This is a genomic window from Sphingobium sp. JS3065 (assembly GCF_026427355.1).
GTDB lineage: Bacteria > Pseudomonadota > Alphaproteobacteria > Sphingomonadales > Sphingomonadaceae > Sphingobium.
In genome coordinates, this window is record NZ_CP102665.1 from 631,818 (window position 1) to 677,500 (window position 45,683).

At 62.9% G+C, this 45,683-nt stretch carries 43 protein-coding genes, 2 rRNA genes and 6 pseudogenes (2 of these 51 cut by a window edge); 27 read left to right on the forward strand and 24 right to left on the reverse strand.

Annotated features, from left to right (window positions below; translation table 11 throughout):
• From NUH86_RS20250 to npdG, 4 genes are all read left to right on the forward strand, one after another.
• Window positions 1-997 carry the 3' portion of a zinc-dependent alcohol dehydrogenase family protein gene (locus NUH86_RS20250; RefSeq protein WP_267252301.1) on the forward strand. The gene continues 23 nt to the left of window position 1, outside the view, so 997 of the gene's 1,020 nt are visible here — the last part of the coding sequence; its start codon lies beyond the left edge, outside the window; its stop codon occupies window positions 995-997.
• Window positions 994-1,587, forward strand: a complete 594-nt coding sequence (locus NUH86_RS20255) for a nuclear transport factor 2 family protein (protein ID WP_267252302.1) — start codon at window positions 994-996, stop codon at window positions 1,585-1,587. The genes NUH86_RS20250 and NUH86_RS20255 overlap by 4 nt, the downstream gene beginning before the upstream one ends.
• Window positions 1,588-1,764: 177 nt before the next feature.
• Window positions 1,765-4,137, forward strand: a complete 2,373-nt coding sequence (cofH, locus tag NUH86_RS20260; protein WP_416365388.1) for a 5-amino-6-(D-ribitylamino)uracil--L-tyrosine 4-hydroxyphenyl transferase CofH — start codon at window positions 1,765-1,767, stop codon at window positions 4,135-4,137.
• A 25-nt stretch (window positions 4,138-4,162) separates the two neighbouring features.
• Entirely contained in the window at window positions 4,163-4,840 is a 678-nt protein-coding gene (npdG, locus tag NUH86_RS20265; protein WP_267252303.1) for an NADPH-dependent F420 reductase, read from the forward strand.
• 256 nt (window positions 4,841-5,096) lie between these two features.
• Here npdG and NUH86_RS20270 read toward each other — a convergent pair whose 3' ends face one another.
• Both NUH86_RS20270 and NUH86_RS20275 read right to left on the reverse strand, forming a co-directional pair.
• Window positions 5,097-6,539 (reverse strand): aromatic ring-hydroxylating oxygenase subunit alpha, encoded by a 1,443-nt coding sequence (locus tag NUH86_RS20270; RefSeq protein ID WP_267252304.1) that lies wholly within the window; start codon window positions 6,537-6,539, stop codon window positions 5,097-5,099.
• Window positions 6,540-6,697: 158 nt separating this feature from the next.
• The gene (locus NUH86_RS20275; RefSeq protein WP_267252305.1) at window positions 6,698-7,627 is read right to left on the reverse strand and encodes a 3-keto-5-aminohexanoate cleavage protein; all 930 of its coding nucleotides are present in this window, start codon (window positions 7,625-7,627) and stop codon (window positions 6,698-6,700) included.
• 127 nt (window positions 7,628-7,754) lie between these two features.
• On the opposite strand from NUH86_RS20275, the gene NUH86_RS20280 reads away from it, so the two are divergent.
• Window positions 7,755-8,402, forward strand: coding sequence for a MarR family winged helix-turn-helix transcriptional regulator (locus NUH86_RS20280; RefSeq protein WP_267252306.1), 648 nt, complete (start codon window positions 7,755-7,757; stop codon window positions 8,400-8,402).
• A gap of 40 nt (window positions 8,403-8,442) precedes the next feature.
• Window positions 8,443-8,805 carry a limonene-1,2-epoxide hydrolase family protein gene (locus NUH86_RS20285; RefSeq protein ID WP_267252307.1) on the forward strand — a complete coding sequence of 121 codons (363 nt, stop codon included), beginning with the start codon at window positions 8,443-8,445 and terminating at the stop codon, window positions 8,803-8,805.
• Window positions 8,806-8,859: 54 nt separating this feature from the next.
• On the opposite strand, the gene NUH86_RS20290 is transcribed toward NUH86_RS20285, so the two are convergent.
• From NUH86_RS20290 to istA, 3 genes are all read right to left on the reverse strand, one after another.
• Window positions 8,860-9,669: an enoyl-CoA hydratase/isomerase family protein gene (locus NUH86_RS20290; protein WP_267252308.1), complete on the reverse strand. Its 810-nt coding sequence runs from the start codon at window positions 9,667-9,669 to the stop codon at window positions 8,860-8,862.
• Window positions 9,670-9,851: 182 nt separating this feature from the next.
• Window positions 9,852-10,667, reverse strand: coding sequence for an IS21-like element helper ATPase IstB (gene istB, locus NUH86_RS20295; protein ID WP_269148367.1), 816 nt, complete (start codon window positions 10,665-10,667; stop codon window positions 9,852-9,854).
• Window positions 10,664-12,184: an IS21 family transposase gene (gene istA / locus NUH86_RS20300; RefSeq protein ID WP_096367681.1), complete on the reverse strand. Its 1,521-nt coding sequence runs from the start codon at window positions 12,182-12,184 to the stop codon at window positions 10,664-10,666. The genes istB and istA overlap by 4 nt, the downstream gene beginning before the upstream one ends.
• A 107-nt stretch (window positions 12,185-12,291) precedes the next feature.
• Here istA and NUH86_RS20305 point away from each other — a divergent pair, with 107 nt between their 5' ends.
• From NUH86_RS20305 to NUH86_RS20320, 4 genes are read left to right on the forward strand one after another with little or no spacing between them, the layout of a single operon-like run.
• Window positions 12,292-13,794: an MBL fold metallo-hydrolase RNA specificity domain-containing protein gene (locus tag NUH86_RS20305; protein WP_267252309.1), complete on the forward strand. Its 1,503-nt coding sequence runs from the start codon at window positions 12,292-12,294 to the stop codon at window positions 13,792-13,794.
• Between the two features lie 11 nt (window positions 13,795-13,805).
• On the forward strand, window positions 13,806-14,477 hold the full coding sequence (locus NUH86_RS20310; protein WP_267252310.1) for an NAD(P)H-dependent oxidoreductase: 672 nt from the start codon (window positions 13,806-13,808) through the stop codon (window positions 14,475-14,477).
• Between the two features lie 6 nt (window positions 14,478-14,483).
• The gene (locus tag NUH86_RS20315) at window positions 14,484-15,971 is read left to right on the forward strand and encodes a thymidine phosphorylase family protein (RefSeq protein ID WP_267252311.1); all 1,488 of its coding nucleotides are present in this window, start codon (window positions 14,484-14,486) and stop codon (window positions 15,969-15,971) included.
• The gene (locus NUH86_RS20320) at window positions 15,968-16,852 is read left to right on the forward strand and encodes a ribose-phosphate diphosphokinase (RefSeq protein WP_267252312.1); all 885 of its coding nucleotides are present in this window, start codon (window positions 15,968-15,970) and stop codon (window positions 16,850-16,852) included. The genes NUH86_RS20315 and NUH86_RS20320 overlap by 4 nt, the downstream gene beginning before the upstream one ends.
• A gap of 22 nt (window positions 16,853-16,874) precedes the next feature.
• On the opposite strand, the gene NUH86_RS20325 is transcribed toward NUH86_RS20320, so the two are convergent.
• Window positions 16,875-17,294, reverse strand: a complete 420-nt coding sequence (locus tag NUH86_RS20325; protein ID WP_267252313.1) for a CBS domain-containing protein — start codon at window positions 17,292-17,294, stop codon at window positions 16,875-16,877.
• The gene (locus NUH86_RS20330; RefSeq protein WP_267252314.1) at window positions 17,281-18,255 is read right to left on the reverse strand and encodes a 1-phosphofructokinase family hexose kinase; all 975 of its coding nucleotides are present in this window, start codon (window positions 18,253-18,255) and stop codon (window positions 17,281-17,283) included. Before NUH86_RS20330 ends, NUH86_RS20325 begins: the two co-directional genes overlap by 14 nt.
• Window positions 18,256-18,372: 117 nt before the next feature.
• Here NUH86_RS20330 and NUH86_RS20335 point away from each other — a divergent pair, with 117 nt between their 5' ends.
• Both NUH86_RS20335 and NUH86_RS20340 read left to right on the forward strand, forming a co-directional pair.
• Window positions 18,373-18,705, forward strand: coding sequence for a hypothetical protein (locus NUH86_RS20335; protein WP_267252315.1), 333 nt, complete (start codon window positions 18,373-18,375; stop codon window positions 18,703-18,705).
• 13 nt (window positions 18,706-18,718) lie between these two features.
• Complete coding sequence (locus tag NUH86_RS20340; protein ID WP_267252316.1) at window positions 18,719-18,847, forward strand: hypothetical protein; 129 nt, start codon at window positions 18,719-18,721, stop codon at window positions 18,845-18,847.
• 7 nt (window positions 18,848-18,854) lie between these two features.
• On the opposite strand, the gene NUH86_RS20345 is transcribed toward NUH86_RS20340, so the two are convergent.
• From NUH86_RS20345 to NUH86_RS20390, 10 genes are all read right to left on the reverse strand, one after another.
• Entirely contained in the window at window positions 18,855-19,532 is a 678-nt protein-coding gene (locus NUH86_RS20345) for a phosphoribosyltransferase (RefSeq protein WP_267252317.1), read from the reverse strand.
• The gene (locus NUH86_RS20350; protein ID WP_267252318.1) at window positions 19,529-20,185 is read right to left on the reverse strand and encodes a dienelactone hydrolase family protein; all 657 of its coding nucleotides are present in this window, start codon (window positions 20,183-20,185) and stop codon (window positions 19,529-19,531) included. The genes NUH86_RS20345 and NUH86_RS20350 overlap by 4 nt, the downstream gene beginning before the upstream one ends.
• 2 nt (window positions 20,186-20,187) lie before the next feature.
• Window positions 20,188-21,534, reverse strand: coding sequence for an erythromycin esterase family protein (locus NUH86_RS20355; RefSeq protein WP_267252319.1), 1,347 nt, complete (start codon window positions 21,532-21,534; stop codon window positions 20,188-20,190).
• 154 nt (window positions 21,535-21,688) lie between these two features.
• Window positions 21,689-21,949: a response regulator transcription factor gene (locus NUH86_RS20360; protein WP_267252320.1), complete on the reverse strand. Its 261-nt coding sequence runs from the start codon at window positions 21,947-21,949 to the stop codon at window positions 21,689-21,691.
• An 8-nt stretch (window positions 21,950-21,957) separates the two neighbouring features.
• Window positions 21,958-22,356 (reverse strand): response regulator transcription factor, encoded by a 399-nt coding sequence (locus NUH86_RS20365; RefSeq protein ID WP_267252321.1) that lies wholly within the window; start codon window positions 22,354-22,356, stop codon window positions 21,958-21,960.
• 71 nt (window positions 22,357-22,427) lie between these two features.
• On the reverse strand, window positions 22,428-23,066 hold the full coding sequence (locus tag NUH86_RS20370; protein ID WP_267252322.1) for a response regulator transcription factor: 639 nt from the start codon (window positions 23,064-23,066) through the stop codon (window positions 22,428-22,430).
• The gene (locus NUH86_RS20375) at window positions 23,035-24,927 is read right to left on the reverse strand and encodes a PAS domain S-box protein (protein ID WP_267252323.1); all 1,893 of its coding nucleotides are present in this window, start codon (window positions 24,925-24,927) and stop codon (window positions 23,035-23,037) included. The genes NUH86_RS20370 and NUH86_RS20375 overlap by 32 nt, the downstream gene beginning before the upstream one ends.
• 247 nt (window positions 24,928-25,174) lie before the next feature.
• Window positions 25,175-25,975, reverse strand: coding sequence for a universal stress protein (locus NUH86_RS20380; protein ID WP_267252324.1), 801 nt, complete (start codon window positions 25,973-25,975; stop codon window positions 25,175-25,177).
• A gap of 238 nt (window positions 25,976-26,213) precedes the next feature.
• Entirely contained in the window at window positions 26,214-26,870 is a 657-nt protein-coding gene (locus tag NUH86_RS20385) for a BON domain-containing protein (protein WP_037452950.1), read from the reverse strand.
• A complete protein-coding gene (locus NUH86_RS20390; protein ID WP_267252325.1) occupies window positions 26,842-27,462 on the reverse strand; it encodes an ATP-binding protein in 621 nt (206 codons plus the stop codon). The genes NUH86_RS20385 and NUH86_RS20390 overlap by 29 nt, the downstream gene beginning before the upstream one ends.
• A gap of 322 nt (window positions 27,463-27,784) precedes the next feature.
• On the opposite strand from NUH86_RS20390, the gene NUH86_RS20395 reads away from it, so the two are divergent.
• Window positions 27,785-30,460 carry a bifunctional acetate--CoA ligase family protein/GNAT family N-acetyltransferase gene (locus NUH86_RS20395; RefSeq protein WP_267252326.1) on the forward strand — a complete coding sequence of 892 codons (2,676 nt, stop codon included), beginning with the start codon at window positions 27,785-27,787 and terminating at the stop codon, window positions 30,458-30,460.
• A gap of 135 nt (window positions 30,461-30,595) precedes the next feature.
• On the opposite strand, the gene NUH86_RS20400 is transcribed toward NUH86_RS20395, so the two are convergent.
• Window positions 30,596-31,633, reverse strand: coding sequence for a zinc-dependent alcohol dehydrogenase family protein (locus NUH86_RS20400; RefSeq protein WP_267252327.1), 1,038 nt, complete (start codon window positions 31,631-31,633; stop codon window positions 30,596-30,598).
• A gap of 133 nt (window positions 31,634-31,766) precedes the next feature.
• On the opposite strand from NUH86_RS20400, the gene NUH86_RS20405 reads away from it, so the two are divergent.
• The 12 genes and pseudogenes from NUH86_RS20405 to NUH86_RS20460 all read left to right on the forward strand — a co-directional run.
• Window positions 31,767-32,330 (forward strand): HdeD family acid-resistance protein, encoded by a 564-nt coding sequence (locus tag NUH86_RS20405; protein WP_267252328.1) that lies wholly within the window; start codon window positions 31,767-31,769, stop codon window positions 32,328-32,330.
• A gap of 5 nt (window positions 32,331-32,335) precedes the next feature.
• The gene (locus NUH86_RS20410) at window positions 32,336-33,331 is read left to right on the forward strand and encodes a zinc-dependent alcohol dehydrogenase family protein (protein WP_267253014.1); all 996 of its coding nucleotides are present in this window, start codon (window positions 32,336-32,338) and stop codon (window positions 33,329-33,331) included.
• Window positions 33,332-33,401: 70 nt separating this feature from the next.
• Entirely contained in the window at window positions 33,402-33,698 is a 297-nt protein-coding gene (locus NUH86_RS20415; protein WP_267252329.1) for a hypothetical protein, read from the forward strand.
• Window positions 33,695-34,192 (forward strand): Hsp20/alpha crystallin family protein, encoded by a 498-nt coding sequence (locus NUH86_RS20420; protein WP_267252330.1) that lies wholly within the window; start codon window positions 33,695-33,697, stop codon window positions 34,190-34,192. The genes NUH86_RS20415 and NUH86_RS20420 overlap by 4 nt, the downstream gene beginning before the upstream one ends.
• Window positions 34,193-34,249: 57 nt before the next feature.
• Complete coding sequence (locus NUH86_RS20425; RefSeq protein ID WP_267252331.1) at window positions 34,250-35,248, forward strand: efflux RND transporter periplasmic adaptor subunit; 999 nt, start codon at window positions 34,250-34,252, stop codon at window positions 35,246-35,248.
• Window positions 35,245-36,495 carry an ABC transporter permease gene (locus NUH86_RS20430; RefSeq protein ID WP_267252332.1) on the forward strand — a complete coding sequence of 417 codons (1,251 nt, stop codon included), beginning with the start codon at window positions 35,245-35,247 and terminating at the stop codon, window positions 36,493-36,495. The genes NUH86_RS20425 and NUH86_RS20430 overlap by 4 nt, the downstream gene beginning before the upstream one ends.
• The gene (locus NUH86_RS20435) at window positions 36,492-37,184 is read left to right on the forward strand and encodes an ABC transporter ATP-binding protein (protein WP_267252333.1); all 693 of its coding nucleotides are present in this window, start codon (window positions 36,492-36,494) and stop codon (window positions 37,182-37,184) included. The genes NUH86_RS20430 and NUH86_RS20435 overlap by 4 nt, the downstream gene beginning before the upstream one ends.
• The gene (locus NUH86_RS20440; RefSeq protein WP_267252334.1) at window positions 37,181-38,443 is read left to right on the forward strand and encodes an MgtC/SapB family protein; all 1,263 of its coding nucleotides are present in this window, start codon (window positions 37,181-37,183) and stop codon (window positions 38,441-38,443) included. The genes NUH86_RS20435 and NUH86_RS20440 overlap by 4 nt, the downstream gene beginning before the upstream one ends.
• Window positions 38,444-38,515: 72 nt before the next feature.
• Window positions 38,516-39,433: an MBL fold metallo-hydrolase gene (locus NUH86_RS20445; protein ID WP_267252335.1), complete on the forward strand. Its 918-nt coding sequence runs from the start codon at window positions 38,516-38,518 to the stop codon at window positions 39,431-39,433.
• Window positions 39,430-39,867: a YeeE/YedE family protein gene (locus tag NUH86_RS20450; RefSeq protein WP_267252337.1), complete on the forward strand. Its 438-nt coding sequence runs from the start codon at window positions 39,430-39,432 to the stop codon at window positions 39,865-39,867. Before NUH86_RS20445 ends, NUH86_RS20450 begins: the two co-directional genes overlap by 4 nt.
• Window positions 39,864-40,262 (forward strand): annotated as a pseudogene (locus tag NUH86_RS20455) (DUF6691 family protein); the annotation flags it as partial. The gene NUH86_RS20450 and the pseudogene NUH86_RS20455, both read left to right, overlap by 4 nt.
• A 62-nt stretch (window positions 40,263-40,324) precedes the next feature.
• Window positions 40,325-40,785: pseudogene (locus tag NUH86_RS20460) on the forward strand (sulfite exporter TauE/SafE family protein); the annotation flags it as partial.
• A gap of 14 nt (window positions 40,786-40,799) precedes the next feature.
• On the opposite strand, the pseudogene NUH86_RS24910 reads toward NUH86_RS20460, so the two are convergent.
• Window positions 40,800-40,919: pseudogene (locus tag NUH86_RS24910) on the reverse strand (hypothetical protein); the annotation flags it as partial.
• Window positions 40,920-41,176: 257 nt separating this feature from the next.
• Between NUH86_RS24910 and NUH86_RS20465 the strand changes: the two are divergent.
• Window positions 41,177-41,626, forward strand: coding sequence for a host attachment family protein (locus NUH86_RS20465; protein ID WP_267252339.1), 450 nt, complete (start codon window positions 41,177-41,179; stop codon window positions 41,624-41,626).
• On the opposite strand, the gene NUH86_RS24780 is transcribed toward NUH86_RS20465, so the two are convergent.
• A complete protein-coding gene (locus NUH86_RS24780) occupies window positions 41,515-41,817 on the reverse strand; it encodes a hypothetical protein (RefSeq protein WP_323749029.1) in 303 nt (100 codons plus the stop codon). The two genes, NUH86_RS20465 and NUH86_RS24780, sit on opposite strands and share 112 nt — an antisense overlap.
• A gap of 244 nt (window positions 41,818-42,061) precedes the next feature.
• Between NUH86_RS24780 and NUH86_RS20470 the strand changes: the two are divergent.
• A pseudogene (locus NUH86_RS20470) lies at window positions 42,062-42,229 on the forward strand (transposase); the annotation flags it as partial.
• A gap of 1 nt (window position 42,230) precedes the next feature.
• Here NUH86_RS20470 and NUH86_RS24915 read toward each other — a convergent pair.
• From NUH86_RS24915 to NUH86_RS20490, 4 genes and pseudogenes are all read right to left on the reverse strand, one after another.
• A pseudogene (locus NUH86_RS24915) lies at window positions 42,231-42,335 on the reverse strand (IS110 family transposase); the annotation flags it as partial.
• Between the two features lie 348 nt (window positions 42,336-42,683).
• Window positions 42,684-43,064, reverse strand: a pseudogene (locus NUH86_RS20480) (transposase); the annotation flags it as partial.
• 154 nt (window positions 43,065-43,218) lie between these two features.
• Window positions 43,219-43,333 (reverse strand): 5S ribosomal RNA (gene rrf, locus NUH86_RS20485).
• 136 nt (window positions 43,334-43,469) lie between these two features.
• Window positions 43,470-45,683, reverse strand: a 23S ribosomal RNA gene (locus NUH86_RS20490); it runs 582 nt beyond the window's last position.

Here is a 45,683-nt window from a genome sequence, read left to right on the forward strand (position 1 = left end):
AAAACTGGGCGGCCTCGATGGCCTGTCATGCCAGGATGCGGAAGGCAAAGCGATCGGATCGAATGAGGTGCGGGTGCGCATGCGCGCCGCCTCTCTCAATTATCGCGATCTTCTTATACTCCTGGACATGGTCCCTGGCGGTGGCACGATTGCCGACGTGGTTCCCCTGTCGGATGGGGCAGGCGAGGTTCTCGAAGTCGGCTCGGACGTGCGTGACATCGCTATTGGCGACCGCGTCGTCGCGGTTATGCTTCCCCGTTGGGTTGATGGCCCACCCGTACAAGCCTATCTGACTGATGCATTGGGCGGGTCGTTGCACGGAACGCTTCGGCAAGAGGCGATATTGAGCGGCGATGGCGTGCTGCGCCTGCCCGATCATCTCTCCTTCGAAGAAGGGGCGGCCCTTGGCTGCGCCAGCGTCACCGCCTGGTCCTCATTGGTCGGGGGTCGCGGGCTCCTGCCGGGTCAGACTGTGCTGGTGCAGGGCACGGGCGGCGTATCGCTGTTCGCGCTGCAATATGCCAAAGCCGCGGGCGCGACCGTGATCGCAACCACATCTTCCGCGGCCAAGGCCGAACAATTGCGCGCGCTCGGCGCCGATGCGGTGGTCAATTATGTCGAACAGCCCGAATGGGCCGGCGCCGTCCGCGCTCTTACCGGCGGAACCGGGGTGGATCGCGTGGTGGAGGTCGGCGGCCCTGGCACGATACAGCAGACCATCGCCGCCAGCGCGATCGGCGGCCATATCTCCATCGTAGGTTTCAGCGGCGGGGCGGATGGCGTGTTCAGCCCCCTTGCGCTGCTGGGCAACGGACTGACGTTGGAGGGCATTGTCGTCGGCAGCCGCCGGAACTTCGTCGACTCCCTGCGAGCAATGGACAGCGCGAAATTGAGGCCGGTACTCGATGAGGTCTTCGCCTTCGATCGTGCGGCCGACGCCTATCGGCACATGCTGGAGCGCAAGCATGTCGGAAAAGTGATCGTGCGGATCGATTGAGCCGCTTCGACGGCTCCCGGCAGGCAACCGCTCGCGATACCCGCCGTCGGAACGGGTCAACACCAGGCCATGACAAGGAAACCAATCCCATGAACAATGTTGCTGACGAACTGGCGCTTCGCAAGTTGCTCGCGATCTACAGCGATGCCTGCTGGCGTAAGGACGGCGATAGCTTTGCCAGCGCCTGGGCTGAAGACGGCGAATGGCTGCTTGTCGGGCAAAAGCTGGTGGGCAAGGCGATGATTCTCGGCTTCTGGGAACAGTTCATGCAGAATTTCACCAGCACTTGGCAGGTGCAGCATACGATGATCCTTGAACTGGACGGCGACCTTGGGCGCGGCCGGATTTATGTCGATGAACATGTCGTGCTTCCCAATGGCGGCGGGATGTTCAATAGGGGCATCTACCATGACGACTATGCGAAAGTGGATGGTCGGTGGCTATTCAAGCGCCGGCACTTCGACCTCGTCCACAAATCCATGCTAGCCGACGCGGGGACAGCTTATTCGACCCTGCCCTACGGCCCTGCGCCGGTTGACCCGGATCGCAACCGTCCCGCCACTCCTCCACTCGAACAAGTGCTGCCCTGACCATAGGATAAGAGGACTGATCCAATTTCATGGCATGGACGATAAGACGAGCGAACGTGGGGCGCCCTGGGCGCTGGTCGACTCTCCGCCCTTGCCTGACGATCATGCTGTGCTAGAAGAAATAATAAGCATGAGTATTATTCCAGGATCGATCAGGTGAATGAAGCCGCCGCATTGATGATGAGCATCGCCCGGAAAGCGCCGGAGCGCCTGCTCGATGTTCCCGTGCCCGAACTCATCGCATCGGCCGGCATGCTGCGTGACGAGGGTCACAGATCGCACATCAGCTATTCACGCAAAGTCTTTATTCCGCTCACCAGATTGTGTCGGGACGTCTGCCATTATTGCACCTTCGCCCAGCCTCCGCGCAAAGGCCATCGCGCGTTCCTTACACCCGCCGAGGTGCTGGATATCGCACGCGCAGGCGCGGCGGCGGGGTGCCATGAAGCGCTGTTCACTCTCGGCGACAAACCCGAACTGCGTTATCGCGTCGCACGTGAGGAGTTGGCCGCGCTCGGGCACGGCACAACATTGTCCTATCTTACCGCCATGTGCCGACTGGTTCTGGAGGAAACCGGGCTGCTGCCGCACGCCAACCCTGGATTGATGACGGCAGAGGAGATCGCTGCTCTGCGCGAAGTCACCGTGTCGCAGGGCATCATGCTGGAATCGAGCGCCGAGCGGTTATGCCAACGGGGCGGCCCGCATCATGGATCGCCCGACAAGATACCGGCACGGCGGCTCAAGACGATTGCACTTGCAGGCGAGCAGGCCGTTCCGTTCACCACGGGCATTCTCATCGGCATCGGTGAAACGCGCGCCGAGCGGCTCGACTCCCTGCTTGCCATCCGTGAATTGCATGACCGCCATGGTCACATCCAGGAAATCATCGTCCAGAATTTCCGATCGAAGCCGGGAACGCGGATGATGGCGGCGGCCGAGCCGGACATCGACGACCTTAAATGGACGATCGCGCTGGCTCGCATCCTGTTCGGACCGGCGATGAACATCCAGGCTCCGCCCAATCTTACCGAGCATTTCGGTTCGCTGGTGGAAGCGGGCCTCAATGACTGGGGCGGCGTCTCCCCGGTCACGCCGGACCATGTCAATCCTGAAGCGGCATGGCCGCAGATCGCCGTGCTGGCGCGCGAAACGGAAAAGGCCGGAAAGCAACTGGTCCAGCGGCTGGCTGTCTATCCTCCCTATGCCCTGGAAGCCGGGCATTGGCAGGCGCCGGCCGTCCGCCCTGCCTTGTTGCGCGCGATGGATAGCGGAGGGCTGGCGCGCGATCATAACTGGTCGCCCGGCGTCACCTTGGTCCAGCCACCTCGCCGGGCGCCTGCATTGGGGTTGCTGGATCCACGGATCGGCCGAGGCATCGCTCTTGCAGCGCGGAACGAACCGCTTGACGCAATGATGATCGAGACGCTGTTTGGCGCACGCGGTGTCGATCTGGAAGCGATCTGCGAGGCCGCCGATGGAATCCGCAGCGAGAGATCGGGCGACGTCGTGCGTTATGTCGTGAACCGCAACATCAACTACACCAATGTCTGCAGCTTCAAGTGCGGCTTCTGCGCGTTTTCCAAAGGCAAGACGTCGGAGGCGCTGCGCGGAGCGCCCTATGACCTGGCTTTGGACGAAATCAGCCGCCGGACGGTCGAGGCGTGGGAACGCGGCGCAAGCGAAGTGTGCATGCAGGGCGGCATCCATCCCGCCTATAATGGCGACACCTACCGCACGCTCTGCCGCACGGTAAAGCAGGCAGAGCCTGAAATGCACATCCATGCTTTCTCCCCGTTGGAGATCGCGCATGGAGCTTCATCGCTTGGCCTGTCGATAGGCGATTATCTGGCCAGTCTGAAGGAGGCGGGCCTTGGCACGCTGCCGGGCACGGCCGCCGAGGTGCTCGATGACGAGGTACGAGCGGTCATTTGCCCGGACAAGCTGACGACGGCTCAATGGCTCGACATCGTCGGCACGGCGCATGAAGTGGGGCTGCGGACGACATCCACGATCATGTTCGGTCATGTGGACAGGCCGCGCCATTGGGCACGGCACCTGATCGTGCTGCGCGACTTGCAGGCGCGCACCGGCGGCATCACGGAATTCGTTCCCCTGCCCTTTGTCCATATGGAAGCTCCCATCTATCTCAAGGGTCGCGCGCGGCGCGGGCCGACCTGGCGCGAAACGCTGCTGATGCATGCGGTCGCTCGGCTGGCGCTCAACCCGCTTATCACGAACATACAGGCGAGTTGGGTCAAGATTGGCCCGGCAGGGGTCGGCGCGCTGCTCAACGCGGGTGTCAACGATCTTGGCGGCACGCTGATGAATGAGAGCATTTCGCGCGCGGCCGGGACAGGCCATGGCCAGGAGATGCCGCCCGAGGCGATGGAGCAGCTGATCCGCGCACATGGCCGCATACCGATCCAGAGGACAACGCTTTACCGCGATGCGGATCCGACTCAACGCGCCCGGTCTTACGCAGCGCAAGCCTTGTCGCAGGTCGTGCAGACGCCCGTCGCTCGCCGATGGCCCGCCACCGCCGCCTGAACATCATTTTCCGAAGGACGAACTCATGACCAAGACCAGCAATCCCATAACCATCGCCGTCCTGGGGGGCACAGGTCATGAAGGCGGCGGACTCGCACTGCGTTGGGCGCGGGCCGGTCATCGCGTCATCATCGGTTCGCGCGATGGTGGGCGCGCCGCCACGCACGCCGCCGACCTGACAGCGACCGCCGGAACGACCATTGAAGGCATGGGCAATCGCGAAGCCGCCGCCGCCGCGCAGATCGTGGTGCTGGCTGTTCCTTTCAGCGCGCAAATGGCGACCGCACTGGGCGTGGGCGACGAACTGATCGGCAAGATCCTGATCGACGTGACGGTGCCGCTGGTGCCCCCCAAGGTCGGACGGGTGCAGTTGCCCGGCGGGGGATCAGCCGTCGTTCTCCTTCAGGAAAAGCTGGGCGAAGCGGTCAAGGTTGTCGCAGCCTTCCAGAATATTTCCGCCCACCAACTCGCGGATCTGGATCGCGAGATCGATTGCGACGTTCTGGTGAGCGGTGATGACGAGGCCGCGCGGCAAATCGTCGTCGGATTGGCGGAGGACGGCGGGATGCTAGCCTGGCATGCCGGCCCGCTCGCCAATTCGGCCGCCGCCGAGGCGCTGACTTCGGTTCTCATCTCGATCAATCGCCGGTATAAGATCGCCACGGGTTCGGGTATCCGGATCACCGGTGCGAGAAGCGCGTGAACAGGCAGTCTGCCATGTAGTAGCGAAGGCGGCGTATTCCGCGGCCTGCGGCTATCGCCTGCCCTCTCTGAGGCCTGAGCCTCAGAAAGCTGGAGCATGATCCGATCAGACTTAATCGGATCATGCTCTATTTGATTTATCGTCTGTTTTTCATATCTTTCGCGTAGCGACACGCATGCCGATCAGCTATTCGCTGGTTAATCGGCAGGCGGCGAAGTCCGGGAGGCGCCGTCAGGACGCCTCCCGGAATTAAATTCTAACCTGCATTGAGCGCCGCTTGCTTGGCGGCCGCGCCTTCGGCGATCTTGCGATCGATCAGGGCGTTCCAGTGCTGGATGATCATTTCCTGATACGCGCCCAGTTGCGAATGCGTACGCCTGGGATCGGCCGCCTGAAGGCCCTGCTGCACGCGCGGCATGTTCGCCATGTCCTGATCGAACACATAGGCTAGGAAACCGAAGGCCGGCATATGTTCCTTCAAGCTCGCGTCATTGCCGAGATGGACCATGGGGGACGGTGCCGGCCGCGGCTTGCTCTCGTCATAGGGCAGAAGCATGTGCACTTCGTAATAGGATTTTTGCGGATCGGTTTCGTGCGGTGTGAAGCGGTACACGAAGGGCAGAGACTCGGAGAGCCAGAACGCGTAATTGGGGAACACGAAATAAAGGATGGCGTCGAGCATGACCGCGTCGGGCGCCTTGCAATCGACCCCATAGAACTGCTTCTGCACTTCGCGATGCCATGCCGCAGCCTGCTGGCGCAGATCCTTGGACGTATCGAAATCCGGCAGCTTCGCGCCGGGATAATGCCACTGCTCCATGATCTGAGCGTAGACATTTACCGCCTCCAGCGGGGTTGCCGAGGCATCCGCATGCATGCTGGGAACGGCCGAAGGCGTCACCTGCCGCCCGATTGCGCCGTGCGGTAAATCCCAAACGTCATATTGGGACTGGCTGTCGCCATTATAGGGCACTGCTTCGGGATGCGTCTCGATCACATGATAGGATTCGTGGAACGCCTCCTGCACGATCTTCCAGTTGGCGTCGACCAGCCTGCGGAAGCGCGCGGCGGTGTATCGCTTTGTATAGTCAAATTCAGCAAAATGTTCGATGACGGGGCCAAGCGCCTCTTCCAGCGGAGCGGCATCCGGATCGGCATTAATGAAGATGAAGCCGCCCCAACGGCCGATATTCGCTTCGCGCAGACGGCCGTTCTTGGCAGTGACCGCTTTGAAGTCCCAATGGCTGGGAATATATTTGAGCGACCCGTCAAGCTTCCATTCCCACGCATGGTAGGGGCATTTGATCGTGTCTCCCGACGCGTGATCGTCGCAAAGCCGCGTTCCGCGATGTATGCAGGAATTGAAATAGGCCTTGAATTCGTTTTCGGCTGTGCGGACAATCAGGAACGAACGGTTGCCCAGCGGGAAGGCCAGACGATCGCCGACATTGGGCAGATCCTCGTCCCGGCAAGCGAACTGCCACGTCTTCATGAAGACGTTTTCGAATTCCTCCGCAGCGAAGCCGGCATCATAATAGCGTTTGAAATCGACCTGCTGGTTTTCGGGATCGTGGTTGCCGACCGCAAGCATCGCGGCATTCTTCTCGACCGCGTCGCGATCCCACAATATTTGCGTTACCGGCCGTTCTTCGTTGCCATAACCACGCTGCAGATCCTGGCGTCTGGAAACCACTCTCATAACCTCTCTCCTTTATTACTGAGTCGACGCGCCGACCTTCGACTGGCACTTCTGCCCCCGAATATCTACTGGCCGCAGCTTGGTCTGCCCTCGGCAGGAAATATGATCCGCAAGCACACCGGATACAATAGGACAAACGTCCTAAATCTGCAAATGCATTAAAACGCCACTTGGTCGCCGCCCTTGGTGGCGAGCATCGCGCGCGCTTCCTGTGGTGTCGCTATTTCAAGGCCGAGCGCTTCGACGATGGTGCGAATTTTAGTCACCTGCTCGGCATTTGAGCGAGCCAGTTGGCCCCTGCCGATGTAGAGACTGTCTTCCAGGCCGACCCGCACCGATCCGCCGAGCAGGGCCGATAGCGTGACCAACGGCAACTGGTGACGACCAGCTGCAAGCGCGGAAAAGAGATAATCCTTGCCGAACAGACGGTCCGCCGTGGACTTCATATGCACGACATTTTCCGGATCAGCGCCGATGCCGCCGAGAATGCCAAACACGCCCTGCACGAAGAAGGGCGGCTCCACGAGCTTGCGATCGGCAAAATGCGCAAGATTATAAAGGTGGCCGACGTCATAACATTCAAACTCGAATCGCGCGCCGGTGTCGCGCATCTCCATCATCGCCCGCTCGATTTGGGAGAAGGTGTTCGAAAGAATGAAGTCCTTCGTCATCTCCAGATAGGGCTTTTCCCAATCGTGCCGCCAATCGGCAATCTTGCCGCCGGCGCCGGAGATGTTGAAGTTGATCGACCCCATGTTCATCGACACGACCTCAGGCTGCGCCCATTTCGCGGGCGCGAGTCGCTGTTCCAGCGACATGCCCAGCCCTCCGCCGGTCGTGACGTTCAGGATGGCGTCGGTCGACTGCTTGATGCGCGGCATGAACTGTTCGAACAATTCAGGCGACTGATCGGGCTTGCCGGTCTTTGGATCACGCGCATGCAGATGCAGCATCGCGGCTCCCGCCTCCGCGGCCGCGATCGCATCCGCGGCGATCTGATCGGGGGTGATCGGCAGGTGCGGCGACATGCTGGGCGTGTGGATAGAGCCGGTGATCGCACATGTGATGATGACTTTGCGATTGGGCATCCCGCTTCTCCATTTCGGTATATTAAAGCTAATAATTTGCTTAGGTACTATATGACCGTGGTTTCATAGCGATTATGCCGGACAATTCAACCGCCATGTACCAGCATGGTCGAAGCCAAAGGCGATTATGAAAAAACTGTTCGGTTGCAAATCAGCTCGGCTCGACGCAAAGTCCGCAGTCAGGGAAACGTTAAGGAAGAGAATGGCCGAGATGGCTAAGACTGATGTGCAAGATATGCTGGCAAACGCCGGGCGGGGTAACGGCGGCAAGGGCGCTGGCAGGTCGAAAAAAGTGCCGCGTACGGCAAAGCCGGTCGCCCCGAACTCGTTCCGGTTAGGCTACCTTATCCACGACGTTTCACGCATGAGGCGGACGCTGGTCGATCAGCATATGCGACCCGAAGGAATCACCAGGTCGCAATGGTGGGTGTTGGCGAACCTCTCGCGCCACGGCGCGGACGGCATCATGAGCACCGAGCTGGCGCGGCTGCTGGACGTCGGCAAGGTCACCCTGGGCGGCCTGATCGACCGGCTGGAAATCGCCGGCTATGTCTATCGCCGCCCCGACAAGCAGGATCGGCGCGCCAAGCATATCTTCATCACTGAAGCGGGTTACGCGCTGATCGATCGGATGCGCCACATCGCAGAAGATCTCAACACCCAGATGTGCGCCGGGCTGTCCAAGGAAGATATCTCGACGACTGAACTTAACCTCATTCGGCTCAAGGACAATCTGCGCGATCTGCTGGGTGACGCCAAGATCGAGGATGACTGAGACGCAGTCCTGACCCATTTCTCATCGGAGCCTGGAGCATATGTCGAATATCGGACTGATCGAAAACTTCATCGCGGCGTGGAACCGGCTCGACATCCCCGCCATCGAATCCATGATGGCCGAGGACATCTTCTATCATAACATCCCCATGGAGCCTGCTTACGGCATAGAGGGGTTCCGCAAGTTCATAGCGGTCACACCTCCCCAGAAGGCGGAATGGTTTCTGCACGCGATCGCGGAAACCGGCAACAAGGTGCTGACCGAAAGAACCGACAACTTCATCATCGGCGACAAACCCGTCTCGATCCCCGTCATGGGCATATTCGAGATCGAGGATGGCAAGATCAAGCAATGGCGCGATTATTTCGACCTTGGCCAGATGGTCAGCCAGATGGAAGCCTGATCCCTTCGGCGGGCGGGCCGCCCGCTCGCAGACGCCCGGCGATCATGCCGGGCGTTACTGTGCGGATGGATAGGACGGTTTGCGCTTGTCCAGGAACGCGCGAACGCCTTCTTCGAAATCAGGATCGGCGACGCAATCAGCGACGCCCTTCCGCTCCATCTCCAGCAATTCGCCAAGGGTGGTGGTCATCGACCGACCGAGCAGGTGCTTGGCCGTCCGCATGGCCTGCTGCGGACCTCTCGCCAGCCGACGCGCGAGCTTCAGCGCCTCATCCTCCAGCGCCTCTGCTTCCACGATCCGCGATACTATCCCAAGCGCGCTGGCTTCCTCCGCGCCGATGAAGGCGCCGCCCAGAACAAGTTCGCGCGCCTTGCGCTCACCCACGACGCGAGGCAGCAGGTAGGTGACGCCGCAATCGGGGCTTAGTCCGAAACGCTGGTGCGCGAACATGATGGAGAGCGTGTCGTCGGCGTACAAGAAGTCGGCGCCCAGCGGCCAGAGAAGGCCTCCGCCTGCGACCCCGCCGCGGCAGGCGACGATCACCGGCACCGGTATCGCAAGATAGGTTTCGACCATCGTCCGTACCAAGGCCAGCCGGTCAAGGAAGTCCTGGGATCGCGCCGATGGCGACATCTCCAGCGAGCGGCCGAAGCCCTTGACGTCGCCGCCCGCCGAGAAGTTCTTGCCCTTGGCATTCAGCAGGAAGCAGCGAACGGAGGGATCGTCGCGGACCTGCGTTAGTGCGTCGACGAGCGACGGCGTCGCCGAAGGGGGCATGGCATTGCCGAAATCCGGCCGGTTGAAAGTGAGGGTGAAAACCCCCTCCTCCAGCGAGGTCAGAAACGGCGGCGCTTCGCTACTCATGCTATCTTTTCCTTCAGAATGTCAACGCCGGGATAAAAACGGGCCAGGCACCGGTTTAAAATGGGGCCAGTTGGTTTGAACAAAAAGCCCCAAGGTTGAGGCTGGGCAGCATCGGCAGCGGGGAAGCGGCTGGAGCGGAGCGGAAGCCGATTTCCCGCTGCCGATGGCCGCCCGTTCTTAGGTCATTTATCCTCCCCCTTGTCCTTCTGGCGCTTGCGGCTGCTGGCGAGACGGAAGCTGTCACCATTCATCTCGAGAATGTGGACGTGGTGTGTCAGCCGGTCGAGCAGGGCGCCGGTCAGGCGTTCGGAGCCGAACACCGATGTCCATTCATCGAAGGGCAGATTGCTGGTGATCAGCGTGCTGCCGCGTTCATAGCGCTGGCTGAGTACCTCGAACAGCAACTCGCCGCCCACGGCGGTGAATGGTACATATCCCAACTCGTCGAGGATCAGCAGCTTTACAGATGCCAGATGCTTTTGCAGGCTGCGCAAGCGACGCTCGTCGCGAGCCTCCATCAGGTCATGGACCAACGCCGCGGCCGTTGTGAAGGCCACGCTGTGCCCTTTCTGGCACGCAGCCAGTCCTAGCGCGAGGGCGGTGTGGGTCTTACCGGTGCCGCTGGGGCCCAGCGCAATGACATTACGCCGCCGCTCGATCCATTCACCGCGCGCCAGTTCCAGAACCAAGGCCTTGTTCAGTGATGGCTGGGCTGCAAAGTCGAAGGTGTCAAAGCTCTTGGTGTGCGGGAAGCGAGCCATGCGGATACGGCGCTCCACCATCCGGCGCTCGCGATCAATCCGTTCAAGTTCGCACAGGCGCAGCAGATAGCGGGGGTAATCGGCCCGATCCTGCGCGGCCTCGAAGGCGACCTTCTCATACTCGCGCACAAAGGTGGGCAGCTTGAGCGCTTTGAGATGGTTGGCCAGTAGTACAGCGGGCGGCACGCTGGTGGGTTCGGCCTCGATGGCTGGCAGCGGCATCATGGGATCACTCATGCTGCCACTCCCGTCGCTGGAGTGCCTGCCTGCGAGAGCAGGCCCATGTAGGTGCGCGGATCGGTACGCCCGACATTCGCGCGCGGCAAATGCGGGTAAAATTGCAGATCGAGGCGCGGCACACGCTGTTCGAGGCGGGCCAGCGCGATCATCTTGATCGCATCGAAGCTGATTGCCCCCATCTCCAGCGCGCGGGCCACTGCCCATTCCACCAGGGACTGCTCGAAGCGTTCGCATAGCCGCAGCACCTGGATGAACTCGCGCCGTCCCTCTTTGCCGCTGCGCGCCTCCATCAGTCGTCGGATGCGATGCATCGGTTCAGCCAGCACCCAGCCATCGAGCGGCGCTGCCTGATCAAGCGCGCGGGGTTTCTGTTCTAACAGCGCCAGATAGTGCAGCGGGTTGGCAATGAAGTCCTCCCGCTCATAGCTGCGCGGATGCACTGCGATCAGCTCCCCGCCACAGATGATCGCAACCCGATCGACATAGCCTTTGATTACGACCTCCTGGTGGGCATAGGCCGTCGGCACCGAATAATCATTGGTACGATAGCGCACCAGCGACATCGACGAGGCCCGCCCCGTCACCATATGGCAGGGATCGAACGGCACCGCCGGTAGCGGCATAAAGGCCGCCAGATCAGCCACCAGCCTGTCACCGATGCTGCGCTCATGCCCGCGCAAGATGGCCTGTCGTCGCTCCATGCATTGTTCGACAAAGCGCGCGTTCAGCGCATCAAAGCTGGGCGCCTCTGGCCTCGGCACCATGAAGTGGCGCCGGGAATAACCGACCAGCCCCTCGACCTTGCCCTTGTCGTTACCCTTGCCGGGGCGCCCGAATTTGTCTTCGAACAGGTAATGGCTCTGGAGGGTCGAGAACATCCGGCTGCGCTCGCGCTTCCCGTCGCCCAGGATCTGCGCCACTGCCAGCTTGGTGTTGTCATACAGGATCGACTGCGGGATGCCGCCGAAGAAGGCAAAGGCCGCCACGTGCCCTTCGCAAAATGCCTCAGCCACCTCGGCAGGATAGGCTTTAACGAACGGCGCATCGCTGTGCGGCAGGTCCATGCAGAAATAGTGGAACCGCACCAACTTGCCGTCGATGATCCCGTCCGCCTCACCAAAATCCACCTGCGCATGCCCCGGCTTGTGGCTCAATGGTATGAACACCTCGCGGCTGCGCAACTTGGCGCCCGCCACATAGTCGCGAACAATGGTGATGCCGCCGGTGAAGCCATGTTCATCGCGCAGACGCTCGAAAATACGCGCGGCAGTGTGTCGCTGTTTGATGTGAACCTTGCGGTCATCCACCAGGATTTGGTCAATGATGTCGGTAAATCCGGACAGCTTGCGGCTGTAGGTTTGCCCGCTCCGGCCGTGCGCTGCTGGCTCTGGAAAGCACAGCATCTTGTCGACGGTCTTGCGATTGATCCCAAAATACCGGGCGGCAGCGCGACGGCTCATCCCGTCAATCAGCACGGCGCGGCGGACCTTCTGATAAAGCTCCACTCTCTTCATCCTCCACCTCCGCCCAAAAACGGAGGTCTAGCAGGACTGGCCCCTTTTTAATCCGGTGAGACTGGCCGATCCGTGGCCCCTTTTATTCCCGGTGTTCTCACATCCTTGTGGACTGCGGCCTCTTCCAGGGATCCCGCACGCTCGAAACGCTGAACCATGGCGCCTTCAGCTTCGACCCCGGCACAATCGACGCGGTCGTCCTCACCCACGCCCATATCGACCATTGCGGCCTGCTTCCCAAGCTCGCGGCGCAAGGCTTCGACAAGCCCATCTGGTGCACCCCCGCCACCTCGGACCTGCTCGAATATATGCTCGCCGACGCCGGGCGCATTCAGGAAAGCGAAGCCGATCGCCGCAACCGCCGCCGCGACCGCGCGGGCGAAAGCCTGTTCGAGCCGCTCTATACCGAACAGGACGCGCTCGACGCCTGGCGTCTCACCCGCCCAACGCCGCTCTGCGAATGGTTCGACCCCGCCCCCGGCTTTCGGGCGCGCTTCTGGAACGCGGGACATATATTGGGCGCGGCCTCGGTCGAGGTCGAAGCGGCGGGCATGCGCCTCCTGTTGTCGGGAGACTTGGGACCGATCAACAAGGCCTTCCATCCCGACCCGCAATCCCCGTCCGGCCTGGACCATGTCGTCTGCGAATCCACCTATGGCGACCGCAGCCGCGACAAGTTCACCATCGAACAGCGCCGCACCCAACTGGAAGCAGAGATAAGGGACGCCCTTTCGCGCGGCGGCAACCTCATCATCCCCAGCTTCGCGCTCGAACGCACGCAGGAACTGCTGCTCGACCTTGCCAAGCTGGCCGACGCCGACCGCATTCCCAACATCCCGATCTTCGTCGACTCCCCCCTCGCCAGCCGCGCGACCAAGGTGTTCGCCGCCCATGCGTCGGAGCTGGAGGATACCGGCGGCGAAAACGTCTTCCGCCACCCCTCCATCCATTATGTCGAGGATGTCGCGGAATCGATCCGCCTCAACAGCATGTCCGGCGCGATCATCATGGCCGCGTCGGGCATGTGCGAAGCGGGCCGCATCCGCCATCATCTGAAGCATAACCTATTCCGCCGGGATTCCACCGTCCTGTTCGTGGGCTTCCAGGCAAAGGGAACGCTCGGCCGCGTCATCCTGGACGGGGCGCAGCGCGTCCGCATCTCTGGCGAGGACATCAATGTCCGCGCCCGCATCCGCCGCATCGACAGCTATTCCGCCCATGCGGACCGGGATGAACTGCACAACTGGATCAAAGCCCGCAGGCCGATTTGCGGCAGCCTGTTCCTAGACCATGGCGAACCCGAAGCTGTCACGGCCCTGCGCACGCTGACGCAGGCGGACGAACCCGCCGCCAGCATCATCGCCCCCCAGATCGGCGAAGTCTATGCGCTGGAACCCGGCAAGCCCGCCCGCCGCATCCAGACCGGCCGGGTCGACATGGAACAGCTCAGCGGCCCCGACTGGCAGAATGACTATGCCGACTTCATCACCCACCTGAAACAGCATCTCGGCCGCATCCGCAGCGAACGCGCCCGCCGCGATGCGCTGGCGCAGATGCGGCGCGTGCTCGACGCCTATGAAGAGGCGAAGCAGCGCCAGCACGCCAGATGAGGGATATGCCCATGCCCAGCGCTTCCCCATCGCCGATCCGCCACGCGGTGGTGCTCGCCCATCCCGATCCCCGCAGCTTCAACGCCGCCATCGCGCAAACCTATTGCGCGGCGGTGGAGACAGCAGGCCAGCAGGCGATCCTGCGCGACCTCTACGCCATGCATTTCGATCCGGTGCTGAAGGCGCAGGAACGGCCGGGACGCAGCGACTTTCGCCTGTCCCCCGACGTGCAGGCCGAACTCGCCCTGCTGTGCGGCGCGCATGTCGTCACCTTCGTCTTTCCCGTCTGGTTCGGCATGCCGCCTGCCATCCTCGTCGGCTATATCGACCGGGTGCTGGGGGCAGGAACGACCGTGGGGCAGGTCCAGCATGGCGCTGGCCGGGGCTTGCTCGATAACGGCCATCTGTGCGCCATCACCACCTCCGGCGCGCCGGAAGACTGGCTGCAAGCGCAGGGCCAGACCCAGGCGCTGCGCGATCTCGCCGGAACCTACCTCTTCCGCGCCTTCGCCATGCAATCGGCCGGGGCGCTGCATATCGGCAATGTCGTGGACGGCGCGCCCGCCGACTTCTTCGAAGACAATCTCGCCCGCGTGCGCCAGCGGGCAGCAAATATCTGCGCCCGCGTCGCGCAGGAACTGCACGGCACCCCCCTCCCGCCCCAGCTTGGCGACGGCAGTTGAACCCCCATGCTGACGATCAAGCGCCTCGCCATCGATACCTATCCCGAAAACACCGCCTTCCTGCTGCGAGAGAGCAACGGCTATTCCGCCGAGCAATTCCAGGCCCTGCGCAAGATCCGCATCAGTGACGGCAGCGCCGAAATCCTGGCCACGCTCGCGCTGGTGGATGAACCCGCGATGCTGAAGCCGGGTGAAATAGGTCTGGGCGAGCAGGCCTTCCGGCGGCTCGCCCTGCCCGAAGGCGCATCCGTCGCGATCGAACAAGCGATGCCGCCCCCCAGCCTGGAATTTGTCCGGCGCAAGATCGACGGCGACACGCTTCAGGATGATGAGATGTCCGCGATCATCCGCGACATTGCCGTCCACCGCTATTCGCCGATGGAAATCGGCGCATTCCTGGTCGCCTGCGCCGGGTTCATGAGCACGCAGGAAACCCTCGCCGTCACCCGCGCCATGGCAGATGTGGGCAACCGCTTCGACTGGAAAGCCCCGCTCGTCGTCGACAAGCATTGCATCGGCGGCATCCCCGGCAACCGCACGTCGATGATAGTCGTGCCGATCGTGGCGGCGCACGGGCTCATCATGCCCAAGACATCGTCCCGCGCGATCACCTCCCCCTCCGGCACCGCCGACACGATGGAGGTGCTGGCGAGCGTCGATCTCAGCGAAGAGGCGATGCGCGCCATCGTCGCGAAGGAAAAGGCCGTGCTCGCCTGGGGCGGCAAGGTGAACCTGTCGCCCGCCGACGATGTGCTGATCTCCGTCGAACGTCCGCTGCGCATCGACACATTCGATCAGATGGTCGCTTCCATCCTGTCGAAGAAGCTGGCCGCCGGCTCCACCCATCTGGTCCTCGACATACCGCTCGGTCCCACGGCCAAGGTCCGCACGCAGGACGACGCGGTTCGCCTGCGCAAGCTGTTCGAACATGTCGCGGACAAGATCGGCCTCGTCATCGACATCGTCATCACCGACGGATCGCAGCCCGTGGGCCGGGGCGTCGGCCCGGTGCTGGAGGCGCGCGATGTCATGGCGGTGCTGCGCAACGATGCCGACGCGCCGCAGGACTTGCGCGAACATGCGCTGTTCCTCGCGGGCCGCGTCCTCGATTTCGATCCCGCCCTGCGCGGCGGCCGGGGCTATGCGCGGGCGATGGACCTGCTCGCTTCGGGCAAGGCGCTCGCCGCCATGGAGCGGCTGATCGACGCGCAGGGGCGGCAGCCGGTGAAGTTCGCCCTCGGCGACCATGTCCATGAGGTGCTCGCCACGCAGGAGGGGCGAGTGAGCGCCATCGACTGCCACCGCATCGCGCGCATCGCTCGCCTGGCGGGCGCGCCGATGGACAAGGGCGCGGGCATCGACCTGCTGCACAAGGTCGGCGCGCAGGTGCGAAAAGGTCAGGCGCTCTACCGCATCCACGCCCAGTCGCGCACCGGCCTCGGCTTCGCGCGCGATCTGGCCGTGGAAGACTCCGGCTATGAGGTGGCGCGGTGAGTGCGGTCATCCTTGCCTTCGCGGACAGCATGGCGGCGGCGGGCAGGCTGGGAGCATCGCTCGACCTGGCGGTCCATGAAGTCGCCGCTCGCCGCTTCCCCGACAATGAAGCCCTCATCCGCATCCCGGCATCGGCGCAAAGCGTCATCCTCTACCGATCGCTCGACGATCCGGACCACAAGCTCATCGAACTCCTGCTCGCCGCCTCCGCCGCGCGCGACGGCGGGGCGGAACGCATCATCCTCGTCGCGCCCTATCTCGCCTATATGCGGCAGGACAAAGCCTTTCACCCCGGCGAAGCGGTCAGCCAGAAGGTCATTGGCGGCCTGCTCGCCAGCCATTTCGATGCGCTTCTGACGGTCGACCCCCACCTCCACCGCGTCGCCACGCTTTCCGAAGCTATCCCCGATATCCCGGCCATCAGCCTGTCCGCAGCCCCCCTGCTCACGGCGCTGATCGACGCGCAGGACGATCCGATCATCATCGGCCCGGACAGTGAATCCCGCCAATGGACCGAAGCGATCGCCAGACCGCTCGGCCTTCAAACCCTGATCGCGACGAAGCAGCGCCTGGGCGACCGTCAGGTGAGCCTCGCCATCCCGGAGGTGGAGCGCGCAAGGGGCCGCCGCGCCATCATCGTGGACGACATGATCTCCAGCGGTCGCACGCTGGCAGAGGCGGCGAAATCGCTGCGTCAGGCTGGCGCGACCTCCATCGAAGCCATCGCCACCCACTGCCTCGCTCGCCCCGACGATCTGGCCTTCATGGCCACCCATGGAATCGCGCGCATCGCCAGCAGCGACAGCATAGACGGACCGACAAGCCAGGCAGCGCTCGCCCCCCTCATCGCCCACGCACTGAGGGACAACGGACTAGCCTAGAGCGATTTCCAGTCAGATGGCTCTACTCCCCCAACAAAGCCCGCAAGATATCCGCCCGGCTGATCAGCCCCACCAGCTTGCCCTTCGCCATGACCGGCAACCGCTTCACCCCATGCCGCTCCATCAGCCCGATGGCCTCCCCGATCGGGGCGTCGCCATCGACGCTGATCAGTGCCGTCGTCATGATCTCGGCCACGCGCCGCCCCTCCAGCGCGCGCGCCGCGCTGCCCACGCTCGATCGGGCAAGTTCCTCAAGCCGGAACCCCTGCCCGTCCCTTCGAAAAAAGTCGCCTTCGGACAGGATGCCGCACAGATTTCCTTCCGCGTCGACCACAGGCAGCGCGCTGATGCGATGATCGCCCATGCAGCGGATTGCGCTTGCGAGCGAACTGTCCGGCGTCGTCGTCGCCGCGCCCAGCGTCATGATGTCACTGGCCTTCATGCGCCTGCTCCTTTTCCATGAGTTGAGGATCGCCCGGCTTGGACACCAGCTTCAGCAGCCGCTCGACGTCCGCGCGGTGGCAAAGGTCGGTGCCCGGCGTCAGCACCGCCGCCGCGCCCGCCGCGATGCCAAGGCGAAAGGCCTCGACCGGGTCTTGCTCGCATCCCAGGGCAAACACCATCGCCGCCAGGAAACTGTCGCCCGCGCCCACCGCGCTCTTCGCCTCGGCCGGAATTGCGGGCAGCCGCCATGTCCCCGACCGGCTCGCCAGCAGCGCGCCGTCGTGACCCATCGTCACGGCGACATGCTCCGCCTTGCCGCTGTCCACTATCTCCCGCGCCGCCGCGGCGATCTCGCTTTCCCCGGCCAGCACCTTGCCGGTAAGCTGGCGCAATTCCCCAATGCTCGGCTTGATGAGGTAAAGCCCGCCGCCCCGCACCGCCGCGCGCAGGGCATCGCCCGAACTGTCAAGGACGATGCGCATCCCATGCCGCTGTCCAAGCTCGCAGACGCGGCAATAGAAATCCTCCGGCACGCCCTGCGGCAGGGAACCGCTGGCGACCAGATAGTCCGCCTGCGGCCCGTCCAGATGGTGGAGCGCGGCCTCCCATTCCTCCGCCTTCACCTCCGGCCCCCGGGGCACGACGCGATATTCCTTGCCCGTCTCCTTTTCATAAAGCGACGTGCTGATGCGCGTGTCACCCTCTATGGGAATGCGGAAGCGGACCAGCGCATGCTTGTCCAGCAGCCCGTCGAGCGCGCAGCCCGTCGCGCCGCCCGACAGATAATAGGCCCGCGCCGTCCCGCCCAGCCGCGCGATCACCCGCGCCACATTGATGCCGCCGCCGCCCGGATCATAATGTTCCTGCTGGGTCCGCATCTTGCGCGTGTGGAAAACCCGGTCCGTCTCATAGGCGACGTCGATCGCCGGGTTCATCGTCAGGGTGATGATCCTCTTCATGGGTGAGGAAGCTATCCGCCCCTCTCCGCCGCCGGTATAAGTATATGTCCCCATTGGTCCCGCGCGGCGCGCGTGGAAAAAGGGGGATGCCGATATTCCAGGAAAGGACAAGGTGCGATGCGGACAATGGCTATACTGGCGACGGCGCTGCTGGCGGTCGCATGCAAGCCCGCCCAGAAGGCGGAGGCTCCCGCCCCCGACAGCAACGCATCGGCGATGAACTACGCCACAGAGGTCGCCGCGCTGCCCAAGCAGGCCCGCGACGCCGTCTTCTTCCGCGCCATCCGCGACGCGGGCCTGCCGTGCCAGACGATCGTGAGCAGCAACCCCATGCCCGGCGCTCCGGCGCCCTCCGTCGTCTGGCGTGCCCAGTGCGAGGACAAGGCCTATCACCTGATCCAGATCCAGCCCAACGGATCGGCGGTCGTCACCAGCCGCACCACCCCCTGAGGCGGCGCGCCCCATGCGTTACCGGCTCATCCTCGCCACCCTTGCCGTAGCGCTGATCCTTGCCGTCCTCGTCCTGCAACTGATCGGCGTGGAGTGGCTCTGGGTCATCCTCAACGGCGTCATGCAGCACGAGCTGCCTTAGCCGCTGATCAAGCCGACTGCCCGCTCCGCAATTGCCGCGCCTCGCTGAGCAGGCTCACCACTTCCTCATCGCTCGTCTGGTCGAACTCGACATAATGCGCCCCCACCGCGTAGAAGGGATAAGGTTCATACAGGCATATCACCTCGTCGCACTCCTCCCGCAGACCCGCGACGACATCGGCCGGAGCCACCGGCACCGCCAGGATCAGCCGCGCGGGATGCGCCTTGCTCAGTCCCTTGAGCGCGGCCTTCACCGTCCCGCCGGTAGCAATCCCGTCATCGACGATGATCACCGTGCGCCCGGCCACCGCCATCGGCTCCCGGTCGCCCAGATAGGCCCGCCGACGCCGGTCGATCTCGGCCAGTTGCCTGCGCATTTCGGCCCGGACATATTCGGGCGTCGGCCCCAATTGCCGCACCACATCCTCGTTGAGGACAAGCTGCGGGGCGGCCCCGTCGACCACCGCGCCGATGCCCAGCTCCTCATATCCCGGTGCGCCCAGCTTGCGGACGAACAGCAGGTCCAGGTCCGCCTTCAGCGCCTTCGCCACCTCGACAGCCACGGGCACGCCACCACGCGGCAGCGCCAATATCAGAGGATTATGGTCGGCAAGACGGGACAGCACCTTCGCCAGACGCACGCCAGCATCGCGGCGATCCTGGAACAGCATCGATTGCAGCTTCATCGCGCCGCTCCTTTCAGGTGAGAGGTGAACCAGCGCGCCGCAAGCCCGATCACCTGGTCGAGCGTCCCCGGCTCCTCGAACAGGTGGCTTGCGCCCGACACCACCACCAGTTCCGCAGGCGCCTTCATCAACGCCTTGGCATCATGGTTGAGCGCCAGCACATCCTGGTCCAGGCTGCCGACGATCATCAGCGTGGGCGCCTTCACGCCCCCCAATGCCGCCGCGCCCGCAAGGTCCGGCCGCCCGCCGCGCGACACGATGGCGGCGGCGCGATCGCCCGGCATGGACGCCGCGATGATCGCCGCAGCCGCGCCCGTGCTCGCGCCGAAATAGCCGAGCGGCAAGGCCCCAAGCTGCGGCACCTCCTGCGCCCATGCCGCCGCTTCGCGCAACCGCCCGGCGAGCAGGCGCACGTCGAACACGTTGCGGCGGTCCCGCTCCTCCTCCGGAGTCAACAGGTCGACCAGCAAGGTCGCCATGCCCGCGCGATTAAGGCCCGCCGCCACATGCTGGTTGCGCGGGGAGTGCCGTCCGCTGCCGCTGCCATGGGCGAATATCACCAGCCCGGCGGCGTTTTCCGGCACGTCCAGGAATCCGGACAGGCGATGCCCGCCAATGACCACATCATGTCTGTTCGCGATAAGCTCTGTCATGATCATAATCCAAAAGGCCAGGTTTCCGGCGCGCCATGCGGCCGTTCGGCGCCCAGCGGCACGACCGCCGTCGTCTGATCGAACCACACCCACGCATCGAACTGCTCCGCCATCACGGCCTCGAAATAATGGCTGAGCCTCTCGGTTTCGGGCCGGTAGATGACGCCTATGGCCCGCTCCAGCAGCAATTGGCTGAGCGCGTCGCGCAACGCCGCCTTGTCCCGCCCGCGCCAGTCGGTCAGGCTGCGCGCCACGCCCGTCCGGCGGAAGGCATGCTCATAGCTGTCGGGCCGCGCAGGGCGCACGGTCTTGATCTCCATCGCGCTGCCCCAATCGCTCGCCGCCGCGACCAGACCCGTGTCGGTGCCGAACCCGATCGACACCGCATCGTCGCCATAGGCAAGGCGGCAAAGCTGCCCGATGTTGAATTCGCCCTGCCACCCCATCGCCGTGGCGGCGGCGTTGCCGATATGGCTGTTATGCGCCCAGATGACCGCTTTCGCGCCATTGCCGCGATGCGCCATCAGGCTTTGCAGCGTTTCGAACATATGCCGGTCGCGCAGATTCCAGCTCTCGGTCGAGCTGCGATACATCGCCCGGTAATAGCGTTCCGCCGCCCGCACGATGCGCGCATTCTGATAGGCGTCGAACCACGCCTCGCCATCCTGTTTCAGCAGGTCCAGCCGCTGGTCGAGCAGCTCGCGAAGCTGCGCCACGACGCCATCCTCGCACCCGTTGCCGCCCGACATCATGACCGCGCGGCCATATTGGGCCGGTTCGTCCTGCCATGGCGTCAGGCATCCATATCGGCGGCGGGCCTGCTCCGCTTCCTGCGGATCGGCCTTGTCCAGATAGGCCAGCACGGCATGGATGGATTCGCTTAAGGAATAGACGTCCAGCCCATGGAAGGACGCCTGCCGCTGTTCCTCCAACCCCTGATTATGCCCACGCAGCCAGTCGGCAAAGGCCAGCACTTCCTGATTGCGCCACATCCATGTGGGAAAGCGGACGAACACATCGCCTTTCCTGGGGCGTGGAGCCTGATGCCGGACATAATCGTCGATGCGCGCCGCGTCGGGCCAATCCGCCTCCACCGCCACCAGCGTAAAGCCGTGCCGTTCGATCAGCCGCCGCGTGATCGCCGCCCGGGCGCGGTAGAATTCCGATGTGCCATGGCTCGCCTCGCCCAGCAGGACGACGCGCGCATCCCCGAAACGGTCGAAGAAACTTCCGAACGCCTCCACCTCGTCGGGGGAAGGCAGCGGCTCGGCATGGCGGCGCAGCATCTGCACCAGTTCGTCGGACGCTTCCATGGTCGAATGGCGGGCTGTGCCTGCATCAGTCATCATCTTCCTCGCACGAAATCACTGAAGATCGAGGGGCCGCAATGCCGGGGCCCGGCCGCCATGATCCCACAATCCATACCCAGCGACATTGGGGATTATACGAGGTGCGCCAGCGCCGGGGCCGGCTGCTCCCGACAAGATGGGCAGACGGTCTGCCTCAATATGGCGGCCTGTCGCCATGACCGGCTTGCGACTGGCCGTGAAGAACATAAAGGGCAACGAGCTGGGCCACTGACTGCACATCCAGCTTCCGCATCAACCGGGCGCGATGGACCTCCACCGTCCTGTGGCTGATGCCCAGCAGCTCACCTGTCTGGCGGTTGGTCAAGCCCTTTGCCACTGCGGCCAATACTTCGCGCTCGCGCGGCGACAACAGGTCCATGGCGGCGAAAGGCCGACCGGCTCCCTGTCTTTTCACCGCGTTCGTCATGGCGACGGCTGTTCCCCGCCGGTGTCGCGCATCGTCGCGCCCATGACGGCGTGCATCAGCGCGGAGTCCTTGCACGGTTTGTCAAGAACCGCGTCGAAACCGTGCGCCATCGCCCTTTGCAAAAGGTCGGCCGAATAAAAGGCGGTAACCAGGATCGCCCGTCCGGTCCACCCCGCCGCGCGCAGCCGGTGCAATACTTCCAGTCCGTCGCATTCCGCCATCCGGTAATCCGTCACCAAACAGGCGGGATTGTTTGCCTTGGCATCGGCGATCAGCGCTTCGGGACTTGCGAAGGAACGCACCTGGAATCCCCGCCCCTGCAACAGCAGCTGCATCGATCGCCGCGCCCCGGCATCATCATCCAATATTGAGACAGGGATGGGGAAGCCTGCCATTCTTCTCGCGCCTTGAGCCGTAGATGTGAGCAACATGCCAAAAAGGTGACATGGGAGGCGCCCCTAAATCTTTACGTATTGATCACAGTTTCGTCCTTGCGTCCCATTCCGGCTGCAAAGGCTATGCGCAGCGCATCGGACAGGCTATGCACATGCAGCTTCGCCATCAGGTTGGCGCGATGCACTTCGACCGTCCGGGATGAAATGCCAAGGTCATAGGCGATCGTCTTGTTGGGCAATCCTTGCGCCAGCCCCTCCAGCACTTCCCGCTCCCGCCCCGTCAGCGCCCCGATGATTACGTTCGCGCGCGCCCCATCCGCCGCCACGCCTTGAGCAGAATGCACCCGGTCGAACGCCCGCTCGATCGCATCGATCAGGACCGTCTTCTCGAACGGCTTTTCCAGGAAATCGACCGCACCCGCCTTCATCGCCTGCACCGCTATGGATATGTCTCCATGACCGGTCATGATGATGATCGGCATGGCGATCCCGCGCTCCGCCAGGATGCGCTGGACTTCCAGTCCGTCGATGTCGGGCATGCGGACGTCCAGCAGGATACAGCCTTCTTCGGCCGACTTCGCATCCTTCAGGAAAGCGGTTCCCGACATCCATGCCTCCACCGAATAGCCGGCTGTCTTGAGCATGTATCCCGACGATCGCCGGATGGCGTCCTCGTCATCAATTATGTGAACAAGCTTCTTGTTCGTCATATGCCTCCGCCTGCGCTCGAATGAGGGTGAAGTGGAAATCGGTGCCTTTTCCCTTGCGGCTTTCCATCCAGATCTTGCCGCCATTCACCTCGACGATGGTGCGGCATATGGAAAGGCCAAGGCCCATGCCGTTGGGCTTGGTGCTGACGAACGCGGTGAATAATTGCTGTGCCACGCCCGGCGCGATGCCGCAGCCGGTGTCCGATACGATGACCTCGATCAGGTCATCCTTGGCCATGCGGGTGGCGATCGTCAGCTGTTTCACCGCGCCGTCCGCCATCGCTTCGCATGCATTGCGGACCAGGTTGATGAGGACCTGCTGGATCTGCACCCTATCGACCAGCACGGGCGACGCCCGGGGGTCGAGGTCGAACTGGACATCGATCCCATTCTCGCGCGCGCCTGCAAGGCCCAACGTCGATGCTTCCTCCACCAGTTGGGGCAGGCTCTCGATCGTCTTTTCCACTTCGCCCCGCGACACGAATTCCCGCAACCTGCGCACGATCTGCCCGGCCCGCAAAGCCTCGCTTGCGGCTTCCACCAATGCCTCGCGCATCATCGGCCATTCGCTTTCCAGCGGCTGCGCCATCTGGTCGCGCACCGCCGCGACATAATTGGCGACAGCCGCGATCGGCTGATTGAGTTCATGCGCCAGCGTCGACGCCATCGTCCCCATGGCGCTCACCCGCGTCACATGGGTCAGCTCGGCCTGCAACATCGCCATATGATCTGCGACCGCCCGCCTCTCGGTCAGGTCGCGGATGAAGCCGGTGAAGATGCGCTCATTCCCGCGCATCGCCTCACCGATATACAGTTCCATGGGGAACAATGAGCCTTCGGCCCGCCGGCCCGACACGACCCTGCCCTTGCCGATGATGCGCTTTTCCCCGGTTTCCAGATAGCGCTGGATATAGCTGTCATGCCGTTCCCGGTCCGGAGACGGCATCAACATGCGCACGTTCCGCCCCAGCACCTCTTCCTCGGCATAGCCGAACAACGCCTCCGCCGCCGCGCTGAAAGACAGCATCGTGCCCGCCTCGTCGATCACCACCATCGCGTCGGGCACGGTCGACAGGATCGCGCGCAGCTGGCTTTCATGGGCGCGCAGATGGTCTTCGGCCGACCGCTTTTCGGTGATGTCGGACACGATCTTCGCAAAACCGCGCAGCGCGCCATCTTTGTCATAAAGCGCGGTCCAGCTAACCGCCGCCAGGAATTCCGACCCGTCCTTGCGGACGCGCCAATCCTCTTCCTCGAACCGCCCTTCTGCGCGGGCACGCTCGATATCGGCCTCGGGCTTGCCCGCCACAACGGCTTCGCGGGGATAGAATAGGGAAGATGGCTTGCCCAGCACCTCCTGCTCGGTCCAGCCCTTCAGCCGCTCGGTGCCCCGGTTCCAGATCGTCACCCGGCCAGCCGGATCCAACATGTAGATCGCCAGCCCGTGCGCGCCATCGATCAACAGGTTTAGCTCGACCGCCAACTGCTCGTTCGCCGCGCCGCCACGTTCGACGGCGACTTCAGCCACCTCCCGCCGCTGGTTCGACCGGCGGACGAGGCGGCTCATCAGGATGATGCCGGCAGCGGTCACGACGAACAGCGCGATCTCGATCAGGTCGCGGTTCTGTAGCGTCGACCGATGGGTAATCGCCACCCCTGCCGCAACGCTCAGCAGGGTAGCGAGGATCGCCGGTCCCTCGCCCAGCCAGAGCGCGATGCCCACGATTGCGATGACATAGGGCAGATAGGCCGACCGGTCGTTCAGCCATGGATCAAGAAGCAGCCGGACCGCCGCTACTAAAGCAACCCCCAGAATGGCGAGGGCGTAATATTGCGGACGCGCTGTTTTCCATGACGGCATGGCCTCACCCTATGCGGGATTTTGACGTCAGCCTGGCAAGGCCCTGCGCACCCTAACATCATTGACCGTATTGCAACACACGACTTATCCATTTCCTCGCAAGTCTTTGATATGGCGCAGATGATATTTCAGCCATGTCCGTGTAAACCCGGATGGTCATTACACTACCCAAACGACTCCATGATCTACGCCTTCAGGTTGGACAACCTCCCCCCGCCATTTCAATTGACGCTTTCATTATGGGATTTCAGTGAGCCAGGAACAACGGAACATTCGCTTCCCCCAGCATTATCCGGGTGATTCCGCCGAACAGACTCTCGCGCAACCGCGAATGTCCAAATGCTCCCATGATGCAGAAAGCCGGCCGCCGCCTGTTCATCTCGGCCAGCAGTCCCGCCGCGACACCCGCTTCCGGCTCGTCCAGCCGCTCCACACGCGGCCGCACGCCATGCCGGGAAAGATAGGCCGCCGCATCTTCGGCAAGCTCGCCGCTCACTTCGCCCATCTCGATGATCGTCACGCCCTGCGCGCTTGCCAGCAGCGGCGCCGCCGCCCGCAGCGCTTCGGCAGCCGGCCTCGATCCGTCCCAGGCGGCAAGGACATGGCCGCCAAAATCGATGCCCCGGCTATCGTCGGGAACCGCCAATATCGGCTTCCCGGATTTCAGCACCGCATCTGACACGATCGGGATCATGTCGGGCATCATACGATCGGCGAGCGACGTATTGAGGACGATGATGTCCGCCAATGCCGCGCTGTCCTGTATCAGCGGAGCGATATAGCCCGTCTGGTCAACCCAGTTCCAAGCCACATCTTCCGCCTGAAGCCGCGCCCGGATCCGTCCCGCATTGACCTCTTCCCGCTTCCGCGCATCCTGAAGCAGCATCAGTTCGGCGTCCGGATAATATTCGCTGCCCGCCAGCACCGGGATCTGCACGACGTCGAGGCAGGTCAGATGGCCCGACAAGCATCTGGTCAGGTCCAGCGCCGCCTGGAGCCGCGCTTCCTGACCGGCATCATCATGGACGAGCAAGAGCACGTTCTTCATGTCGATTTCCTCATGATAAGATGTTCGCTATCCAACGGACGTCATCCCGGCATCCGGGCCAGGATCATCGCCGCGATGGCGATCATCAGCCCGATGGTCATCGCTGCCTGAAACATGACGTCTACGGATCGGCGCACGCGATCTATGACGGGCATATGCTCCTCCAATGAAATAGCGTCAGGAACCGACCCGCAATGGAGCGCCCCGGCAAGCGTGACGCCTGCCGGGGACACCGGGGTCAGAATGTCGATACGACGATATTGTCCTCGACCTTGGTCACGCCGGGCGCGGCCCAGGCCGCCCGCTCCGCTACGCCGCGTTCGTGCCAGGCCTTCACCCGGCCGCCCAGGCGTACGGTGTTCCCATCCGTGGCGATCGTGACGCCAGCAGCGTCCAGATCCGCCTGACGCTTGAAAGCGGCGGCGATCCGGTCCCGGATGTCGGCGCTGACGGGCAGCTTCTTCACCTCGATAAGGTTGCTGACGCCGGTCACGCCTGAAATCCTTGCGGTCGCCCTTCTCGCCTCATCGCTCTGATAATAGGCATCGACAACGCCCGACAGCGTGACCCAGCCCTTCTCGACCTTCACATTGATCTTGTCGTGCGGGATGGAGACATTCCACGAAAACATGTCGAGGATGCGCTTGGCTATTTCGTGGTCCGCCGTTTTGGGTTCGGACTTGAAGCGCACCTGGATCTCCTCGGCGATCGCCTTGACCCCGCTGACGCGCCGAGCCGCCTTTTCCGCCGCCATCTTCTCCAGATAGTTGGAAACATAGCCGGACAGGGTCACCACCCCGTCATTCACCGCCACGCCGATATCCGCATGATCGACGCTGGGGTCCCACTCCAGCTCGTCCATGACATCATGCTGCAACTGTCCATCGGTCTTCATCGCAACTCTCCTCGTTGGTGGGTGACGCGCTCCAATGCCGGGCGCGTGATTTGCTGGCGGCTGGAAGCGCCACCGGCAAAAGCATGGCGACCACTGTGCCCGAACCTGATCGGGCACTGCCGCGAATGAATATTTTGCCCCTCATGTCGCGGATCGCCCCGCAGACCCGCTGCAAGCCATTTCCACGGCCGCCGCTTCCTGCGTCGAGTGGCGGTCGGGCAGCACCGTTGGCCGGCAAGCCCGGGCCATCGTCCGCAATCACCAGCCAGACCCGATCTCCGATCCTGCGGCAGCGGAGCAAGATATGCCGCGCGCCCGCCCTGACGGCATTGGCGACCAACTCCAGCATCACCGCTTCCAGTTCGGCCGGATCGGCGCTTACCCGCGCATCGGGCAAGGCCATCTGCGTGTCGATTTCCAATGACGCGGGGTGCTTCACTATGGCGTGGAGCAAGGGCGCGGCGTGGACGACCTGCGCGCCCACATCCACGGGGAAGCACTGTCCCCCCGCCTGCCTTGCAAGCAGCCGGGTCGTGAGTTCGCTGCCCCGCACCGCCGCCTTCTCCAGCCCGCGCAGGATGGTTTTCCCCACTGGGCCGTCTTGATGCTTATCCAACAGATGCCTGATCGAGGCGATGACAGCGAAAAGGTTGCGCAGATCGTGAGCCGTTTGCCGGACAGGATCGTGCCGTGGAGCACCGCCTTCCGTGTCTCCTGAACGCTGCATGTTCGCCTCCTCGCTGATGAGGCCATTTTAGGGACTGCGCATCGCCACCCTATTCGCAACTTCCCGTAAGTAGCTTTTCATTAACCGAGCCAGGACGCCCTGCGGCATTTACGAATATCGCCATGGACACCGCCCTTCCTAGGATCGCTCCGCGTTCGCGCGATCCCAGCCAAGGACGAGATTAGCCATGACCATCCGCAACCTGTCGCCGCTTCTTCACGCCAGGACCATCGCCCTGATCGGAGGGTCGCAGGAAAAGGGCGCCGTCGGCACGCTCGTCCTCGACAATCTGCTGGCGGGCGGGTTCGAAGGCAGCGTCCATGTCGTCAATCCGCACCCGGTGTCGCGACTAGGCACGACATGGGTCGCCAGCGTCACCGACCTGCCCGCCGCGCCCGAACTTGCGATCATCATGACGCCCGAACAGACCGTGGCGGGCATCATCGACGAGCTGGGAAGCCTCGGCACGCGCTGCGCCGTCATCCTGTCGGCGGGCCTTCACGATGCCAGCGCATTCCGCCAGGCGATCAGGGCTGCGGCCCAACGGCACGACATGCGGATCGTCGGACCCAATTGCCTTGGCATCATGGCGCCCCATGCGCGGATCAACGCTACCTTCGCCTGCGCCCCGGTGCTGCCGGGCAATCTTGGCCTCATCTCGCAGAGCGGCGCGCTTATCACCGCCGTGCTCGATTGGGCGCAAACCCGCCGGGTGGGCTTTTCCAGCGTTATTTCCGCAGGCGACATGACGGATGCGAACCTTGGCGACCTGATCGACCTGCTTGCGGCCGATCCCCACACCCACGCCATTCTGCTCTATGTGGAGGGTGTCACCGAGGCGGCCGAGTTCATGATCGCTGCCCGCGCCGCCGCGCTCCATAAGCCCATCATTGCGATCAAGGCCGGCAAGAGCCAGCTCGCCGCGCAAGCGACCCTTTCCCACACTGGCGCCATGATCGGTTCCTATGACGTGTATGAAGCCGCCTTTGCACGCGCCGGAATCCTGCTGGTAGACAGCCTGACGGAACTGTTCGACGCCGCCGAGATCCTATGCGCCTGTGCGCCGGTGCCCGGCAACCGGCTGGCGATCCTGACCAACGGCGGCGGCGCTGGCATATTGGCGGTCGATGCCTTGGCGCAGGCGGATGGGCGGCTCGCGGCATTGACCACCGAAACGATCACCGCGCTTGCGGAGGTGACGCCCGCAGCTTCACCGCGCGCCAATCCCGTCGATATATTGGGCGACGCGGACGCGGACCGCTATGCCGCTGCGGTACGAGCCATCCTGCGCGACAGCGGGAGCGACGCGGTGCTGCTCATGAACTGCCCCACCGCGCGCAGCGAAGCGAAGGAAACGGCGCTGGCGATCTGCGGCGAAGTCGCGGCGGCAGCGCAGGAGCGTATCCACAAGCCTGTCCTTGCCTGCTGGCTGGGTGAGGCCAACAGCGATAGGGTAAGGCCTGTGTTCGCAGCGGCGGGCATTCCGGTCTTTTCAACGCCGGACGACGCCGTGCGCGCCTTTGGCTATCTGGCCCAGGCTCGCCGCCTTCGCGAGAGCCTGACGGAAGCGCCCGCTCGGTCGCGTGAGGTCCAGGCCGACCGTGCCGCCGCCCGCGCCATCATCTCCGATGCGCAGGCGGATGGATGCACGACGCTTTCCGAAATCAAGGTGAAGAAACTGCTGGAGGCCTATGGCATCCCCGTCGCTCCCACGCGCTTTGCCGCTTCGGCGGACGCGGTGGAAGAGGCTTGCTGCCGGCTGAGCGCGCCCTATGCGGTGAAGATCGTCTCGCGCGACCTGCCGCACAAATCGGATGTGGGCGGGGTCGCGCTCGACCTGCCGGACGCCCGGGCTGCCGTGGCGGCCGCGCGGGAGATGGAACGGCGTATCCGCCGCGATTTCCCGCAAGCGAGAATCCAGGGGTTCGCCGTCGAGGACATGATAAGGGTGAAAGACGGCAGGGAGATGATCGTGGGCCTTAGCACCGATCCGGTTTTCGGACCCATGATCATGGCTGGGGCGGGCGGCACCGCGACGGAGCTTCTAGATGACAAGGCCATCGACCTCCTGCCCATAGACCATGCGCAGGCTCGCGCCCTGATTGAGGGGACGCATATGTCCCGGATGCTCGCCGGGTATCGGAACGTCCCGGCAGCCGATGTCGAAAGCGTCGCTGATGTGCTGGACGCCGTGTCGGCCATGGCGGTCGACCTTCCCAGCCTGCTGGAACTCGACATCAACCCCTTGATCGTGAGCGCCGCAGGCGTCATCGCTCTGGATGCGCGGGCGCGGATCACCGCCGAGGCGGCAACAGCATCCCGCTTAGTCCTGCGCGCGCCGCCGGAAGGCTGGGCGTCCGACCTCGTGACAGAACAGGGGGTTCGTTTCCATGTACGGCCGGTGCGCCCTGACGACGAGCCAGCGGTCGCGGCCTTCTTCGACCATGTCTCGCCCGAAGACCTGCGCTTCCGCTTCATGTCGGGGCTTTGCAAGGTCAGCCACGACCAGATCGTGATGATGACGCGAGTGGACTATGTCCGCACCATCAGCTTCCTCGCCTTCGGAGAGGAAGGCGAACTCCTCGCCATCGCCATGCTCGCGACCGACCCTGATCGCGCCCACGCGGAAATAGCGCTCACCACCCGCACGGACCTGAAGGGCAAGGGCATCAGCTGGACCTTGTTCGAACATGTGCTTCGCTATGCGAAGGCGGAAGGGATCGAAACGGTCGAGTCGATCGAATCCACCGACCATGACGCGGCGCTACGCATGGAACGGGAGCTTGGCTTCGTGACCATCGCGGACCCCGACGATCCCACCGTCCGGATCGCCAGGAAGAGCTTGGCGGCTCATGCCAGTTGAAAGCATGTGCGACGCTATCGCTGCGCAGGACGGCTCCGCCCGGCATCCTCATGGTGACGGCGGCCTTGTTCGCCGCCTACTCCTCTGCGCCGAAGCGCTCAAGCGGGCGGCGATGCGATAGGCCCTGGGGACCGATCAGGGCGTGATCAGCACCTTGAGCGCCTGCGTCTCCGCCGCCCGGTCAAATACGTCATAGGCTTCCATAATGCCGTCCAGCGTGAAGCGATGAGTAATAAGCTTCTTTGCGTCAACCTTCCCGCTCGCAACCGTCTTCAGCAGCATCGAAGTGGTGGCAGTATCCACCAGCCGGGTCGTGATCGTGATATTATGCGACCAGAGCCGTTCCAGATGCAGGTCGGCCTTCACGCCATGCACGCCAATGTTCGCGATGACCCCACCCGGTGCGACCAGGTCTTCGCACAGTTCAAAGGTCGCAGGCACGCCGACAGCCTCTATGGCCGTGTCCACGCCCCTGCCGTCGGTCAACGACTTGACCACTGCCACGGCGTCTTCCGACCGGCTGTCGATAGTGCGCGTCGCGCCGAACCGTTCCGCCACGGCCAACCGGTTGGCGTCGAGGTCGATCATGATGATCTGGCTGGGCGAATAGAATTGCGCCGTCAGCAAGGTGGCCAGCCCGATAGGGCCCGCGCCCACGATGGCGACGCTGCTCCCGGGCGCGACCTTGCCATTCAGCACGCCGCATTCAAAGCCGGTCGGCAATATGTCGCTCAGCATCACCAGCGCTTCCTCGTCGGACCCAGCGGGAACCGGATAGAGGCTGGTGTCGGCATGAGGGATGCGCACATATTCGGCCTGCGTGCCGTCGATGGCATTGCCCAGGAGCCACCCCCCGCTCACGCAATGCGAATAGATGCCCCGGCGGCAATAGTCGCACCGCCCGCATGAGGTGATGCAGGAAATCAGCACATGATCGCCGAGCTTGAAATTCGCGACCGCCGATCCGACCGCCTCCACAACGCCGACGCCCTCATGCCCCAATGTCCGTCCCGGATCGCAAGTGGGCACGTCGCCCTTCAATATATGGAGGTCGGTGCCGCATATGGTCGTATGCGTGACGCGGACGATGGCGTCTCCCACATCCTTGATCTCTGGCCTTTCTCGCTCGCCCAGATGCTTCTGACCGGGCTCATCATAGATCAACGCTTTCATGGCAACGCTCCTTGAAAGATTATCACCAGGATGATCGCGCCGCCATGGAAGCCATCCTATTCGTAGATTCACGAACATCATCCCTTCGTTTCCAGCGCTAAACTCGCGGTCTCGCATCTTGAGGAGGGCGATCATGAACTTGAAAATGGCCTTGGAACCGGGGGCATCCCTACCGGGACAGCAGCTATGGCGCACTTTCCTGGGCATCGGCGCCGCTCTTGCGTTGCTCGGCATCCTCGCCAGCGCCAACCTGCTCCTCGCGACGATCCTTGCCACCTATATCGTAGGCGCGGCCATGTTCGCGGGCGGTATATTCCAGCTGTTCCACGCCTTCAGCGTCCAGCGCTTTTCATCGGGAGTCCTATGGGGCCTCGCCGCGCTGCTCTACCTCATCACGGCCAGCATCATGCTCGTCGATCCCCTCCTTGGCGCGAGCGTCCTTACGGTCTTCATCGGCATTACCCTGGCGGCGTCAGGTTTCGCCCGCCTCATCCTTGCCTTCCGGCACAACGAAGGCAGGGTGTGGATGATCCTGTCCGGGGTAATCAGCATCGTGGCCGCAGCGCTGGTGGCCGTCTCATGGCCGTGGAACAGCCTCTGGCTGCTCGGGATGGTGCTCGCCATAGACCTCATATCGCAAGGCGTGATGCTCATGCTCTTCGGCTTTTCCCTGCATTCGGCGGCCAGCGTACAGTGAAGCCGATGGTGGCGATGCAGATTCCCGCGCCGGGCGCTGCACTCGTGCGGATCGAACGTCCCATGCCCAATCCCGGACCCGGCGAACTGCTGATCGAAGTCGCCGCCTGCGGCGTATGCCGGACCGATCTGCACGTTCTCGACGGGGAAATCCCGGCACGCTACCCCATCATACCGGGCCATGAGATCGTCGGCCGGGTCGCGGCATTGGGCAGCGGCGTTGAAGGTTTCGCCATCGGCCAGCGTGTCGGCGTCCCCTGGCTAGGACATACATGTGGCGTCTGCCCCTATTGCCGGGCGGGGCGGGAAAATCTGTGCGACGCTCCGCTCTTCACCGGAGCCACGCGGGACGGCGGCTATGCCACCCATGCGATTGCCGACGCGCAATATTGCTTCGATCTGCCCGATCGCTTTTCGGACGTGGAGGCCGCGCCCCTGCTCTGCGCTGGCCTGATCGGGTGGAGAGCGTTGCGGCTGGCTGGTCCGGCAAGCGTCATCGGCCTATATGGCTTTGGCGCCGCCGCGCACATATTGGCGCAGGTCGCCCGACATCAGCAGCGCACCGTCTACGCCTTCACGCGGGACGGCGACACGGCCGGACAGGACTTTGCCCGTTCGCTCGGCTGCGCCTGGGCGGGCGGCTCATCTCAGACGCCGCCTACGCTCATCGACGCCGCCCTGATCTTCGCCCCGGCGGGCGAACTCGTTCCCCGGGCCCTACGAGCGGTTAGAAAAGGCGGCCGCGTCATATGCGCGGGCATCCACATGAGCGACATCCCCTCCTTCCCCTATGCCGATCTGTGGCAGGAAAGGCAGATCCTCTCGGTCGCCAACCTGACGCGGGAAGACGGCACCTCCTTTTTCGACCTGGTAGGCGGCATGCAGCTGCACACCGTCACCCAAAGCTTCCCCCTCGCGCAAGCCAATCAGGCGCTGCAAAGTCTGCGCGCAGGCAGGGTTCAGGGCGCGGCGGTCATTATGCCGCCAACAGCGACTGCGTGACTCTACTTATGGCGTGGCATCCCGTGTCGGGCGACAATTCGATGCAGAGTCTTTCAAAGGATAATTGCCCATGCGCCGCCATTTCGCCAGCGCCGCGCTCCTCAACCTGTTGCTCATTGCCGGAGCATCCGCGCAGACCGCACCTCCCCGTGCGCCACCGCCCGCGGCCGCGCCAGCGGAGCACGATCCGGCAGGCGAGCATATGATGCAGACCGGCACCATGCCCATGCAGCCGGGCCATCCGATGCCCGGAGCGATGGAGCATTGCCGTGCGATGCATGACTCAGCCGAACACAGACAACAGCATCGGATGATGCACCATTCCGGTGAACCGCCACTTTCACAAAAGCAGGAGAAGGACAAATGACCGATTTCCGTTCCCTCATCCCCTTTGGCCGCAGCACTATCTTCCGCAGCGGCTTTGATCCCTTTACCGATCTGCGCAAGGAAATGGATCGCCTAAGCGACGATTTCGGCCGGGGCTGGCTCACCACCAGCGGCGATGGCGGCAGCAGGGGCTTCAACCTCCCCCGCGTCGACATCGCGGAAACAGACAAGGGCCTTGAATTGACCGCCGAACTGCCGGGCTTCGACGAACAGGATGTATCGCTCGACGTGCAGGACGATGTCCTCACCATCAAGGCCGAGCATAAGGAAGACCGCGAGGAGAAGGATGAAAAGAAGAATTATCATCTGATCGAGCGCAGCCGGGGAAGCTATCTGCGCCGCGTCGCCCTACCGTTCGAAGCGGATGCGGACAAGGCCAGCGCCCATTTGGAAAAAGGCCTGCTGAAGGTCATCGTCCCTCGTCTCGCCACGGAACAGAGCAAGCCGCGCCAGATTCCGGTTGGATCGAAATAGCAGGGCACAATCGATACGGGCGGGCAATGATCTTCGCGTGATGCTATATACCCTCTTATGAAACGCATCGCGCTCTGGCTGTTGCCGCTCGCGCTGGTCGCGGCGACCGCGGCATGGTGGTTGCTCGCGGGCCGGGCGCAGGAGGTGGAGCTTGCGCCCGTCCGCATCGGCCATGCGGTCGAGCTGGTCTATGCGACCGGCTTTGTTGAGGCGCGACAACCCGTGTCGGTCTCCGCCCGCCTCACCGCTCCGGTCCGCCAAGTCCTCGCCGACGAAGCGCAGCGCGTCGTGCGCGGCCAGCCGCTCGTCCTTCTCGATGACGAGGAACAGCGACACGCGCTACAGCAGGCAGCGGCCCAACGCCGCTTCGCGCAGCAGGACGAACAGCGCACGCTCTCGCTCTTCGCGAAAGGATGGGTCACCCGCGCCGCTCGGGATTCGGCTGTCGCCGCCGCCGACGGCGCGAGGGCGTCGGAGAAAAGCGCCAGCGCCCGGCTCGACCAGATGATCGTGCGATCGGGCATAGATGGCATCGTCTTGCGTAAGGACGTGGAGCCAGGCGACCTCGCAAGCCCCGGCCGCATCCTGATGACGCTGGGCGATCCTTCCCGCATCTGGATCACGGCCACCATAGACGAACGCGACGTCGCCCGCGTCCATGCCGGTCAGGAAGCTTTGATGTCGAGCGACGCCTGGCCCGGCCGAGTGCTGCGCGGTCATGTCCGGGAAGTAACACCGGGCGGCGATCCTGAACAGCGCGCCTTTCGCGCCCGCATCGTGACGAACGGCGCAGTGGCGCTGCCGCTGGGCCTGACGTTGGAGGTCAACATCGTCACGCGCAGGGCGCAACGAGCGCTACTGGCGCCAGCGAGCGCGATTGAAGACGGCAAGGTCTGGATCGTTCGCGGCCACCGCGTTCATGCGAAAACTGTCCGCACCGGGATTGCCGGGACCAGCGACGTTCAAATCCTCTCCGGGTTGTCGCGCGATGACATGGTGGTTAAAATGCCGGAGGGGAAGCTCAAGGACGATATGCGCGTTCGGGTGCGGCAATGATCGGTCAGCTACGGCTGCTGGCCAGCGTCGCCGCCCGTCACCTTGTCGGCCGCCGCCGCCAGACCATCGTCGCGGTGAGCGGCGTGGCCGTCGGCGTCGGCTTCTTTCTCGCCGTTTCCGCCATGATGATCGGCAGCCAGAATGACTTCATCAAGACGCTGATCGACGCCGCCCCGCATATCATCATTTCCGACGAGCTGCGCAGCCCGCCGCCCCAGCCTGGCGTCAGTCTTTACAAGGGCGCGGCAGTCGATCTTCGCCACTACAAGGTCCGCAACGAGGTGCGCGGGCTTAAAGGCTGGGCGGAGATATTGCGCACCGTCAACGCGCTGCCCGGGGCCATCGGCTCGCCTAGTCTCAGCGGCGCGATAACGCTGCGCAGCGGCGGACGCGAGGAAGCGCTCACCATCGTCGGCGTCGATCCCGCGATCGAGGAAAAGGTCAGCACCATCCAGGACCAACTGCGCGTCGGAAGGCTGCGCGACCTGGAAAGCACGCAAGGCGGCATCATCATCGGTGAGGAAATGGCCCGGCGGCTTGGCCTTGGCGTGGGTGACGTGGTTGGGGCGACCTCTGCTTCGGCAAAGAGCCGGTCGCTCCGCATCGTCGGCCTGTTCAAGCGCGGCCAGACGCAGATTTCATCGGGGCTGGGCTATGTCCTGCTGAGGGAAGCACAATCGCTGCTTGGCCGTCCATTCATCATCAACCGCATCGGCGTACGCCTTTCCGACCCCTATGAGGCCGAACCGATCAGCCGCCGCCTGGAGGCGCGCTACGCCTACAAGGCGGAAAGCTGGCAGGAGCGTTCCGCCGACTTTCTCTCCCTGCTCGTGACCCGCAACGTCATCATGTACAGCGTCGTGTCGGCCATCCTGCTGGTCGCCAGCTTCGGCATCTATACGGTCGTGTCCAACAGCGTGTCGGACAAAAGGCGAGACATCGCGATCATGCGATCCATGGGCTTTTCAGAGCGCGATCTTCAACTGATCTTCGTGTTCGAGGGTCTGGCTCTGGCATTGATCGGCATCATCGCCGGATGGTTGCTCGGCTACGGACTGATGGCCATCCTAGGCTCGCTCAAATTCCCCATCGCCGGGGAAGACCAACGTCTTCCGCTTGATCGCTCCGCCCGCCAGTACGCAATCGCTGCGGCCGCCTCCCTGCTCTCAGGCGTAATCGCCGCATGGTTGCCTGCGCGCAAAGCCGCGCGGGTCGATCCGGTCGACATATTGCGGGGCGCGGTATGAGCGCGATTATAGAAGTTGAGGGCGTTTCCCGTAGCCTTCCGGGCACGCCTCCCGTCACGCTGGTCGCTGACGTTTCCCTATCCATCCAGCCTGCGACCTTTGTCGCGATCGTGGGACCGTCCGGCTGCGGCAAGTCCTCGCTGCTCTATCTCCTTGGTCTGCTGGACCGTCCAACAGAGGGCAATGTGCTGTTCAACGGACGGGACATGAATGCATTGCGCGGCGACGCGCGCGCCCAAATCCGGCTGGCAAGCTTCGGTTTCGTCTTCCAGTTCCATTTTCTTCTGCCAGAATTCACGGCGCTCGAAAATGTCATGCTGCCCATGCGCAGGCTCGGCAAATTTTCGCTTGGCGAGATACAGGCCAAGGCGCAAGCGCTGCTTGAGGGCATGGGTCTTGGAGAGAAAAGCGCGAAGACCCCCGATCGCCTGTCTGGCGGTGAGCGCCAGCGCGTCGCCATCGCCCGCGCCATCGCCAATGATCCGGCGCTGGTGCTGGGGGACGAACCCACAGGCAATCTCGACAGCCAGAACAGCGCCCGCGTGGTCGAGATGTTTCGCAACCTTGCCCATGATCAGGGCCGCGCGGTCGTCTGCGTCACCCATGATCCCGATGTCGCGGCGGCGGCCGATGTGCAAATCTCCATGCTGGACGGCCGTATCAAGGAAACGAGCGTGAGGCCGCGATGACTGCTGGCGTCAGCCCCTCGATCATACAGCCTTATATGCCACTGCTGGCCGCCATAGCCATCGGATTGCTGATCGGCATGCAAAGGGGCTGGGCGCAAAGATCTTTCGGCACCGGCCGCCGCGTAGCCGGTTTTCGCACCTTCGGGCTGATCGGCCTGATCGGCGGTATCGGGGGTCTGGCGCCGGACATGATGGCCGCCGCGCTCGCGATCGGCGTGGCGGCGGTGCTGACCGCAGGCTATGTCCGCAGCGTGGATCAGGACCACCTGTCGGCTACCACGACGCTGGCGGGCATATTGACCTTCGCCGCCAGCTTCTGCGCAACCCGCTTCTCTCCGGTATTGGGCCTGGCGATTGGCGGCGCAACTTTCGCCATGCTGAGCGCCCGGCAGTCAATGCACGCACTGCTCAGGGGCATGGATGATCAGGAGATCGAAGGCGTCTCGCGCTTCCTGCTGGTCTCGCTCGTCATCCTGCCCCTGCTGCCGGATCGAGCGATGGGCCCCTATGAAGCCTGGAACCCGCGCAACATCTGGCTGGTCGTCGTGTTCGTCATCGGCCTGTCCTTCGCGGGCTATGCCCTGTCCCGGCGGCTGGGACAGGGCAGGAGCATTCTGCTGGTTGCGCTGACCGGCGCGATCGTATCTTCCACCGCCGTAACAGCCGAATATGCGCGGCGCCTGCGGGACGAACCCACCATTCGTGGCCCACTCGCCGCTGGCATCGCCATCGCTTCGATCGTGATGTTCGTCCGGGTTCAACTGCTGGCACTGGCGCTTATCCCCCGCGCGCTGCCGACCCTGGCCCTTACCATGGCGCCCGCAACGTTCGTCGCCATCTTGTTCGCCCTTTTCGCCTTCCGCCATCATCGCGGCGACAGCGCAAAGGTGAGCATCGCCAACCCGCTTGGCTTCGGCCCCGCGCTGATCCTGGCGGCCATGGTGATCGTGTTGTCGCTGGTGGCAAGATGGGCGCTCCATCATTTCGGGCAGCAGGGGATGGCGGTGGTGCTGACGCTCACCGGCATCTCCGATGTCGATGCGGCGGTCATCACCATGTCGGGACTGCCAGCCCATATGCTCAACGATCGGACCGCCGGGCTGTCACTGGGTGGCGCGGTGCTCGCCAACACGCTGGCCAAGGCCATCATGACAGTGGTGATCGGCTGGGGCCATGGCGGCGTCCGGGCATCGATCCCGCTCTTTGCAGCGTTGGGGACGGCAGCAGCCAGCATCCTGGCTTGGGCGATTGTCATCTGATGGATGCGGATAATTCCGTAGTGCATCGCGCTGCGAAAAGCGCAGGATGGATGGAAGGTGGTGGAGAAGCGCATGCCCGACGATGCACTCGCAAAGGCGACGCGGCAGGTGATCACGGCGCAAAAGGCCGTGCCCGTGATTCGGAGCTTTTTCGACGCTCCGACCTTCACAGTCACTTATGTCGTCCGCGATGCCGCAACCCGGCGCGCCGCCGTCATCGACAGTGTCCTCACCTATGATCCGGCGTCCGGCCGGACCAGCCTGGATGCCGCCAAACCCATCATCGATTATGTCGAAAAGGAAGGGCTGACGGTCGACTGGCATCTGGAAACGCACGCCCATGCCGATCATTTGTCGGCTGCCCCCTATCTTCAGCGCCAGCTCGGCGGCAAAATCGCCATCGGCGCGCGTATCCGGGAAGTGCAGCAGACGTTCGGCAAGCTGTTCAACGCGGGCGCCGGGTTCCCGCACGACGGATCACAGTTCGATCATCTCTGGCAGGATGGCGAAAGCTTCTCCATCGGCGATCTTCCCGTCACTGTGCTGCACGTTCCGGGTCACACGCCTGCTTGCGTCGCCTATGTCGTCGGCGATGCGGTGTTCGTGGGCGACACGATGTTCATGCCCGATTATGGCACCGCGCGTGCCGATTTCCCCGGCGGCGATGCGCGCCAGCTATTCCGGTCCCTCCGTCGTCTGCTGGAAATGCCGCCCGAAACGCGCCTCTTCCTGTGCCATGATTATCTGCCGGAGGGGCGCGACCATTATCTGTGGGAAACGACAGTCGCGGAGCAGCGCCGCCACAATGTCCACGCCCATGACGGCATCAGCGAAGATGAATTCGTCGCCATGCGCGAAGCGCGCGACCGCACGCTCGACATGCCGCGCCTCATCCTGCCGTCAGTGCAGGTGAACATGCGCGCGGGCCGCCTTCCGCCGCCAGAAGATAATGGCATCGTCTATCTCAAGATTCCGGTGAACCAGCTATGATCCCCGCCTTCCCCCAAGCGCAACCCGTCGAAGGCCTGATTGGCGGCCTGATGATCGGCATCGCCGCCGCCATCATGCTGCTCGGCCTTGGCCGCATAGCAGGTGTCAGCGGCCTTGCGGCCCGCGCGACTGGGCTTGCTGACAGCGGAGCGCCGCGCAACGTCGCAATTGCCTTCATCATCGGCCTGCCTGTTGGCGCGCTTATCGCATCCTTGCTGTCGGGCGGAGTGCCGGCGCGCTTCCCTTCGATCGGGCTGTTGCTGATCGCCGGCCTCATCGTCGGCTTCGGCACGCGACTGGGGTCCGGCTGCACCAGCGGCCATGGCGTATGCGGCGTGTCCCGCCTCTCTCCCCGCTCTCTCCTCGCGACGGCGCTCTTCATGGCCAGCGGCTTTGCGACAGTCGCGGTTCTTCGCCTCACAGGTGCGCTATGATAAAGGTCGTCCTCGCCCTGATCTCAGGCGCACTGTTCGGCGCGGGCCTTGCGCTATCCGGTATGACGGACCCGATGCGGGTGCGCGCCTTCCTGGACCTTCTCGGCCCTTGGGATCCGACGCTCGCCTTCGTCATGGGCGGAGCGATGATCCCGATGTCGATCGCCTGGGTGGTGCAGAAACGACTTGAGCGCCCGCTGGCCGGAGCAACCTTCAACCTGCCGGAAACACGGAGTCTCGACTGGAAGCTGGCGGTGGGCGCGGTGCTCTTTGGCATTGGCTGGGGCCTCGGCGGACTCTGCCCCGGACCTGCGATCGCCAGCCTGGCGCTGAAGCCGATTCATGCCGCGCCCTTCGTGCTGGCGATGCTCGCGGGCATGGCGCTCAATCATTTTGTCCCCAGCGGCACCACAGGCACAAGCCAACGAGCAAAATGGACGGGCAGGCACCGGCCCCCGGCCTCCGAAACGCCGCGGGGCTGAAGGGCGGCCTTGTCGGCTTCGTCCTCGGTCTGGTCAGCGGGCTGATGCTCAAGGACCGGCGCAATCCCGGCGATCCCGGCGCGGAATGAATCGCGAAAAAGCGCCCCAGGTGATCGCCTATGGCCCTGGATCGGGTGCATTTTCCGGCTTCTTCGGGATTGGCGGCGGGTTTCTGATCGTGCCCGGCCTGGTCGCATCGACCGGCATGCCGATGCTGATGGCGGCCGGCACCTCGCTGATCGCCGTCACAGCGTTCGGCCTCACCACAGCAGCCAACTACGCCTTTTCCGGCCTGGTCGACTGGCTGCTGGCGCTCGTGTTCGCCCTCGGCGGAGTGGCGGGCAGCCTCGCGGGAACGCGGGCGGCGGAAAAGCTGGGTGAGCGGACCGCACGCCTCACCAGCATCTTTGCGTGGCGCATCCCCACCTCCTCCTGAAACTCTCGCAAAGCCGTATTGGGCAGCGCCTCCCCCGGCAGCGGCGCGCCCTTTGCAATCTGCCAGGTACCCTCGTCTTCACGCTGCCAGTATGGGCCGCCGGATGCGCCAGGAAGACCTGTAATCTCCTTCATGCCAGCGATAGGGAAGCAGTCCTGCACTCTCCTGCACGTTTCTCACCCCAACCTCACCAGCGGACTCATGTCGGCGGCCAAGCCGATGGACCCATCTTCCCCATGGCCACATCCGGGACCATAAGGGAAAGCCCCAATATCGCGTATCGGGCTTAACGACCCATAATGCGCTTGCAGACCGGCCGGGACTCTCCCGCGTCCTCGTCCGAAAGGTTCACGACCTGCATTGCGGGTCTGCAGTCGAGGGAAGATTGATCATGAAAATCGCCTATGGAACGATCCTGCTCGTTACTGACGGTTCAAGGATGCTGGTGTTGAGGAATGAGGGCGACGCCCTTAACCCTGAACTGTCAGTCGTCGCCCATCGCCAGATCGACAACCCGCCTAATCGGGAACAGCTGACCGACGCGCCAGGCGTCAGCTTTTCCAGCATGGGCGGCACCAGAAGCAGCTACCGGCAGGCCGATATCCATCAACTGCGGGAAGATCGTTTGGCTATCGAAGCGGCACAAGTTCTAGCGGAAACCGTCGCCGGGCATGAAGCCGACATCATCGTCGTCGCACCACCGGCGACGCTTCATATCCTGCGGGACCATTATACCCCGGCGATCAGAAAAAGGCTGATCGCAGAAGTGGACAAAGACCTTGTCAAACATCCTGCGACCGACATCGTCCAGATTCTGACGAAGTGGCCGCGCAGGTTCTGACGGAGTGGCGGCTCCGCGAGCCCTTTTCGCTCCTGCTTTTCCAGAAGCATTTCTGCTACCTTTGAAAAGCTGTTCTCCGCGCTGATCCTGGCGGCAGCCTTCGCCTTCTGCTTTTCGAGAGCGGGATCCAGGCCAGCAGCATGGGCTTCCCTCGCCTCATCCCGCAATATACGGGCTCGCTTGAGTGACACGTCCGGATATGGCGGCTTACGTGACTCGAATAGTACCTTGATTTAACTGATTTTTCGCCTTCCTGAAAAGTCAAGTTGACCGATAGTTAGCGTCCGCGCTCGTGGTGTAATTTCCGGTGTAGATTGAGGCGATCGCATGGGGTGGGCATGCCCCACCCCATGCGATTTCGATCTCGGTGGCCACCGGGCTCATCGGTAAGGTGGAGTTACCACACTTCACACGCCCACCGAGGAGTTGATCCCGATGACCGACGACAGACTACCGCTTGCAGAGCTGATGACGAAGACCGGAGATGGAGATTTCCTGCGGACGATCGCCGAGAGCGTATTGCAGATCATCATGGAGGCCGACGTCGATGGCCTGGTCGGCGCCGGCCGGCACGAGCGTTCCGGCGACCGGATGACTTGGCAAACGCGCGCATCTGCCGCACCTCGATACAGATCGCCGGCAGGCCTAGATCGGCGATACCTGCATAGAGCCAGGGCGCCAGGGGGCCGGCTTCGAGGCCCACGCGCCGGAAGGACGGCGCGACATCGTAAAGCGCTTGCGCAATCGCCGCCGGATCGCTGGCAACCACCAGTTCCCGGATGACAACGCCATCTTCATTGAGGATGCATATCGCCGTCTTCTCCAGCGAGACATCCAGTCCTGCATAATGGTTCATGAGCGAGTCTCCTTCATTCCTGATATCGGCAGTCTGGCGCACATCAGCGAAGCAGAGCAGCGATTAACTCAGCTCGAAAAACCGGATGATTTTGGCCTGATGGGTTAGGACGGGGCACGCGGGTCTGACGAAGTACGTTTTTTCGTCGCTCCTGGCGGCGTGATTGTCGTATTGAGGCGCGCTCTGCACACCGATTTCCTGTCATGCAGGCGCAGTTCGGGCTTCAAGCCATGCAAGGCGCTGGAAATTATAGACCAGGTTGGCCATACCGATCTTGATCCTGGCGCGAGTGATGCCGATGGTGCGGACGACCAGGCCCATACGGTGCTTTTGCCCGGCAAAGACGTGCTCGACGGCAGCGCGGACCTTTGAGCGTTTTGCGTTGGCCTTGGCGATCCGTTCGGGTAGCGGCCGACGGGGCAGTCGCTTCTGGTGGATATTGCTGGTGAACATGCCCTTGGCGAGGAATGCCTCATTCTTCTTCGATCGATAGGCAGTATCGGCCCAAACGCCGGAGGCGGTGTTCTCCTTGCTGATCAGATCGGGCAGTCGCGCGCCATCATGGGCATTGGCGGCGCTCGCAGGCGCGTCGGACGTGATGGGTCCGCGCGCGCAGGCGGCGTTTGGGTGGATATGTTGGGAATGGAACGAGCAAAGGCCCAGTCTTTGCGGGACTGGGCCTTTTGCGGTGCGTTGTTTTGTGATTGGGTTTTTATTTCAAAGCGCGAGCTTCAATGCCTGGCGACGCCCTACTCTTCCGGGGCTTGAGCCACAGTACCATCGGCGCAGACTGGTTTCACGGCCGAGTTCGGGATGGGATCGGGTGGGTCACAGACGCTATGGTCACCAAGCAATGAAGCTTGCGCTTTGGGTTTTTCGATGCCGTGCACGTTTTGCTATGTGTGTTTGTTATCTGGCATGAGCTTATCACCACGCTCGATGGCTGACGCTGGGTTTTATTCCAGTGTTGTCATTGATGGTGGGACTCTCAGGCGCGATCAGAGCAATTAGGACCGGTTAGCTTCATATGTTACCACACTTCCACATCCGGCCTATCAAGGTCGTGGTCTACGACCGCTCGAAGAAATCTTATCTTGAGGGAGGCTTCCCGCTTAGATGCTTTCAGCGGTTATCCCGTCCATACATAGCTACCCTGCTGCGCCGTTGGCACGACGACAGGTACACCAGAGGTATGTTCAACCCGGTCCTCTCGTACTAGGGTCAACTCCTCTCAAATTTCGACGCCCACGGCAGATAGGGACCAAACTGTCTCGCGACGTTCTGAACCCAGCTCACGTACCACTTTAATTGGCGAACAGCCAAACCCTTGGGACCTGCTCCAGCCCCAGGATGTGATGAGCCGACATCGAGGTGCCAAACGATTCCGTCGATATGAGCTCTTGGGAATCATCAGCCTGTTATCCCCGGCGTACCTTTTATCCGTTGAGCGATGGCCCTTCCACGAGGGACCACCGGATCACTATGACCGACTTTCGTCTCTGCTCGACTTGTCAGTCTCGCAGTCAGGCGGGCTTATGCCATTGCACTCTAACAGACGGTTTCCAACCGTCCTGAGCCCACCATCGCGCGCCTCCGTTACTCTTTAGGAGGCGACCGCCCCAGTCAAACTACCCGCCACAGAGGGTCCCTGCACCGGATAACGGTGCGAGGTTAGACATCAGAAAACAACAGGGTGGTATTTCACCTATGGCTCCACCGGAACTGGCGTCCCGGCTTCAAAGCCTCCCACCTATGCTACACAGTTCTTTCCTAATGCCACTCTGAAGCTGCAGTAAAGGTGCACGGGGTCTTTCCGTCTAACCGCGGGTACTCCGCATCTTCACGGAGAATTCAATTTCGCTGAGCATATCCTGGAGACAGTGGGGAAGTCGTTACGCCATTCGTGCAGGTCGGAACTTACCCGACAAGGAATTTCGCTACCTTAGGACCGTTATAGTTACGGCCGCCGTTTACCTGGGCTTCAATTCAGTGCTTGCACACCTCCTCTTAACCTTCAGGCACCGGGCAGGCGTCAGGCCCTATACGTCGTCTTGAAGCCGACTTAGCAGAGCCCTGTGTTTTTGCTAAACAGTCGCTACCCCCTGGCCTGTGCCCCCCACAAAAAGTTGCCTTCATGTGGGGCCTCCTTCTTCCGAAGGTACGGAGGCAATTTGCCGAGTTCCTTCAGGATACTTCTCTCAAACGCCTTGGTATACTCTACCATTCCACCTGTGTCGGTTTAGGGTACGGTCTATACGGAGGGGCTATTTCCTGGGACAACTTCCCTGCCTGGACCAATCCAATAAGGCCAGACAAGTTACGCCATCCGTCACACACCTCCAGGCCCACGAATATTAACGTGGTTCCCATCGACTACCCCCTTCGGGCTCGTCTTAGGGGCCGGCTTACCCTGCTCAGATTAGCTTTAAGCAGGAACCCTTGGAATTTCGGCGACAGTGCATCTCACACTGTTAATCGCTACTCATGTCTGCATTCGCACTTCCGATACCTCCACCACCCATTACCAGATGGCTTCAACGGCCTACGGAACGCTCCGCTACCGCGTGATCATGAAGATCACACCCTAAGCTTCGGTGCACGTCTTGAGCCCCGTTACATCTTCGCCGCAGAACCTCTTGTTTAGACCAGTGAGCTGTTACGCTTTCTTTAAAGGATGGCTGCTTCTAAGCCAACCTCCTGGTTGTTTTGGAAGTTCCACATGCTTTCCCACTTAGACGTGACTTGGGGACCTTAGCTGTAGGTTAGGGCTGTTTCCCTTTTGACGACGGACCTTAGCACCCGCCGTCTGTCTGCCGAACTAGACTCGTTGGTATTCGGAGTTTGGTTAGAGTTGGTAGATCTCGCGACCCCCGCATCCATCCAGTGCTCTACCCCCAACGGCAATCATTCGACGCTCTACCTCAATAGATTTCGCGGAGAACCAGCTATTTCCCGGCTTGATTGGCCTTTCACCCCTAAACACAACTCATCCGATAATTTTTCAACATTAAACGGTTCGGCCCTCCAGTGCGTGTTACCGCACCTTCAGCCTGGTCATGCCTAGATCGCCGGGTTTCGGGTCTAATGCATCATACTCTATCGCCCTGTTCAGACTCGCTTTCGCTGCGCCTACACCTAACGGCTTAAGCTTGCATGATACACTAAGTCACAGACCCATTATGCAAGAGGTACGCGGTCACT

What these genes read in the sequence shown, in the direction of transcription:
- NUH86_RS20395 (WP_267252326.1), top strand. Translation starts at nt 27,785, where the DNA reads ATGACCATCCGCAACCTGTCGCCGCTTCTTCACGCCAGGACCATCGCC.
- istB (WP_269148367.1), bottom strand. Translation starts at nt 10,667, where the DNA reads ATGAGTGATCCCATGATGCCGCTGCCAGCCATCGAGGCCGAACCCACC.
- NUH86_RS20380 (WP_267252324.1), bottom strand. Translation starts at nt 25,975, where the DNA reads ATGAAGAACGTGCTCTTGCTCGTCCATGATGATGCCGGTCAGGAAGCG.
- NUH86_RS20420 (WP_267252330.1), top strand. Translation starts at nt 33,695, where the DNA reads ATGACCGATTTCCGTTCCCTCATCCCCTTTGGCCGCAGCACTATCTTC.
- NUH86_RS20280 (WP_267252306.1), top strand. Translation starts at nt 7,755, where the DNA reads ATGAAAAAACTGTTCGGTTGCAAATCAGCTCGGCTCGACGCAAAGTCC.
- NUH86_RS20285 (WP_267252307.1), top strand. Translation starts at nt 8,443, where the DNA reads ATGTCGAATATCGGACTGATCGAAAACTTCATCGCGGCGTGGAACCGG.
- NUH86_RS20370 (WP_267252322.1), bottom strand. Translation starts at nt 23,066, where the DNA reads ATGACGAACAAGAAGCTTGTTCACATAATTGATGACGAGGACGCCATC.
- NUH86_RS20365 (WP_267252321.1), bottom strand. Translation starts at nt 22,356, where the DNA reads ATGGCAGGCTTCCCCATCCCTGTCTCAATATTGGATGATGATGCCGGG.
- cofH (WP_416365388.1), top strand. Translation starts at nt 1,765, where the DNA reads ATGATGAGCATCGCCCGGAAAGCGCCGGAGCGCCTGCTCGATGTTCCC.
- NUH86_RS20430 (WP_267252332.1), top strand. Translation starts at nt 35,245, where the DNA reads ATGATCGGTCAGCTACGGCTGCTGGCCAGCGTCGCCGCCCGTCACCTT.
- NUH86_RS20340 (WP_267252316.1), top strand. Translation starts at nt 18,719, where the DNA reads ATGCGTTACCGGCTCATCCTCGCCACCCTTGCCGTAGCGCTGATCCTT.
- npdG (WP_267252303.1), top strand. Translation starts at nt 4,163, where the DNA reads ATGACCAAGACCAGCAATCCCATAACCATCGCCGTCCTGGGGGGCACA.
- NUH86_RS20325 (WP_267252313.1), bottom strand. Translation starts at nt 17,294, where the DNA reads ATGAAGGCCAGTGACATCATGACGCTGGGCGCGGCGACGACGACGCCG.
- NUH86_RS20425 (WP_267252331.1), top strand. Translation starts at nt 34,250, where the DNA reads ATGAAACGCATCGCGCTCTGGCTGTTGCCGCTCGCGCTGGTCGCGGCG.
- NUH86_RS20335 (WP_267252315.1), top strand. Translation starts at nt 18,373, where the DNA reads ATGCGGACAATGGCTATACTGGCGACGGCGCTGCTGGCGGTCGCATGC.
- NUH86_RS20405 (WP_267252328.1), top strand. Translation starts at nt 31,767, where the DNA reads ATGAACTTGAAAATGGCCTTGGAACCGGGGGCATCCCTACCGGGACAG.
- NUH86_RS20385 (WP_037452950.1), bottom strand. Translation starts at nt 26,870, where the DNA reads ATGAAGACCGATGGACAGTTGCAGCATGATGTCATGGACGAGCTGGAG.
- NUH86_RS20355 (WP_267252319.1), bottom strand. Translation starts at nt 21,534, where the DNA reads ATGATGACTGATGCAGGCACAGCCCGCCATTCGACCATGGAAGCGTCC.
- NUH86_RS20310 (WP_267252310.1), top strand. Translation starts at nt 13,806, where the DNA reads ATGCCCAGCGCTTCCCCATCGCCGATCCGCCACGCGGTGGTGCTCGCC.
- NUH86_RS20315 (WP_267252311.1), top strand. Translation starts at nt 14,484, where the DNA reads ATGCTGACGATCAAGCGCCTCGCCATCGATACCTATCCCGAAAACACC.
- NUH86_RS20415 (WP_267252329.1), top strand. Translation starts at nt 33,402, where the DNA reads ATGCGCCGCCATTTCGCCAGCGCCGCGCTCCTCAACCTGTTGCTCATT.
- NUH86_RS20330 (WP_267252314.1), bottom strand. Translation starts at nt 18,255, where the DNA reads ATGAAGAGGATCATCACCCTGACGATGAACCCGGCGATCGACGTCGCC.
- NUH86_RS20435 (WP_267252333.1), top strand. Translation starts at nt 36,492, where the DNA reads ATGAGCGCGATTATAGAAGTTGAGGGCGTTTCCCGTAGCCTTCCGGGC.
- NUH86_RS20350 (WP_267252318.1), bottom strand. Translation starts at nt 20,185, where the DNA reads ATGACAGAGCTTATCGCGAACAGACATGATGTGGTCATTGGCGGGCAT.
- istA (WP_096367681.1), bottom strand. Translation starts at nt 12,184, where the DNA reads ATGAAGAGAGTGGAGCTTTATCAGAAGGTCCGCCGCGCCGTGCTGATT.
- NUH86_RS20465 (WP_267252339.1), top strand. Translation starts at nt 41,177, where the DNA reads ATGAAAATCGCCTATGGAACGATCCTGCTCGTTACTGACGGTTCAAGG.
- NUH86_RS20275 (WP_267252305.1), bottom strand. Translation starts at nt 7,627, where the DNA reads ATGCCCAATCGCAAAGTCATCATCACATGTGCGATCACCGGCTCTATC.
- NUH86_RS20400 (WP_267252327.1), bottom strand. Translation starts at nt 31,633, where the DNA reads ATGAAAGCGTTGATCTATGATGAGCCCGGTCAGAAGCATCTGGGCGAG.
- NUH86_RS20375 (WP_267252323.1), bottom strand. Translation starts at nt 24,927, where the DNA reads ATGCCGTCATGGAAAACAGCGCGTCCGCAATATTACGCCCTCGCCATT.
- NUH86_RS20445 (WP_267252335.1), top strand. Translation starts at nt 38,516, where the DNA reads ATGCCCGACGATGCACTCGCAAAGGCGACGCGGCAGGTGATCACGGCG.
- NUH86_RS20450 (WP_267252337.1), top strand. Translation starts at nt 39,430, where the DNA reads ATGATCCCCGCCTTCCCCCAAGCGCAACCCGTCGAAGGCCTGATTGGC.
- NUH86_RS20410 (WP_267253014.1), top strand. Translation starts at nt 32,336, where the DNA reads ATGGTGGCGATGCAGATTCCCGCGCCGGGCGCTGCACTCGTGCGGATC.
- NUH86_RS20345 (WP_267252317.1), bottom strand. Translation starts at nt 19,532, where the DNA reads ATGAAGCTGCAATCGATGCTGTTCCAGGATCGCCGCGATGCTGGCGTG.
- NUH86_RS20440 (WP_267252334.1), top strand. Translation starts at nt 37,181, where the DNA reads ATGACTGCTGGCGTCAGCCCCTCGATCATACAGCCTTATATGCCACTG.
- NUH86_RS20290 (WP_267252308.1), bottom strand. Translation starts at nt 9,669, where the DNA reads ATGAGTAGCGAAGCGCCGCCGTTTCTGACCTCGCTGGAGGAGGGGGTT.
- NUH86_RS20270 (WP_267252304.1), bottom strand. Translation starts at nt 6,539, where the DNA reads ATGAGAGTGGTTTCCAGACGCCAGGATCTGCAGCGTGGTTATGGCAAC.